Raw genomic sequence first — 57671 nt, forward strand, 5'->3', positions numbered from 1 at the left:
CTTTGACTTTGATCTCCATTGTCTTCCTCTGTGCATCCTGCAAAACCTCCCTGTTTCCCTGGGGTATTCGTCCAGAGTCCAGCCGATCGCCGTTAGCGCAGGTAATGACCTGCGAGCTGTGGTGCGACCTTTATTAATCGTTCCAGGAGGTTGGCGTGGTTGGCGACATAGGGCCAAGCGTAGTCGCAGAGACAGGCTTACATTTGCGGCCTGTATCGGATCAATCCAGCAGCAAAGGTACTGGTGGATCTTCCACGACCGGGAGGAGGGTGGAGAGCGGGTTGAAAACGGTAGGGAGGGTGCCGACGAAGGCAAAGGGTTGATGCAACCACCAGCGCTTCGACATCATGACGGTGGAAAGTTGCGCCGCTGCAAACGGCGCAATCGATCTGTTATCGAATCAAAGGAACGCCACTGAGCGTTTGCAAATCCTCAAAGCTGATATCGGCGACAATCTCCCGGACCTTCAAGCCGTCTGAAGTGACGTCCAGGATAGCCAGGTCGGTATAAATCCGCGTCACGCAGCCAATGCCGGTCAGCGGGTAGGTGCATTGCGGCACCAATTTGCTTTCGCCGGTCTTGGTCAGGTGATCCATCATGACGAACACCTGGCGTGCGCCTGTCGCCAGGTCCATCGCGCCACCCACGGCCGGGATGGAACCTTCGGCACCGGTGTGCCAGTTGGCGAGGTCGCCGTTGACCGACACCTGGAAGGCGCCCAGCACGGCAATATCGATGTGCCCGCCGCGCATCATCGAGAACGAATCGGCGTGGTGGAAATAGGCGCCACCTTGCAACAGCGTCACGTGCTGTTTGCCTGCGTTGATCAGGTCGTCGTCTTCCTCACCCGGTGCAGGGCTCGGGCCCATGCCCAGTACACCGTTTTCACTGTGCAGGAACACTTCCTTGTCACCCAGGTAGTTGGCCACCAGCGTGGGTACGCCAATGCCCAGGTTCACGTAGGAGCCTTCGAGAATATCGTCGGCCACACGTTGGGCCATTTCGCTACGCGATAGTTTTTTCATGACAGTCATGGCGGGCCTCAGTTGACGTTGGCGTTCGAGTAAGTGGCGCGCGGCACGGCGACCACGCGCTGGACGAAGATCCCCGGGGTGATGATGTGTTCGGGGTCCAGCTCTCCCAACTCGACGATCCGGTTGACCTGGGCGATGGTGGTTTTCGCTGCCATGGCCATGATCGGGCCAAAGTTACGCGCCGCTTTGCGATAGGTGAGATTGCCCCAGCGATCGCCTTTTTCGGCCTTGATCAGTGCAACGTCGGCGTGCAACGGCATTTCCAGCACATAGTTGCGACCGTCGATCACCCGGGTTTCCTTGCCTTCGGCCAGCAACGTGCCATAACCGGTCGGCGAATAGAACGCACCGATGCCAGAGCCTGCCGCACGAATACGTTCAGCCAGGTTGCCTTGCGGCACGACCTCAAGCTGCACCTTTCCGGCCAGGTAGAGTTCGTCGAATACATAGGAATCGGACTGGCGCGGAAACGAGCAGATCACCTTGGCAACGCGCCCGGCCTTGAGCAATGCGGCCAGGCCGATTTCACCGTTACCGGCATTGTTGCTGATGATGGTCAGGTCGCGAGCGCCCGAAGCAATCACGCCATCGACCAACTGCGACGGCATCCCGGCAGTGCCGAAGCCACCGACCATGATGACCGAACCATCGGCAATGCCGTCCAGTGCGGCAGCGACGGATTCAAATGTTTTATTGATCAAGGCGTACTCCTGTTTTTATTCGGCTGAACAGAATGATCCGAGGGAAAACCGCGTCAATCACGGCTAATGCAATGGTGCATAGGTTGCCAAACAATGGGTCGAGGAGGGTGCCCGGGAAGGCGATGTCGTGCGATTAACGAACACAAATCGATTATCGGACACAGCGTTGAGGCGTTGAACGAGCAAGCCGCTGGCGGCTATGGCGGGTTTCAAAAAACGGATAAAGGTCTGCACAAATCAGATAGTCCGGGCTTTCGACCACCCGCTAGCATGAAGAGCCCTCGCGCCTTTTTCAGGCCCGGGTGCATTTATCGATGCCTGCCCGGCCCGTCCTTACGGGCTGGCGCGGGGTGTACCCATAACAATAACGAATCGAGTCCGCCACGCCTTACAGGCATGCGGGCCGGGGAATCATGATGCCGAGACTGACGAAGCGTACTCACCTGGCGGCTCTGACCCAGGGGGGCGCGGTAGTGACCTGCCTGGCTGCAGGCGTTTATCCCGAGCACCTTTACACCTGTCTGGCGGTCATCCTGCCAGCGCTGGTCGCGGCAGGCTGGCTCTATCACTTCGAAAAGGTGGAGAGGGTGGAGGTCCGTGTCGAAGTGCCGGTGGAAACCCAATGGCTGCCAGTACAGATCCCTGTCGAAGCCGACTGCAAGTCCGGGCATGCGCCGCCAACGCTTGATCCGCTTCTACGCAATAACGTGGGCGAGTTGAGCCTGGCAATCGGTGAGACCGAAAAAGACATGCATTTTGCCAACCAGTTGGCCCGCGAAGCGGGCGGCAAGGTCAATGCCAGTGCGCAGAGCATCCAGACCTCAGCCACCATCTTCTGCGAGCTCGATCAGTCCCTGGAAAAACTTGCTCAAGCGTTCGACGAACTGGGCGGCCAATCCGTGCAGATCAGGGGCTTGGTCGGCAGCATCCAGGACATCGCCCGGCAAACCAACCTGCTGGCCCTCAATGCCGCTATCGAAGCCGCTCGTGCGGGCGAGCATGGTCGTGGCTTTGCCGTCGTGGCCGATGAAGTGCGTAACCTGTCCAGGCGTGTCGCCGAGTCCAGTGCGCAGATCCATCAGATTGCCCAGACCCTGGAGCGTACCGCCGATGACGCCCGTGGGGGTATCGATGACCTGAGCGTGTCCGCGCGCAACGGCCTGGCGCAGTCCGATGAGGCCCTGCAGTCAATGCAGAGTTTGCGTGATGCGGCGGTGGCACGCATGGAGATCGTCGAGCGAGTGATGTCGCGGTTGGCCGGGCAGCGACTGCTGGCGGCCCAGGTGGAGGCGTTGCTGCCTGGGTCGCTGCATGTTTAACCCGTGAGGCCCGGCTCGGCGTGGTGCTTTATTGAGCCGGGTACTGCGTAAATGTCCCGGTAGGCGACACCCGTTACTTGCAGTTGCCGGCTTTACGATACCCCGCCGCCCGAGCTTCGGCTTCTGACGGGAAGGCAATCTGGTTTTTCTCGGACACCTGGCCATAACCAGGGCAACCCGCCGAGAGGTGATACACCTGACTCTTGCGGTTACCGATGACTATCCCGGTGGCGCTCGCGAGGGTTGGCTGTGCGCCTGCCCGTGGAGCGTTTACAGGAATGGCGCTGACGACACCCTCACCAACCGCCTTATACCCTTGCGACCATCGACGTTCGCCCGTTACGAATGGATTGGAGTGCCCCATGATTGCCGTTATGCGCCGATCGCGCTCTTTCTCCCAAGGCGAAACCGGGTACTGCTTGTCCCAGGCCATCAGTAGCTGTTGCTGCTGACCGGACATGTTCAGTTTGTATCTGTCGAACATGTAGAAGGTCGTCCTTGCGACCAGCCCTTTTACTTCGTCACGCGGCTCTGCAGCACGCTGGTTGAAATCAACCCGCGTCTTGCATTGGCCATACTGCGGCGCTACCCCGGTGGCCATGCCGTAGTTGAAATTGCTACGGTCGCCGTTCACTTCTCCAACAGAGGGGTAGAGGTTGAACAGGTCCGCTTCCATTGCGCGAAACACCGGATCATCGTCCACACAGTGCTCGCGCCCACCGTTCTTCCAGCATTGGCGCTGGTTACCGAACGTCCAGGCTGGAACGATGTGTTCCCACTCAGTACGCTCGGCCCGAGTCTCTTGGCTTCTGGCCTTGAGGCCACACGACTGGGCATCGATACGACCACCTGATTTACCCACCCAGGTCCATTTGCAGCCGCAATACAACTCGCCCATGGAGCTGTTCGCCTGGTCGAGGTAGATTTTCTGCTTGGCTATGACCTTGGCTTCGGAAAAGGTCGAGGGAGGGTTGGCGAAGGCGGGAGTAATGACCGAGAGGGTCAACGCTACTACGGAAAACAGCTTTTTCATGGGTAAACATTGGCAGTTTTGGGGCGCGCATTATACGCATGGGCTTCACGCTGAATGATGCAAACCCGTCTAGCGCGACTTCTTCGAACGCTTGGGCTGCATCCAAGGCAGTGTGCAAAGGCGCCCAGCCACGGCTGGGCGCCATTTGGCTCAGCCCGTATGGTGACTCTTGGCAAGGCCATAGACGTTGGTGTCGATGCCTTCGAAACGCGCTTTCAACTGCAGCGCCAGGTACAGCGAATAATGCCGTGACTGATGCAGGTTGCCGCCATGGAACCAGAGGTTTTGCTGCTGTGTCGGCTTCCACATGTTGCGCAGTTCGCCCTCGTACGGACCAGGATCATTGGTAGTGCCGGAGCCCAGGCCCCAGCAGCGACCGACCTTGTCAGCGACTTCCTGGGAAATCAGCTTCGCCGCCCAACCATTCATCGAGCCATAGCCCGTGGCGTAGACGATCAGGTCTGCCGGTAGCCGGCTGCCGTCGTTGAGTACGACGGCATCCGCTTCGATGCGTTCGACACCCAGGCCAGGCGCGCTTTTGAGCTTGATCGTGCCATTGGCGATCAGTTCGCTGGCACCGACGTCGATGTAGTAACCGGAACCTCGACGTACGTATTTCATGAACAGGCCTGACTCGTCGTCACCGAAATCGAGCATGAAACCTGCCTTGGCCAGGCGCTCGTAGAAGTCCTTGTCACGTTCCTTGATCGCGTCAAAGACGGGTTGATGAAAGCTCGGCATGACCTTGTAGGGGATCGAGGCGAACAGCATGTCGGCCTTGTCCGTGGTCAATCCCGTCTCCAGGGCGTCTTCGGAGTAGAGCCCGCCGAAGACCAGGTCCATCAGGCTGTCGGAACGCACGATGTGGGTGCTGGAGCGCTGCACCATGGTCACCTCGGCGCCGTTCTCCACCAGGTCGGCGCAGATATCGTGGGCCGAATTGTTCGCGCCGATGACCACCGCGCGCTTGCCGCGCCAGGCATCTCCACCGGGATGGCGGCTGGAATGATGCTGCTGGCCGTTGAAAACCTCGGCACCCGGGTAACCGGGAACATTGGGGACGCCAGACATGCCGGTGGCGAGGATCAACTGGGCAGGCCGTAACGTCACAGGCTCGCCATCGCGCTGCACTTCAACCTTCCAGGTGCCACTGTGCTCGTCAAAGCTGGCGCTTACACATTCTGTACGCGCCCAGTAATTGAGCTCCATGACCTTGCTGTACATTTCCAGCCAGTCGCCGATCTGGTCTTTTGGCGTGAACACCGGCCAGTGATCGGGGAAGGGCAGGTAAGGCATATGGTCGTACCAGACCGGGTCGTGCAGGCACAGCGACTTGTAGCGACCGCGCCACTGATCGCCAGGACGCTCGGCCTTGTCGACGATCAGGGTTGGCACGCCCATGCGCTTGAGTCGCGCGGCGAGCCCCAGCCCACCCTGGCCGCCGCCCACGATCAGGCAGTAAGGCTGGGTGGTGATGCCCAGCGATGCTTCTTCATCGCGACGGCGTTCCAGCCAGTTGCGTTTATCGGCATGGGTGTGGCCATGGTTGGCGCCCATTGGACGGCGCCGGCCACTGGGCTCCTCAAAGCCCTTGAGTTCGCGCATGGTCGTCAGCAGCGTCCAGCACAGGCCGTCCTTCAGACGCACGTAGCCTTTACCTCGCGCGGCACCGGTTTGCAGGCTGATCCAGCCTTCGAGCACACCGTTGTCGAGCGTCGCCTCACCTTCGAGTTTCCATTGCTCGGGACGCGTCTGGTCCAGGCGTGTCTCGAGCATGTCGCCGATGGCAGGCTTGCCTTCCAGGGTCACCAGGTTCCAGCTGAAAAGTAGCAGGTCACGCCAGTGACACTCTTGCGCAAACAGTTCCAGCGCGCCGTCCAGATCGCGTTGGGCGAGACGCTCGCCGAGGTTTTCGACCCAGGCCGCGAGCTGGGCAGTTGGCGTTTGCAGAGGTGTTTCGACAGCGATGTTCATGGAGCCTCTCCCGATCTTGTTGTTGTGGTAACAACTGCCCTTCAGCAAGGCCCGGGCCATCTTCGTGAAAGCCCCGTTTCAAAGCGGCTGGCGCAGTACTGTCAAGGCTTTGGAGCGGATTCATGTCACGATTTTGGGAATCGTGGATGACAGAGTGTCACTCGGTGCAAACAGCGCTCAGTCGGATTTTTTCATATAAGCTTCGAGCAGCCCCGTGTCCTGACCGTAACGGAGAACAAGAACAATGAAGCCGGCCTTGATCAACGCCCATGCACAACAAGTGCTCCAAGCCGTGCAGGGCACTCCCGTCAGCCACAGCCATACTGACCTGGCGATCACACGGTCCTGGCGCCGTTGCCTGGATCAGCATCAGCTCGATCCCGCCAGCCGCCGCGCGCCCAATGTAGTGGAGCACCCACGCCTGCAGGATCACCGCGCGCCGCTGGAAAGCATCATGTCCATGGCGCACTGGCAGATGAGCAGTTTGCACCAGCAACTGGGGCGTGACGGCCACGTGGTGCTGCTCACCGATGCGCGCGGCGTGGCGATTGACAGCGTGTTCAACGAATCCGAACGCGGCGAGTTCCAGCGTGCCGGACTGTGGCTCGGTTCGGTATGGAGCGAGGATTGCGAGGGTACCAACGGTGTCGGCACCTGCCTGGTCGAGCGACAGCACGTCACCATCCGTCGTGATGAACATTTTCGCGGCAAGCACGTCGGCCTGACGTGTTCGGCCAGCCCGATATTCGATTCGAAGGGAGAGTTGCTTGCCGTGCTCAACCTCTCCTCGGTGCGGGAGGAACACAGTCTTGCGCAACACTTCAAGGCCATGGCGTTGACCAATCTGTCAGCCAAGTTGATCGAGAGCAGTTTTTTCCTGGGACATGATCCGCAGCGATACTTGCTGCGCTTGCACCCTGAGGCAGGCTTCGTTGGGCTGCTGGGTGAAGGTCTTGTCAGTTTCGACGAGAGTGCCCGTATCTGTTCAGTCAATCAGGCTGCGCTGGATCTGCTGGGCCTCAACCGTGACCAGGTGGTTGGGCAATCGCTGACGATGCTGCTGCAAACCCCCATCGATCAGCTGATGAGTCAGGCCAGCGCTCAGCCGAGTGTCTGTTGGCCAATGCGTCTGATGGACGGACGCCCGCTCTACGGACAGTTGCGCGAGCCTTTGCGCCAGGTGCCTGCAGTCGCGCCTGCAATCCCCCCCAGGATCAACGACGAGCATGTGTGCCTGGAAGACCCGCGCCTGCAACGCGGCTTTGCTCGCGCATTGCGTGTTCTGGAGCGTGACGTCCCGGTGTTTCTGCAGGGCGAAACCGGTACCGGCAAAGAAGCTTTTGCGGCGGCGCTGCATCGCGCCAGCGCCAGGGCGAGCAAGCCTTTTGTGGCGATCAATTGCGCGGCCATTCCGGAAACGCTGATCGAGAGCGAGCTGTTCGGCTATCGCGGCGGCAGCTTCACCGGCGCGCGCAAGGACGGGATGATCGGAAAGCTGGAGCAGGCCCATGGCGGCATTCTGTTTCTCGATGAGATCGGCGATATGCCATTGGCATTACAGACTCGCCTGCTGCGCGTGCTGGAAGAACGTCAGGTGGTGCCGCTGGGCGGCGCGACGGCCCGTGCGCTCGACGTACGCCTTATCAGTGCCAGCCACCAGGATCTGCACGCCTGTGTGGCCGAAGGGCGTTTTCGCGAAGATCTGTTTTATCGCATTGCCGGGTTCGCCGTGCAGCTCCCGCCGTTGCGTGAGCGTTCTGACAAGGGCCGTTTGCTCGACCTGCTGCTGCGCGAGGAGGCAGCAGGGGTCAGAGTTCGGCTGGAAGCGGGTGTCAGAGAGCGCTTGCTGGCGCAGCCTTGGCCAGGCAATGTCCGGCAGCTGCGTACGTGTCTGCGCACACTGGTAGCGTTGGCGTTGGAGGGACGTGTCACGCTGGACGACCTGGCAGAGCTGCTGCCGGTAGCGCCAGCCGCCGCGCTGGCCGAAAATCCGCTTGGATTATCCGAACGGCAGACGCTGCTTACGTTGATCGAGGCGCAGCACTGGCATATCGCCCATGTTGCCGCCCGCCTGGGAATCAGCCGCAATACGCTCTATCGCAAACTGCGGCAGCACGGGATTTCACGACCTGGTTGAATGTTCAGGGAGCCCCGCTGACCCTATCGATACGCCATTGCTCTCCATCAAGAACTTGACGGATGGTCGCCGATTATCAAGCCGCGAATGGCGTTGATGGCGCGTTCGCGGGCGCTTTTCAGCAATTGTGGAGAAAGGCTCGGCGGCTGCATGCCCCCTTCTGACAAGGGCATCACGCCCAGTGCGATATGCGCTTGCTCGAATTGTCTTTCCCGCCTTATCAATCCGCCCGACACGAGTTTGAAATAGAGTCTGCTGAAGCCCTCCTGCTGCTTGGGCGTGCCACGTACGCCCGTTGTCCGGTCGATGACTCCCAGTCGTTGTTCCAGTGCGTGGCGAAGCCGGGCTTTGCCCTTGCGTTGGATGGGCAGCGGAAATACCGCCACCGGACGCCCGGTCATGCAGGCCTCTGTCAGCATTGAAAGGCTGTCGCCGGTGACGATAAAGCCATCCGCCAGCGCGAGGAACGCAGGATAAGGATTGTCCTGCGTCTCACCGAATCGATACGACCAGCATGGAACGTCAATGGCCGACAGCAACGTATCGGTGGTCGTTGCAGAAGAGCGCGGACTGGTCGATAACAGAATCGAACCACCCAGGGCCTTGACCGCAGCATTGGCTTCACGGCCCAGGCGAATCTCAGCATCCGCGTCCATGCAATAGGGTGAGGCACTCGCTCCCACGAGGACGGCGATCCAGGGGCGAGGCAGTGAAGCGAAGCGTTGTCGCCATAGCTGCAGTTGCGCCTGATCCAGCGTGCGCGGGTTCATGTACGGGGCAGGGAGGTCCACGACGTTGTCCGCCAGGGCAAGCCCGTATTGCGGAGTCGACAGCACCAGGTCGAAGCGCCACAACGGGACCTGGGCTCGGCCCACATGGGCCAGTTGCGTCTTGCCCCCGGAGCGATGCTTGATCCATTGGGCAACCTGGGCGCAACGCCGTCCCGCACTCAAGACCAGCTCTGGCCAGGGCGCGCCCAGGCCCGGTACTGGCCGCCTGGGCAACCGGGTGCCCAGCAGGGCGTCGAGCAGATAAGGGCGGGGTGGGACGGTTATACGTTTGCATTCGTAGGGCCAGCCCAGCGCGTCGGCCATGGCAATCAGCTGTGCGTTGTCGCCTGCATGTTTGCTCAGCAGCACCCAGACCCTGGGGCTATCAGCCGTCTTGAGCCGCAACGCATAGTCAGCGACGAAGCGCTGCGTGCGACCCTTTTCATCCTCGCAGTCGAGCTGCCAGCAACGATCCGGGTAGCGCCGCGCGATGCGCCGCAGGAGTCGGCGCCAGCCGCTGACAGAACTGATCATCGAACCATCGCCACTGAGCCTGGCCTGAATGTAGAGCAAGCGGGTGGCCATACTGAACAGGCGATCGATGACCCAGGGCAAGTCTTGCGCAGCCAGCTTTTCAAGACCTTGGGCCGCGATAAAATCCTGAGGGGGTAAATCGACCTGGCGAAGCTGGTCGATATCGAACTGCCTGACCGCCGGGCCGAGTGCCTGCATTTGTTGCCATGGCCCGATCAGCCCGAGCTTCGCACACTGCAGCTTACGACTGAGCAGCTGGACATCTTGCGGGATAAGCGCCGGCTGCGTGGGGACTTCACGAATGGCGTGGACGAACTGAGGACTGGGCTGTGCTGCCGAGTAGAGCTCATACCCGCTGGCGTCTGCCGCTTCCTCAAGGCTGAGGAAAATTTCTGCGAAGGGATGGATCTGATAACTGTATTGGGCGGGAAGGGGTCTCCAGGGCTGTAGATGCAGGGTTGTGTAATGCAGCAAACGGGATTCGCCGTGTTTGTATTCCAGATCCCGTGCGTGCCAGATGGCATCCAGTATTCCAAAGCAGCCCGGTATTTCGGCTGCCAGCGCATGCAGCTTTTTTTTGCTGGTCGTGGTGGCTGCTTTCATGTTCCAGCAGCATTGCATCCGCTCGCAGTCGATGAGCATGACGGCCGTTTCCCTGGGCGCAAGCGCCAGGTAACCGTGCTCGCCCATCGGTTGGTCGAACAGAGGAGCCGGGTCGGCGGTATAGAGCTGATCGACGTCGTTATACAGGGCGCGACCGTGGCGCCCCGCCAGGTCCGGGATAGCGAAGCGATAATTGGTGAAACCGGTACGCCAGCCCGCCTGGGCGAATCCGGGCAGTCCCGTCATCCGGTAAATCTCATAGCGGCGGTCCGGGTTGCGCACTTGCGCCAGCGCATAGACAAACATGCGCTCGGCGCGGTATTGCGCAGGTTCGGTACCCAGGAATATGCGCACGGCGGGCGCCTGCGGTGCCCCGGCTCGGGCGGCCAGGACTATCGGCTCGATGCGCGGTATCGCAAGTGGGTCCCCTGTGTCCCCTGAGACGACGGGGTCGCAGGTATCGATACCTGGGGATGACTGCGCTGAACCCTCCAAGCGCATGAGCATTTCCTCGGAAAAATCAATCTCCACAGCATAGAGCCAAATACGAGAAGTCGAGGATAAAGTTTGCGTACGGTGCTTTTTTGAATCGAGGCGATGGGCGGGTGTCGAAAGATTCAACTGAGCGAATGGATTGTTCTAGTCTACCCAGCGAGTCTTTAAATGATCGCAGGGTCCTGCAAGTTCAAATCCTTAAATAGGAGCCCGGGAAGATGGGTCTATTCGAACAACGCACCCGTACAACTGCAATTCTGTTAAGCGCCGGGCAAGGACGACGGCTACTTCCCTATACGACGAACTCCCCCAAGTGCCTGATCGAGGTCGGTGGGCAGCGGGTCATAGAATGGCAGATCGATGCCCTGATGGCCGCCGGGATAAGTCGGATCACCGTGGTGATCGGCTATGGTGCAGAGCAGGTCGAACGGGTGTTGAACGAGCGCTACGGGCCCGGCGTCATTTCTACGATTTACAACCCGTTCTTTGAAGTTGCGGATAATCTGGCCAGTTGCTGGATGGCTCGCCAAATCATGCATGACGATTTCATCCTGCTAAATGGCGATACGTTATTCGACCAGCCAGTCCTGGAGCGACTGCTTGATGCGCCTGCCAGGGCAATTACACTCGCGGTCGACAGGAAACCGGCTTACGACAGCGACGATATGAAAGTCCAGCTCACCGGTGATCGAATCAGCGCCATCAGCAAACTGATTCCACTCGATTATGTCGACGGGGAATCTATTGGCATGATGCATTTTCAGACAGGGGGAGGACCGCTGTTTCGAAGTGCGCTGGAAGAAAGCATGCGCCGTCCCGAAGCCTTGCAAATGTGGTACTTGAGCATCATCGATTACCTGGCAGGGACTACCGGACAGGTGTTCGCACAGACAATCGAAGGGTTGGGCTGGGTGGAGTTGGACTATCCTGCCGACCTCAGGGCAGCGCAGGCACTGGTCAGGCCTTGGGCAGACCGCACGCTTGGCACAGAGCTCCCCCTTGCTCAGGGCGAGAAACCAGGGTCCTGACGCGGGGACGCAGACAGCAAACAGTCGCAATGAAATTCGGCGCTGCGCTCAAAGGCGGCACGGGCGAAAGAATATTCCCAGCGCTCGACGGTGACTTGCCTTGTTCGTTTGTCCAGATTGAGTCGATTGAACGAATTGGGGGCATTGCCGCGAATTCGTGATGACAGGGTCGTTCCCGCCTGCACCCCCCAGATTTCCCTGGACAGTCCGGCATATTGCTTGCTGAGCGCCTGCACGTAGGGAAGATGAATATGCCCTCCCATCACCAGGTCGAGCCCTGACGAGGCCCAGCGCTGCAGTGCAGCCCTTGCACCGATCTGCAGATTGCGCCGGTCGGAAGCGACGATCGAGCCGAACGGTTGATGAGCAACGACGATGCGCAGTTTTTGCGGATCGCATTTCTGCAGCCGCTCAGCCACTTCCTCGACTTGCCGGGCAGTGACCTTGCCGTCCTTGCGGCGGGCAGGGTGGGTGGTGTTCAAGCCGATGATCAATGCATCGTCATTCTCGAAAATGGGTGCGAGATTGCCGTCGATGTACCGGTGATAATTCCCGTAGGGTGAGAACAGGCGCGCGAGCAGGTTGTACAGGGGGATATCGTGGTTGCCGGGAATCGACAGGACTTGCGGTACGCCATAGTCCTTGATGCGCTTGATGAAGGCCTGCGCCGAAGCGAACTGCTCACGTCTGGCGCGTTGCGTGATGTCCCCTGAAAAAACCACCAGATCGGCGCCATGGGCCTTGACGTGCGTTTCGAACGCTTGCATGACGGGGAGCTGTTCTGTGCCGAAATGCGTATCGGAAATATGCAGAAGTCTGGTCATCGTTGCTGGAAATCCTGCCTCTATTCATGGGTTGCCTCTGTTGTTCGCGTTGGCGAGGAGCATCGTCATCAGCGTAGCCGGCGGCTTTTCAACAGGCGCCAGAGCAATGGCCAGGCAAAGACCAGCGGGAAACGGCGCAATCGATGAGTCACCTCGATGGGCTCACCCAAGTGGCGCTCCAGCTTCCAGATGAGATAGTCGACGCCGTTTTCGAAGGTGAAAAACGATTTGACCAGCCGCGCTACGTTCAACGTTCTTCCCTGGACTCGCCTGACTCTCCACTGTCGCTCGTTACCTCGTCGCGTTGCGGCCGGGCAAAGGTTGCGATAACCATCCTCTTCGTCCGCACAGGCTGCCAGGTGCTTCACGGCAGGCGCGGCGGCGCGGGTGATGCGTGAATAATAGGCCTGGTCGTGCCTGACGAGTTGCCCGGGGCGATCGGCTGACTCGGGACGCAGCTCGGCTGCGTAGCTCAGCGACAGTGCTCTTTCCCATAGGGAAAAGCTGTCGAATCGATCCGGTAGACTGGCGACGCAGCGCCCCATCAGCGTCATCACGGCTTGGGCCAGTGCGAAATGGATTCGCGCCTGTGTATCGGCGTCCTTGAAATAAACGAGCCGACACGGCTGGGCGAACCGGGCCCAGAGGTAGCTTTGAAACCACGAACCGGTGCCCGCTTCGAAGTCCTGCAGCGAGAGGATGGCGCATTTGGCATGGAGTATCTGGCCATCGGGCGCGGCAGCCCTGACAAGGATCACGGTGGGCGGCAGCCAGGCGTTGGCCAGCTGCTGCAAGCGCTTGTGATGCGCGTGAGCATAGTCATCGACCAGCGCATAAAAGTCGATCATGCCATCGGTGAGATCGCCGCTACGCAGGCATGAACCATAGACCAGCAGCGCCACCAGTGCATCGCCCAGGCGTGTGTGCAATGCCTGGACAATCCCGTCCAGCTCGCCGGGCATCGGTTGCGTGCATTGCTCCCTGACCTGTTCAAGCAAGTCCGCGGGGGGCGGCATGGAATCAAGGGCGCGCATCGAATCTCAAGTGTCCTGAAAGGTCATGAAGCGGATCGGGTCCGTGGCGGCTAGCGTGATCGTGCCCTGTGCTGGAAAAATTTCACCGTCCAGCACGTACTCCTCAGCACCGTCGAGGTCCATCCGGGTGAAGTTGTGGCTGAAGTAACCATCCTGCTCCTTGATCATCGAGTTGGCCCGCCCCCAGAGCAGGAACGGCAGGATGAAGGCCAGACGCTTGGGCCGATGCCTGATGGCGGTGAGATGAATGGGCGCCTGTTCGGTGCCCCAGTAAGGTCTCATCCCGGCCAGGAGCCTGTTCAGGGTCGTGGCAAACACCACCAGCCAGTCGCCTTCCCAGGCACCGCGATGGGTGCCCAGGCGAGCAGGCAATGCCCTGAACAGATCGTGTGGCAAGGTGTGCAGCGCTGAAAGCAGCATTCGGCCGAACGCCAGCGACGGTCCCAGCGCCCCGGGTACGCGCTTGGGCCGCAGCTCCCGATGGTAATAGCGCACGCCGTTCACAACCGCGCCAACGCCGAAGAACATCCCGAATCGCGGCCCGTGGTCCAGCGGGCCATCAACCCGAAGCGCGGCGCGCGAGACGATGGTTGGCGTGACGGCATTGCCGGCAAGCCAGGCGGACAAGCCCGCCAGGGCCTTTTCGACGCTCAGGCGCGGGCCCAGATCGATCGCGCTCATGTTGGTGGTACCCCCCGGGACCACCAGAATGGTGGGCACGCTTGCCGGTTCGCGGCTCAGCAGAATGGAGAGGGCGGCTTGCAGGGTTCCGTCGCCACCGAGGATGACCAGCAGGTCGCTTTCCCTGAGCTGGAAGTGGCGCACCGCGTCGGCGATCTCCTGCGGGGCGGTCGCTTCGAGCACTGCCGCGCCGGGAACGTTGCGGGCGAGCAGGCGGAACCTGGGCAAGGCGCGCCGAATGGTTCCGCTGCAAGGATTGAGCACGATCCCGACTTTCCGTGGCCGCGGGCAGGCGTCATGCATCGTTGAGGCCCGAGCGGGGCGCGAACATTCGCACGATCAAACGGTCATGTTCGGCGCTCATGTCAATTCGGCTGAGCCAGGGCTGTGGCGGGTGCCCTCGGTATTTCAAGACAATGGCGGACACCGAGCGAACCCCCAGCACCAGCGTCGAGAAGCACGTCCAGACGGCCACCCAGATCAACCCCGTGTCATGGGCGTCCAGCGCCCATAGGCAGGTCAGGATGAGCAAGTTGGGATTACGCCGCGCGGTGACCAGCCTGTTGAGTGAGTCGAACGGGCGCCAGAGAAACAGCGAAAAAGGCGCGGCAAACTTGAACGCCAGCTCGCACAGCCGACCTGCGACATAGCCCAGGCAAATGGCCCAGAGCACGGGATCGAGGGGTATGTCCGAGTCCCACGTCGCCTCATAGCCCATTCCCCACGCGATATACCAGAGCGGCGGGTGAATCAGGTCCAGGCCATGGTCGAAAATGTTGCCGAAGCGAGTGGAGGTCACGGTCACGCGTGCCAGCTTGCCATCCACCGTATCCAGGAACGTCATCAGCCAGCCGGCTACCAGGCCCGCGCCGAAATGCCCATGCCAGAACAGAATGCCTGCCAGGATGGCCAGGACATAGCTGGCCGCCGTGACCTGATTGGGACTGAGCCCCAGCCGCACGCACCAGACGGTGGCCCAGCGAGCCGGGACAGGCCAGACCGCTCGAGTGATGAAGTCGGTGACGCCTTTGTAGGAACCGTTGAACAGGGACTTCTCAAGATGCGCCTGATTGGCGTCGGTGATAGGCGCGACCCACGGCGGATCGAATTTGCGCAGTTGAGTCTGCATCGCGGTCGCCACGGTGCCGGGAACCACTTTGCGCAGTCCGGCTACGGCGTCACTGTCCAGGCTGGGCAAGTGTGCGAGCCGGTCGACACTGGCATGGGCTGCGACGATGGTGCCGGTCCGTGGATCCTGTAGAGCGACATCAGGCGTTGCCATCAGCCCGCGGAGCACGCGGTCATCGTAAAGGTAATCCTCGCGCAACAGGACGACCTCGCCTTGTGCCGGCAACGGATCGTCCGCATCGCAGAGATGGGCGTTGGGATGCTTTGCAAGCATGCGGCCCAATCGCTCCCTGGAAGTCAGGCCCCACAGCCGCACCGGGCTGCTACAGATCAGGTATACGGGAGTCTTCATTTTTGCGCCTGCGCCGAATCACGTTGATCGAAGGAGCGGGCGGCAACGCCCTGTCCGTTGAATAGCAAGACCGGTTTCAACGATTGCCCCGGTCCAGGTATCCCACCATCACAATAGCCACTGCGAGCAAGGCCAGTGCCGGCCCCAACGTAGTGATCAGGGTGTTCATCTTCAGCAGTAGACCGAGGTTGACGATGATCTGGTTACTTACATAGACCATTAACCCGACGAGCGCACCCAAAGCCAACCGCGCCCCCAGGTTGGGCGAACGCGGTTGGGCAAAGGCGAACGGGACGGCGAACAGGATCATCGCCAGGGTCAGGATCGGTCGCCCGAGCTTTTGCCACATTGCCATTTCATATTGTGCCGAGGGCTGGCCCGAGCCCTTGAGGTACGCGATGTAACGGTAGAGCTGGCGAGCCGACAGGCTTTCGGTTGGCAGCGTGATGTCGCCCAATCGTGCTCCGCCAAAAATCGAGTGCCAAGGCATGTGATCGAGTTGTTGCGTGGTTTGAATGCCCTGGTCCCACTTTTTTACCTGGACGTTGTTCAAACGCCATTGGCCAGCGTCCTGTATGTCCGCCGTCTCTGCGAAGATGTAGGAAACCAGTGAACGGTCATTGTCGAACCTGAATATTTCAATATTGACCGGCAACCGTTTGTGCGCAAGATTGCCAATACGTACGATCTGATCCTCCTCTCGAGCCCATACGCTGCCCTGATCGTTGCTGGCCTGCGCGCCGGCGGCCATGGCCTCGTTGCGCAGTTCCAGGCCATCTTGCTGCAGGGGAGAGGCCACCCATTCATCCAGCGCCGCCCATGCCAGCGCCAACGCGAGCCCGGCCAGTGTCGCCGTGAACCCGATCCGGGCAATCGACAGCCCGGTGGCGCGCATGACCGTCAGTTCCCGGGTGGCTGACAATTGACCCAGTGCGGCAATGCCACCCAGCAGGGCAATAAAGGGTCCAAGCTCGACAACACGGCGTGGCAGGGTCATGAATACGACTTCGATGGCCTGGCTCAACCGGTATCCGCCAGGCGTCACGTCGTCAAGTTCACCCACCAGGTCGAGGGTGGTGAACAGCGGTAGCAGCAGCGCGGCCGCCGCCGCGAAACCGAAGAACACATGACGGGCAATGTAGCGGTCGAGGATTTTCATCGGTAGCCGAACCGAAAGTGTGCCAGATCGCGCACCAGGAAAATCAGCAGGGCCAGGCTCATCAGCAGCGGTACTGTCCACAAGCCCGGAAACAGGGGCAGGGTGTTGTTGCCCACCATCGTCTTGCAGATGTCCGCTGCGTAGTAGATCAGGGCGAAGACGGCGGTCACGGGCAGCAGGGTAGCGAATCGTCCCTGCCTGGGCCGGGTGCGGCTCAACGGGATGGCGAGCAATGCAAGCACCGTCGCGCTGACACCCCGCGTCTGGCGCCATTGCAATTCGGCCTTGTCCAGGGGCGCGCTGGAGGCCTTCAGCACTTCGTTGGAAGCCGCCTTGCGCTTACCCTCGGCGGCCCGTTCGATGGGTAGCAAGTGCAGCCGCATATGCTCAAACGTTTCCGAAATGTCCCGTGAAGTGCTGTGCTTGAGCAAATAGGAATGGCCTTGCGTCAGCTCCACGATCGGATCGTTCGGATCTGGATCGAGGATGCGGGCTTGCCCGGCGCGAAACACCCGGGATCTCGAGTCACCCGGATCATAGATCAGCACATCGTGGAGCCGGCCATCAGTGCGGTCGATCCGTTCTGCCAGGATCATCCTGCCGTTTTCGTTGTTCAGGTTGAACCGTTGCGCTTGCAGATGATTGACGTCCAGGTCTGTTCGCGATTGCTGTTCCAGTACATAGGCCTGCGTATACGCCCAGGGGCGCCCGTAGAGCGAAAGCACTGCCACCGCCAGCGAGATCGGGATGGCCAGCAGCAGGACGGCCCGATAGATCCGCAGCGGGCTTGCACCCGAGGCCGCTATCGCAATGATTTCGCAATCATGGCACAGCCGTCCAACCGCCAGGGTCACCGAGGCATATAACGCCACAGGCACCAGCATTTCGAGGGCAATCAGTACCTTGTAGAACACCATCTGCAGCACTGACTGCAAAGCGAGCGTTCCCTCGACGGCGTCAGAGAGATACCGTTCTGCGCAATAGCTGGCAAAGATGAACACCAGGATGCTGACCATCACCATTACCGGCCGCCGGATCTCGGCGATCACGTAGCGTTCGATCAGGAACATGTCCCGGGCCCTGGGCTTTCGCCGAGCCCGCACCGCGCTCGCGCGATCGGGCATTGCTGCCGTCCAGATACATCAGGTATCGCTCGGTATCGATTGATTTCTCTGGGCATGAAACCTCTCCACCATTTGATAATCCAGCGGCGAATCGACATCGATGGCGGCCTCCGCGAAGGGCATGATCACCGCGCCGAGACTGACTCCCAACCTGCCGGAAAGCTGTTGCAGCGCCTGTTCCAGGGTTAACCGCCCCAACAGATAGCGCAGTACTCCCCCCAGGCCCAGCGCGCCGGCGATGACCCGCCGGGGGTGCTTGCGATCCTGTTCGACCCGTTGCCAGTAGCTGGCGAGGCGTCGAGCGTCCTCAGTCATGAAGGCAAACAGGTTGCTGCCGCAATACGGGCCGCCGCGAAGCCGAATGCTGGTGCGGCGGGTTCCTGGAAAACCCGCCAGAACCGTATCCAGCGGTGTCACCGCCACCACAAAGTCATGGCCGCCTGCAGTCGCTTGCTGAAGAAAATAGTCGACCATCTCCCGGCAGAGCAGCGCATGATCCGCCGTCGTCACCAACACTGGCCTGTCTGCGGGTTGACGCTCGAGCGCCCGCGCCGCACTGGCACTGGGGGAGTTGGCGGGTTGCAGCCAACTGACTCTGGCGGTGTCCAGCAGTTGCGTCATCGAGGCATCTTGCGCAAGTAAATGTCGCGCAGGGCCCACCAGTACGATTCGATCGATCCGGTCACTGGCCTCCAGCGCCTCGATGACGCGACGGACCATGGGTACACCTGCTACTGGCACCAGTGCCTTGCAGCCCGTCCCGGCCATGGCGGCAACGGGATCGGCCGGGCCCCTGTCTGCGGCCAGGACCAGAGCGGTGAACGGTCCGGGCTCAAATTCGCTTTTCATAAATTCGGTAGCGTTTGTAGGCGGTGGCACCGATCTGGTCGAGAATCTTGCGCATGACCGCATTCGATTCCAGGATCCAGGACATTTCCAGGGCTTCTATGCCGCGCTTGACGAAGGGCGGCTTGAGCGCTTCGATCAACAGCAAGGCGAGTGTGGGTCCCAATCGGCTGAACTGGTAGGCCTGCTTGACACCCATCAAGGGCACGCGTGCAGTACGGGTGCCCTTGACATACAGCCGCCACAGCAGTCGCAGCCAGCCAAAGGGCAGCAAGCGCCCCTTGAGGGAGGCGATGGCTTCGTTGATGTTGGGTATGGCCACGATAAACGCGCAGGGGTCGCCGTCGACTTCGGCGATGTACAACAGGTCCTTGGGGACCAGCAGCCTCAACTGGCTGCCGAGCTCGAAGAATTCGGCTTCGGTGAAGGGTACGAAGCCCCAATTGCGGCTCCAGGCGTCATTGAATATTTCCCGCACAATTCCCATGTCCCGCCGGAACTGACGGGTGTCCAGGGGCCGGATCACCACGCGTTTTCGCTCACGCGCCATCATCGCCGACAAGGCCGGTGGGAAGTGCAATTGGTCGGTGCGCATCCAGTAGGCGAGCAGATCCTTCGCTTGCCGGTAGCCCAGGTCGGCGAGCCTTTGGTCATAAAAGCGCTGGCCGTGTCCCATCATGGCGGACGGGGGACGATCGAACCCTTCCACCAACAGTCCGCTTTCCTGGTTGATGGTCAGGTTGAAGGGGCCTGTGATGCAGGCAGCGCCTCGTTCACGCAGCCAGGCCTCTGCCGCCGCGAACAGGCTGTCGAATACGGCGGGGTCGTCCACGGCTTCGAGCATCCCGAAATGACCCGAATCATGGCCGTGCAATTGCCGGTGAAGGCTGTCGATCTGTGCAGTGATACGCCCCACGACTTCAGTTCCCGACCAGGCCAGCCACGCCTGCCATGTCAGATGAGGGGACGCCGGATTCTTTTCCGAAAGCAGTTCATGGCGCTCGTAATGGATCGGCTCGATCCAGCAAGGATCGTTGCGATACAGGGTGCCGGGGAAACTGATGAATGTCTTGAGCTCCAAGCGTGTGAGGACGGGTCGCGTAATGATGGGTAACTTCTTATCGATCATCGTTGGCCACAAAAGTCCGTTGCAGTTGAACTAGCATCCAATTTTCGGTACCTGGGAGAGCGTAGCTGAAGTATTGGCGAAGGGCGCGGCCGCTGAAAATATTGGTGCTGGAGCGTTATTAAGCGCTAATAAACCGTGCATCTTTGCGACCAATGTCTCGTTTGAGAACGGAGTGCTATAACGATGCGATACTCGCCGGTCGTCGCTCACCCGGGAAAAAATTTGCGATCACCCAGATGCCGATTAGTATTGCGTGAGGCTTTGTAAAATAACTGAAAAGGCCGAGCCGGATATTTCCGGGGCCTGGACTCCATGAAACGGATTTGAGGGCAGTAAAACGGCACGTGTTTTACTGGCGTTGCTGATTAACCCGCTATTTGACTTATCCTTACATGGGCTAAATGGATGGGTGTTCCTTTATGTCTGCGACCCTTGCAAAACAGGCACTCCCCCAACGTCTAGCCGACTTCTCCACGCTAGTGGAAGCACTCGATTATGCCGCCTCAGGTCAGACCGGCATGAACTTCTACGACAGGCATTGCCACTTGAGTACAGCGGTTGAATACGCGACGCTCAGAAGTAATGCTGTCGCGATTGCTCATCGATTACTTGGGCTCAAGTTGAAGAAAGGCGACCGGGTGGCACTCATTGCCGATACGCACCCAAGCTTTGTCGAGTCCTTTTTCGCCTGCCAATATGCCGGTCTGGTCGCCGTTCCTCTTCTGGTTCCTTCCAGCCTGGGTAGCCATCGTTCTTACGTGGACAAATTGAAAGGGCTGTTCGCCAACTGCACACCGGCGGCCGTTCTAGGGTTGCAGGAATGGCTTCCCTATATCCGCGAAGCACTGGAGGACACCCGCCAGGTGTTCGTCGGGACTGTTGAGACATTAAGCGAAGTGCCCGCCGTGCAGGCGCTTCCCACCGTCCTGCCGGAGGACGTCGCCTACTTGCAATACACGTCCGGCAGTACCCGCTTTCCTCGTGGCGTGATCATTACCCAGCGTGCGGTGATGGCCAACGTCAGGGGCATCGTCGTGAACGGTGTCGGCGTTCGCCCGGGGGACCGGTGCGCCTCCTGGTTGCCCTTTTACCATGACATGGGGCTGGTGGGTTTTGTCCTCGCGCCCATGGCGGCGCAACTGACTGTCGATTATCTGCACACCCGGGATTTCGCCACTCGGCCCGGGCAATGGCTCAAGCTCATCAGCCAGAATCGGGTGACCGTTTCGGTCGCTCCGCCGTTCGGTTATGACCTGTGTACGCGGCGAGTCCGGGACCCGGAAAAAGCGACGCTGGATCTCTCCTGCTGGCGAGTCGCGGGGATCGGGGCCGAACCCATTCGGGCATCGGTGCTGGCCCGTTTCGCGGATTGTTTCCTCGACACCGGATTCGATCCGGCTGCATTCACCCCTTGTTACGGTCTGGCGGAAAGCACGCTGGCCGTCAGCTTCGCCCGCCGCGGGGTGTTGGTCGATCATATCGATCGTCAGGTACTTGAGTGTCAGCTCAGGGCGCAGAAGTGCGCCGCCGATGATCCTGGAAGCTGTTCCTTCACCAATTGTGGCGCGCCCTTGCCCGGCCATCGCGTCGAAATCCGCAACGCGGCGGGGCGGGTGGTTACGGAGCGTGAGGTAGGGCAGATATTCGTGCAGGGGCCCAGCGTAATGTCAGGTTATTTCAATGACCCGCAGAGCACCCTGGCAGCGTTGAAAGATGACTGGCTGGACACCGGTGACCTGGGGTATCTGTCCCAAGATGAACTCCATATCACCGGTCGGCGCAAGGATTTGCTCATCGTGCGCGGTCGCAACATCTGGCCGCAGGATATTGAATACCTGGTGGAGTCCGAACCCGAACTGAGGCCCGGCGATGCCATCGTATTTGTCGTTCCCGGCGATGATGAGCCTCAGGTCGTGGTCCAGATTCAATGCCGCATTCGTGAGCCGGAAAGTCGCGAGCAACTGGTCCGTACCCTGGTCGCGAAGATCATCAGTGAATTCGGTCTCGCCGCCGAGGTACACCTTGTACCGCCTCATTCGCTGCCGCGAACCTCCTCGGGCAAGCCTTCCCGTGCCGAAGCCCTTGAGCGATTCATGGCCCAGGCGGACGCCGATCTTGCGTGTCCTGCACTGGAGGAAATGTGAGCGCTCGCGTTGTTTCGCTCACAGGTGCAACTGGCTTCATCGGCAGTGTCCTGCGCGAACGACTCGTCGCCCGTGGCGTGCAGGTCCGTGCCTTGGCTCGCTCCCGGAGCGGAACGGCACAGGATGGAACACAGTGGGTCAGGGGAACACTGGAAGATGCGCAGGCCCTCGCCGAGCTCATCAAGGGGGCGGATGCCGTCATTCACTGCGCAGGCAAGGTCAGGGGCAGGGACGCCCGGGACTTCGATACGGTCAATGTGCAGGGCAGCAAGCGCTTGATGGATGCGGCGCGGCTAAGCGGCAGTTGCAAGCGTTTTCTGCTGATCTCGTCCCTTGCGGCCAGGCATCCTACGTTGTCCTGGTACGCCGCTTCCAAATTCGAAGGCGAACGGCAGGTCAAGGCCGCCGCCGGGGCGATTCCCGTGTGCATTTTCAGGCCAACCGCGGTGTATGGACCGGGCGACCGCGAGTTGCGTCCGGTGTTCGAATGGTTACTGCGCGGCTGGCTGGTAACCCTTGGTCGAGACAATTCACAGTTCAGTTTTCTTCATGTGGAAGATCTGGTCAGTGCCGCCTTGCAATGGCTGGATGCACCTGTGGGGCAATCGCAGACCTTTGAGTTATGTGACGGCCAGGCGCAGGGATACGACTGGGCAAGCCTGGCGAGCATCGCCTCCGACATCCGCAATGCCCCGGTACGGCAAGCGGCAGTGCCTGCCGCGGTATTGAAAGGGATCGCACGAGCGAACCTGATGCTGTCTCGTTTCACCCGGCAGGCGCCCATGCTGACCCCCGGTAAAGTCAATGAGCTGATGCACCCTGACTGGACATGCAGCAATGCCCGCATCAGCGCGACATTGGGCTGGGAACCCCGGATTCTCTTACGGCAAGCGTTGCGCAATCACCAGTTCTGATCGGGCCAAGAGCCACTGAACTCAAGGAGACCCACGATGATCACACAACAAGCGATACTCGAAAGGGTGATGATGCTCATCGGGCGATTCGCACCTCCAGGAACGCCAATCAACCCCAATACCGACCTGGCCCAGGACCTGGGGATGGAGTCGATAAAGGTGATGGACATGCTGATGGAACTGGAAGACGAATTCGACATCTCGATCCATCTCAATATCTTGATGGATGTGCGCACGCCTGAGCAGTTGGCTCACGCCATTCTCAACCTGATGGAGCATGCCAATGGGACTGTTTGACAAATTCGGCAAGTTGGCAGCCGAGCGCGCCAGTCTCTCGGATTCACAACTGCATCCCTTTGGAATTCGCATCGACGAGATGTATTCCCCGACCGAGGGCAGTATCCAGGGGCAAAGGGTCATTCTGGCCGGCACCAATAATTATCTCGGGTTGACCTTCGACCCCGAAAGCATCAAGGCGGCGCAGCGTTCACTGGAGCTTGAAGGCACCGGCACCACCGGCTCTCGCATGGCCAACGGCAGCTACGCCGGGCACAGCGCGCTGGAGGAGGAGCTGGTTGATTTTCTCGGGCGGCGCTCCGTCATTGTGTTCTCGACAGGCTATGTCGCCAATCTGGGGGTCATCGGAACGCTGGCGGGCGCGCGCGAGGTGGTGCTGCTTGACGCCGATTGCCACGCGAGCATCTACGACGCTTGCAAGCTGGGAGGGGCGGAAATCATCCGTTTTCGCCATAACGATGTCGCGGACCTGGAACGGCGCATGGTCCGGCTCGGCGACCGCGCGCGGGAAGCGATTATCGTGGTGGAAGGCATCTACAGCATGCTGGGTGACCAGGCTCCGCTCAGGGAAATAGTCGAGGTCAAGCGCCGCCTCGGAGGTTACCTGCTGGTTGACGAGGCGCATTCCTTTGGCGTCCTGGGGGCCAACGGGCGAGGGCTGGCCGAGGAGTTGGGCGTGGACTCGGAGGTGGACATCCTGTTGGGCACGTTCAGCAAGAGCCTGGGCGCCGTCGGCGGATTTGCCGCCTGTCACGATGCGCAAATGGACCTGCTTCGCTATGCCAGCAGACCTTATATTTTTACCGCGTCACCCGCCCCCTCGGCGATTGCCTCGGTAAGGTCGGCGCTGGCAGCCATCAAGGAACGCCCGCAGCTGCGGCGTCAGCTGTGGTCGAACGCCCGGCGGCTTTATCAAGGTTTGGCAGAGTCAGGCTACCAGTTGGGGCCGCAAGCCAGTCCAGTGATCGCCGTCATGCTGAAGTCACCTCACGAGGGCCTGGCCGTCTGGCGGGCGCTGATAGAGAAGGGCGTCTATGTCAATCTGGTCCTTCCTCCCGCGACGCCCGGCGCCGTCACCCTGGTGCGCTGCAGCGTCAGTGCGGCCCATACACCTGAACAAATAGACCGGATCATCGAGGCCTTCGCTTCATTGCGTAGCCCGATGGGCCTCGTCACAGTGGGCGCTTGATGAGTGTCGCGGCTGTCGGTGAGCTAATCTTTACCTACGTCATAGTGAACGACACTCATGCGGATTATCTTAGCCTTTGGCCGCTCCTATCCGGCCCGCACCGTCCTGATGCTGCTGAGCCTGCTGTTGGCAGGGGTGGTTGAAAGCATCAGCCTGAGCGCGATGCTTCCCCTGATATCGGCGGTGCTTGAAGACCAGCCCCATTCAAAGCTGGCGGTCCAGGTCTTCGGGATAATGGACACGATAGGCCTGCAACCTTCGATCCCGAACATGCTGGTGATCATTGTCGTGGGCATGACGCTGAGCAACCTGCTGATCCTGCTGGGCAATCGACAGGTCGGCTACACCGTGGCGCATGTGGCAACCGACCTGCGGATTGACCTTATCAAGGCGTCGCTGGGCAGCCGCTGGGAATATTATCTACGCCAACCGGCCGGAGCCCTGGCCAACGCCGTGGCAACCGAAGCCTTCCGCGCTTCCACCGCCTATGAGCACGCGGCCAATATGCTGGCGCTGGGTATCCAGGCAGCAGCCTATGCCGTCATCGCGCTTTTTGTCTCCTGGCAGGCGGCGCTCCTGTCGCTGCTGATCGGCTTTGTCCTGCTGGTGGCCGTGCGGGGACTGGTCAAGACATCGCGACGCGTGGGTAAAAGCCAGACCCGACTGATGCGCGAGCTGCTGGTCTACCTGACGGATACGCTTGCTTCAGTGAAACCGCTCAAAGCCATGGCCCGGGATGACATCGCCGATTCTCTATTGCGTCGTCATGCCGGCGAGCTCAACGCAGCATTAGAGCGCGAAGTGATGAGCCGCGAGACGCTCAGGGCCTTGCAGGAGCCCATGCTGGCGATCCTCGCCGCTGCGGGCCTCTACGCGGGGCTAGTCATCGGCGAACTGCCGCTGTCTTCGGTGATGGTGCTCATCTTCGTGGTAGTGCGCATGCTGGGGCTGCTGCACAAGGCGCAGCAGCGCTATCACCGGATGGCGGCGCAAGAGAGCGCCTACTGGGCCATTAAAGAGTCGATCGACAACGCTATTGCCGATGCCGAGCCTGTCGGAGGGACCTGCGCGCCTGCCTTGAAGCGGCGTATCGTTTTCGAAAATATCAACTTTGGCTACGGAGGCCGGCAGGTGCTCGACGACGTGTCGATGAGCTTTGCGGTCGGTTCATTCACCACCATGATCGGCCCTTCCGGTGCAGGCAAGACCACCGTGCTCGACCTGATCTGTTCGCTGCTCGCGCCACAGTCCGGACGCATCAGGGTAGACGACCTCGACTTGCATGATCTGGACAGGAGGGCCTGGCGCCACATGATCGGCTACGTCACACAGGAAACCTTGCTGCTGCACGATAGCATCCTGGCGAACGTCACCTTGGGCGACAAGGCCCTGAATGCCGCCGACGCAGAGCGCGCGCTCCGTCAGGTCGGTGCATGGCAATTCGTGCAGGAGTGTCCTGGCGGGTTGCAATCGATCGTAGGCGAGCGCGGTGCCAAACTTTCCGGAGGGCAAAGGCAGCGTATCGTCATCGCGCGTGCACTGGCCCATCGCCCCAGGCTCCTGATCCTGGACGAAGCCACCAGCGCGCTCGATCCGGAGTCGGAGGCCGATATTTGCCAGGTGCTGAAGAATCTGACCCCTGGCATCACCGTCATCGCGGTTTCCCATCGCCCTGCCATGATCGGCATTGCAGACCAGATTCTCGAGGTGCGAGATGGCAAGGTGTTGGCCATGCACAATGCCGTCGATCCTGACGGCACTCGGACTGACGAGGCGAAAGCCTGAAGTTTGAAGACAGCGCTGACGGGGGCAAAAATGGCCGGTCGCGAAGTGAGCGTGTGAGGGGGACTGCCCGTTGCCGGGCAGTCCCTGTTGTCAGAACTGGCGCTGTGTCAGTCCGGCCCAGAAGCCCTTGCCGCCGGCAGCGATCGCCGCTTGGCCGAGGACTTCAGCCCACTGCGAATCGCTGCCGAACTCATCGCGCCACGACCACAAGCGCCGGGTGCTGAAATGCAGGGTATGTTCGTGGGTGAACCCGATGGCCCCATGAACCTGATGCGCAATCGAGGTCGCCAGGGTGGCGGCCTCGCCGGCGCAGACCTTGGCCACGGCCACATCGAACGCCAGGCTGCTACGCGAGCCGGGTTCTGCCTGCAAGGCGTCGCAGGCGCTGCGCAACGCGACCTGGGTCGCCATGCGTGCGGCACCGATGGCACCGGCCATCTGTGCCAGTTGCTGCTGGATCGCCTGGAATTTGCCGATCGCCTTGCCGAACTGGGCGCGCTCATTGGCGTAGCTGACGGCCTTGTCCAGGCTCGATTCCAGCGCGCCGACCAGCATGCAGGCACGGATCAGCGCACCGAACAGCCAGACAGGTTCCTGCACATCCGCTATCTGTAATTGGCCGCTGGCGTGAATGCGAGCGTTGGCGAAGTGCAGGGTGTCGCGTTCCTCGCCGGCAAAATTGCTGCCGGCCTCCAGGACGATGGCGGCCTGGCGCAAGTCCATCAGCGCCAATTGTCCCGTGCCGTCGGCGACGACCGCCCAATGACTGCTGCGCGCCCAGGGCACGTTGAAGGTACGGCCATTGAGATGACCATCGACGGTCAACTCCAAGTCACCGTGACGGCCGATCTGAATCAGCGTAATCGGCTCTGCGGGCACTTCCAGGCCGGCTCGGGACAGCAGCATCGAAGCGAGCATGGTTTCGCCCAACGGCAGTGGTGCGTTCCAGTAGCCAATGGCCCGCAGTACCGGGCTCGCCTCCAGCCAACTGGCTGAGCTGCCGCCGGCGTCTTCGGCCATCAGGGCACCGGGCAGGCCTTGCTCGACGACCTGTTGCCACAACGCTGTCGCGGCGTGCCCGGCATCGAACCCGGCCAGCACCTCAGAAGTGATCTGTTCGGCGAACAGGCGCTCGACACTGTCGGCGATGATCGATTGCAATTGAGATGGAGCGCTGTCGTCCATCGCTTGATCGTGAATGGCCTGGTTCATCGCAGTCCTAGTCCTCTGGCAATGATGCCGCGAAGAATTTCGCGGGTGCCGCCACGCAGGGAAAACGACGGGGCGGTCTGGGTCAGGTAACGCATCACCTGGTCGAGTCGTGAACCCGGTTGGCGAGTGCCGCCAAACAGGTCATGGGCAAGGTCGGGCAGGGATTGTTCGAGCAGGGCGCCCTGGTCCTTGACCAGCGCGGCCGGGGTCGCCGGGTTGTCGCCACGAGCGAGCATGCCGGCGACGCCCAGTGACATCTGCCGCAGCACCGCGTAGCGCGCGGCGACGCGACCGAGGCTGACGCTGTGGCGCGAGTTCCGTGGGTCGGCGGCGTCGAGCATTTCCAGGTACAACTGGGTGCTGCTCAAGTAGCGTTCCGGGCCACTGCGTTCAAGCGCCAGTTCAGCGCCGACCTGCTTCCAGCCATCGCCGGGCTGGCCGATGACGAAGTCGTCGGCAACGAACACCTCATCAAGGAACACTTCATTGAAATCGTGCTCACCCAGCATGTTGTAGATCGGGCGAACCGTGACTCCGGGGGCACGCATGTCGATCAACAGTTGCGACAGGCCCGCATGGCGATTGGTCTCGTCCCTGGGCCCGGTACGCAGCAGGGTGACCATGTAGTGGCAGCGGTGGGCACCGGTCGTCCAGACCTTGCTGCCGTTGACGAGCCAGCCACCCTCGGTCTTGACCGCCCGGGTCTGCACCGACGCCAGGTCGGAGCCGACATTCGGCTCGCTCATGCCAATGCAGAACAACAGCTCGCCGCGTGCGATGGCCGGCATCAGCCGTGGCGCCAGCACATCAGGGGAGAACTTCATCAGCAACGGACCGGATTGACGCTCGGCGATCCAGTGCGCATTGACCGGCGCGCCGGCGGCGAGCAGCTCCTCAAGCACCACGTAACGCTCCAGGGCACTGCGTTCGTGTCCGCCGTAGCGCTTGGGCCAGGTCATGCCCAGCCAACCGCGCTCGCCCAGCTTGCGGCTGAATTCGGGGTCGGCGCCGTTCCAGTTTTTCGCGCGCTCGTGGGCGGGGTAGTCCTTCAATGTTTCGGCGAGGAATTCGCGCACTTCGGCCCGTAAAGCCAGGGTTTTGGCGTCCAATTGACAGGGACGGATATCGAGTGCCTGCATGCTTTTCGCTCATGTGAAAAGTGGGTAATTGTTTTGGCTTTCCAACTTGCTGAACGGCCAACAAGTAAATAAGCTAGCAGCAATCCTGGCAGCGAATCAAGCCGCTGCCACTCTTGAAAACCGCCAAATACCCGGAGACTGCATGTCGACCACCACTTCTTTTTCCCCCGGCCGTGGCCTTACGTTGAACCTTGAAGGCCATGTCGCGACCTTGGGTTTCAATCGTCCGCCGTTGAATTTTTTCGATGCCGAACTGATCAATGACCTGGCCGACGCCCTGCAATACCTGGATGACTTGCCGCAGTGCCGAGTGGTCGTCCTGCAGGCTGAAGGCAAGGTGTTTTGCGCCGGTGCGGATTTCTCTGGAGACGACCAGCGCGACCCGCAATACCCGCGCCGTGTCTACAAGTCGGCCGTGCGCCTGTTGCGCAATCGCAAGCCGCTGATCTGTGTGGTCGAGGGCGCCGCCATCGGCGGAGGCCTGGGCCTGGCGCTGGTCGCGGACTTTCGCGTGACCAGTGAAAAAGCGCGATTCTCGGCTAATTTCAACCGACTGGGCATTCACCAGGGTTTCGGGATCTCGGTTACCATGCCGCGTCTGGTCGGCCCGCAAATGGCCTCGCTGCTGATCGCCACCGGGCGGCGCATCGATGGCCGTGAAGCGGTGCGCATCGGTTTGGCCGATGTGTTGGCAGAGCCGGGCATGGAACGGCAACAGGCCCGCGAACTGGCCGAGGAAATCGCCGCTTCGGCGCCCGGCGCGGTCATGTCCAGCCGCGAAACCCTGCGCATGGGCCTGGCCGATGCGGTTGACCGGATCATCGATCGCGAGGCGTCCGAGCAGGAATGGCAGATCGTCAGCGCCGATTTTGCCGAAGGCACCCGCGCCATGGCCGAACGTCGCACGCCCGTTTTTACAGGACAGTAAGGAATTGCCCGATGGCACCCGTTGAAAAAACCACGCAACCGACTTCGCGACGCACGCAACTGGAGCGACGCGCCGAAGCCGAACAACGGCTGCTGATCGCTGCCCGACAAATCGTCGCGCGCAAGGGCTGGGTCGGCATGACGCTATCGGAGGTGGGCGAGGAGGCGGGCTACAGCCGTGGCCTGGCGACCCACCACTTTGGCAACAAGGCCGGTCTGCTGCGTGCCCTGGCGGGTTTCGTCAATTCGACATTCATGGAACTGGTGCAAGCCCGGTCGCCGCAGTGGCACCCGGGGATGGATGCGCTCAAGGGATTTGTCAGCGTCTATCTGGCGCGCCCGGATGGCGACTGGGTCAATACCCGGGCACTGCTGGCCCTGATGTCGGAGGCCGTGACCCAGGACTCGGAAACCGTGCAGGTCCTTGCCGAGTACAACCTTTCGGTGCAAAAGCATCTGGCGCGCTACATCCGCGAGGGCATCGATAACGGCGAGATCCGCCCGGACGTGGACCCCATGACGGGGGCCTTGCTGTTCCTGGGCACGTTGCGCGGCATGATGCTGCAGGTCCTGCTCAATCCCTCGGCCGTCGACCTGGAGTTGGTGAACACGCAGATGCTGGCATTCATTGAGCATGCATTGGCGAATACCCTGCGCATCCCCCTGTAGGAGCGAGCTTGCTCCTCCAGGGGGGCGTGCTCAGTCCAGCAAACCCTGGGCCCGGGCGATCGATACCGCCTCGGTGCGCCCGCCGGCACCGAGCTTGGTGTTGATCTTGCGCAAGTGTGATTTCACCGTCAGCTCTGAGAGAAACATTTTCTCGGCTATTTCGCGGTTGCGGTAGCCCAGTGCAAGCAAGCGCACCACCTGCAGTTCACGGTTCGATAGGTTGGATTGTGCCTCGTCTTCGCGCTTGGGCTCGACTTTCTTGCTGCTGCTCTCGCCACGCAATAACTGGGCGACGAAGCCTGGGCGAATGCCCAACGCCTCTTCCTGGCCATGGTACGTCACCGACCAACGCTCCAGCACAGCCGCCAACGGTGCGCCTTCATCGAGAAAGGTGCGGATAAACCCGACGTGGCTGGCCAAGCGCAAGGCCGCCGTTAAATGTTCAAGCGCCTCTTTGTGCTGTTTCGCGCCGTCGAGGGCGAGGATCAGCAACAAACGCAGCTTCAAGGCCCGACGATGCTGGTGTCGTTCAAGTGCTTGATCCATGGCCTGACGCAGCGTTTCGACGCAAGCGGTATCACCGTGCGCGATACGCAGGCGCTGGCGCGCGATGAACGGCGTGTCGACGTCATTGGCGCTCAATGTCACGCCCGGTTGCTCCCAGTCGCTCAGTTGCTCCGCGGCGCGCATCGCGTGATCAGCGGTATCCAGGCGATTTTCCAGGGTGGCGATACGCGCCCGTTCCAGCCAGGTCGAACAGAGGATGCGCGTAGAACCGGCCAACTGGCCCAACTGATCGAGATCGGCCAGATAACGCATCCAGGCCGGACGGTCGCCGTGCAGGTAGGCGAGGCGGGCCAATAGCACATGGGTGCTGATCAACGAGTCCGGTGCCGCGTGCTCCCGGGCATAGGGTAGCAACTCCGTGAGTCGTCGCCGCGCTTCGTCGACTGCGTCCGTTTCGTAGAGCACCACGCAATGGATGGTTTGCAGGACCGGATAACCCACAGGTACCGTACCCGTGAGCGTCTCGCGACTGCGGCGCATGGCCGTGTCCGCGCGGGTCAGGGCGCTGTCGAGTTGCCCTTGGGTCAGGTCAAGCATCGCTTGCAGCGCATCGGTGACATCGCGCAGGTAGGTCGACTCCTGCTGAGCCTCGCGCAGCCCGGCACTGCCGAGCTTTTTGCGCGCTTCGTCGAAGCGGCCGGTGTAGAAAAGCGAGCAGATTTCCACAAAAGCCGTGACTCGATACTGCATTTTGTCCTCAGGGCCCAGCTGCAACAACAGTTCGGTAGCAGCGACCAGCGCCTCATCGACACGGTCGCCGATCAACAGCAACAGTGGGTGAACGTAGTGGTGCTCTTGCGCCAGCGCCGGGTTTTCCAGGACCTGCAGTGCGTCCTTGTGGCGGCGCGCATGCAGCAGTGCCCACGCGTAGGCAATGCCCAGGCGAGGATGCAAATCGCGTATCTCCACGGGAATGCGCGAAAGCCAGCGCATCAACAGGCTGGCATGGCCGTTTTCCACCAGTTCGTCGATGTGCAACACCAGTTGCGTGGCAGCTTCGTCGACGGCGTGCGCGGTGAACAGATGCTCAAGGGCTTCTACCGGCCGCTCATTGGCGAAGTACCAACTCGCGGCCTTTTGATGCTGCCGCTCGAACTGGTCCGGGTGTCGCTTGAGGGTTTGCAGGAGGAAATCGGCGAACAGCGGGTGATAGCGAAACCATTGGCGCTGCTCGTCCGTTGCAATCACGAACAGGTTGGCCCGTTCCAGTGACTCGATCATCGTCTGGCTGTCGTGGCGACCTGTGACGGCATCGCACAAGGCTGGACAGAATCGTGTCAGGACGCAGGTCTCTAACAGCAATTGCTGGAACTGCCCGGTCTGCCGGGCCAGCACGTCTTCGCCGAAGTACTCCGCCAATGCCGGGTTAGCACCGTTGTAGGAGGCGATGAACGCAGCTGGATCGCTGTGTCTTTGCAGGGCCAGGGTGGCCAGGTAAATGCCGCAGATCCAGCCTTCGGTGCGCTCGTGCAGGGTTTCGATATCGGCCAGGTCCAGCGGCAATTGGCGCTTTTGCAAGATGTAGGTGGCGGTCTCGTCAGCGTTCAGGCACAGCGAATCGGTACCTATCTCCTGCAGTTCGCCACGGGCGCGCAATCGGCCCAGATTGATCTGCGCGGTGGTGCGCGATGCGATGGCCAAGGTCGCGCCCATGGGCAACGCCTTGAGCAGGCGCTGGATAAATTCGAGGGCCGGCGGCTGATCAAGGACTTCGAATTCGTCCATCAGCAGGGTGAACGCCCCATTGTCCGCGGCGATGTGCTCGAGCAGCCATTGCTCCCTTTGCGCCGAACTGCTGTCGGCCGGGGGGGTATCGCCAGCATCGATCAAGCCGATATCACGCAGGCCGGTGAGCAGTACCTGAGTCAAGCGCTGTGGATCGTTGTCCAGGGCATCGAGGTTGCACCACAACACGCGCCGGCCTTCGGCCAGGCAACGTTCGCGGTATTGCTGCAACAGCGTGGTCTTGCCGTAGCCGGGGCAAGCACTGATCAGGATAAGCCGCAACCCATCGCGTGGTTGCAATGGGTCAAGCAAGGTCGAACGTTCCAATTGACCCGGCAGGCTGGCCGGCGCCAGGAATTTACCCGCACGAATGGGCGGTGTTGCTCCCTGTACTGGTTCGTTGGAACTACGTTCAAAACCTTCCATGCATCCTACCTTTGGTTGTCGTCGCGCCGGTGCGGCCCTTTCTAGTATCGCCTGTCATGAGCGACACCCGATTCATGGTTCGAGCCCGCCAGTGTAGCGGGCCGACACCGGATTGGCAGCTCCCGAACCGCCCACCCTTGCATGGAAGTCCGAACACCATGAGTGCCAACGAAAACCTGAAGGCTGCCGATATTCGCGTGATCCTGGACAAGCAACGTGCCGCAAGCCTTGCCAGCGAGCCGTGGACGGCCGAACAACGCTGCGAACTGATCGACCGGGCCATCGGCCTGCTGGTTGATTACCAGGACGACATCATTGAAGCCCTGTCGGCGGACTTCGGTCATCGCAGCCGCGACTTTTCGCGCATGCTGGATGTACTGGGGCCGTTGGCATCGTTGAAGTATACCAAGGCCAAAATTGCCGAATGGATGCAGCCGGACCAGAGGGCCACCGACCGCGGCGAGGCCTGGGTGCAATATCAGCCGCTGGGCGTGGTGGGCATTCTCACGGCCTGGAACTTCCCCGGGAACATGGTCTTCAACGGCTTGGCCGGTGCCCTGGCCGCTGGCAACCGGGTGATGATCAAGGTGTCGGAATACAACCCGAAAACCTCGGCGTTGCTGGCGCGGATCTTCCGTGAAGTCTATGCCGAGGACGAAGTGGCAATCATCACCGGTGGCCCTGACATTGGCCACGCCTTCAGCCAGCAGCCGTTCGACCATCTGCTGTTCACCGGTGCCAGCAGCATCGGCAAGCACGTCATGCGCGCCGCCGCCGAGAACCTGGTGCCGGTCACCCTGGAGCTGGGCGGCAAGTCGCCGACCATCATTTCGCGCACCGCCGACCTGAAAGTCGCTGTCACTAAAATCCTCACCGGCAAGCTGCACAACGCCGGGCAGATCTGCCTGGCGCCGGACTATGTGTTCGTGCCCGAGGAGCAACAGGAAGCGTTCGTCGAAACGGTCCGCGAAGTGGTCGCCACCTTGTTCCCGACCTTGCTCGAAAACCCGGATTACACCTCGCTGATCAATGCCCGCCACTTCGAACGCCTGCACGGTTACCTCAACGAGGCACGCGAAGCCGGCGTCGAACTGATCGAGCTGAACCCGGCCGGCGAGGACTTCAGCGGCCAGCCGCACCACAAGATGGTGCCGACCCTGCTGCGCAATCCCGGTGATGAATTGCAGGTGATGCAGGACGAAATCTTCGGTCCGCTGTTGCCATTCAAACCCTACAAATCATTCGCCGAAGTGGTCAGCTACATCAACTCGCACCCGCGTCCGCTGGGCCTGTACTACTTCGGCAACGATGCCGGCGAAGAGGCGTTCGTGCTCCATCGCACCACCTCCGGTGGCGTCACCCTCAATGACGTGCTGCGCCACGGCGGCGTCGAGACCTTGCCATTCGGTGGCGTCGGCAACAGCGGCATGGGCTGCTACCACGGCATCGACGGTTTCCGCACCTTCAGCCACGGCAAATCGGTGTTGCGCGCTGTCGATGGGCCGGACGCGATGCGTCCTCCGTACAGCGAACAGGTGCGCCAGTTCGTCGGGTCGATGATCAAGCGCTAAGACATCCACCGGGATGGCGGATGCGTTCGCCATCGCCGGCCACATCCTGCTTAAAAAAGAGAATAAAAACATGAAAGCTGCCGTTCTACATGCCCCCGGTACGCCACTGATCATCGAAGAAGTCGGCATCAGTAAACCCGGCCCACGGGAAGTACTGGTGCGCACCGTTGCGGTGGGGGTTTGTCACTCCGACCTGCACTTCGTCGATGGCGCCTATCCGTACCCGATGCCGGTGGTGCTCGGTCACGAAGCGTCCGGCATCGTCGAGCAAGTAGGCTGCGAGGTGCGCACGGTGAAGCCGGGCGATCATGTGGTGACCTGCCTGTCGGCCTATTGCGGCCACTGCGAGCATTGCGTCACCGGGCACCTGTCGTTGTGCGTGTCCCCGGACACCAAGCGCCGTGCCGATGAAGAGTCGCGACTGACCTACGTACAAAAGCCGATGACCCAGTTCATCAACCTGTCGGCCTATGCCGAACAGATGCTGGTGCATGAGAACGCGCTGGTCGCCATTCGCCGCGACATGCCGCTCGACCGCGCGGCGCTGCTCGGTTGCGCGGTCACCACCGGCACCGGCGCGGTGTTCAATACCGCCAAGGTGCGCCCGGGTGAAACGGTAGCGGTGATCGGCTGCGGCGGTATCGGCCTGTCCACCATCAACGGCGCGGCACTGGCCGGCGCCGGGCGGATCATCGCCATCGACATGCTCGACTCGAAACTGGAGTTGGCCAGACAGTTTGGCGCCACTGATGTGGTCAACGCCAAAGACGGCAGTGCAGTCGCGCAGGTGTTGGAGTTGACCCGAGGCGGCGTGCATCACGCGTTCGAGTGCATCGGCCTCAAGCAAACCGCCGAACAGGCTTTCGGCATGCTGGCCCGCGGCGGCACCGCGACGATCATCGGCATGATCAAACCCGGGGTAAAACTGGAGCTGGACCCCATGGCCATGTTGCACGAGCGCCGTATCCAGGGCTCGTTCATGGGCTCCAACCGCTTTCCCGTGGACTTGCCCCGACTGACCGACTTCTACATGCAGGGCCGGCTCAAGCTCGACGAAATGATCTCCCAGCGCATCAAGCTCACGCAGATCAACGAGGCCTTCGACGAATTGCGCCGTGGTGAGCTGGCACGCTCGGTCATCGTCTTCGATCAATGACGCTGCATCGCCGTCGCCGGTTCTTGCCGGCGATGGCACGCCCATTCAGTCGTCCTCCCACAAGACCGGCCCCAGGCTGGCGACTCATCATTGAGGTATCAGATGGATATTCATTTCAGCGCCGAGGAAGTGGCGTTCCGCGAGCAAGTGCGCGGGTTTCTCAAGGCCAACCTGCCGCAAGACATCGCGGACCGGATCAACCAGGGCAAGTCGGTGTGCAAAGCCGACCAGGTCCTCTGGATGCGCACCCTGAATGACCAGGGCTGGCTGGCGGCGAGTTGGCCGGTGGAGCAGGGCGGCACCGGCTGGACTGCCGTGCACAAGCATATTTTCGACGAAGAGTGCTCGGTCGCCGGTGCGCCCCGCATCGTGCCGTTCGGCATCAACATGGTCGGCCCGGTGATCATCAAGTTCGGCACCGAAGAACAAAAGGCCCATTACCTGCCGCGCATCCTCAATTGCGACGATTGGTGGTGCCAGGGCTATTCCGAGCCGGGCGCCGGTTCCGACCTGGCCAGCCTGCGCACCCGTGCGGTGCGGGACGGCGACGACTACGTGGTCAACGGCCAGAAGACCTGGACCTCCACCGGGCACATGGCCGACTGGATGTTCTGCCTGGTGCGCACCGACGCCGAGGCGCAACAGCAACGGGGCATTTCCTTCCTGCTGATCGACATGAAGAGCCCCGGCATTACCGTGCGCCCGATCATCACGCTCGAAGGCGGCCATTACGTCAACGAAGTGTTCCTCGACAACGTGCGGGTGCCGGTGAAGAACCTGGTCGGCCGCGAAAACGAGGGCTGGACCTGCGCCAAGTACCTGCTGACCCATGAACGCACGACGATTGCCGGGATCGGCATCGCCAAGGCCATGTTGTCGCGGCTCAAAGCGGTGGCCCGGGCAGAGCGTCGCAACGGCAAGCCACTGATCGAAGACCCGAGCTTTCGTGCGCAGATCGCCGACGTGGAAATCCAGTTGATGGCCATCGGCATGAGCAACCTGCGCATCCTCGCCTCGGCCCAGGAGGGCGGTGTTCCCGGTTCGGAAAGCTCGATCCTGAAAATCAAGGGCACCGAGATTCGCCAGGCCATCACCTACCTGCTGACCAAAGCGGTGGGGGCCTATGCCAACCCGTTCCTCAAGGACGAGTTGGGTTACGACCATGAAGGCGAACTGCTGCACAGCGAGTTCAGCAATTGCTCCACCTGCCAGTACCTGGACATGCGCAAAGCTTCTGTCTACGGCGGTTCCACTGAAATCCAGAAGAACATCATCGCCAAGATGATTCTCGAACTCTAAGGGGCAGACCATGGACTTCAAACTTTCCGAAGAGCAGCAAATGCTGCAAGACACCGCCGCACGCCTGGTGCGCGACACCTACACGTTCGAGCAGCGCGAGCAGTTTCGCGACAGCGCCAAGGGTTTTAGCGCCGAGTTCTGGCAGCAGATGGGCGAACTGGGGCTGACGTCGGTACCGTTCGCCGAGGAATTCGGCGGTTTCGGTGGCAATGGCGTGGACGTGATGCTGGTGGCCCAGGAACTCGGTCGCGGCCTGTGCCTTGAACCCTGGCTGCATTCGGTGATCTTTGCCGGGGGCCTGATCGATCAACTGGGCAGCCCGACGCAAAAGAGTGAGCTGTTGCCGCAGGTGGCCAGCGCCGAACTGCAACTGGCGGTGGCCGTCGAAGAGCCGCAGAGCCACTACCAGTTGCACGATGTACAGACCCGCGCCGAAGCGGTCAGCGGCGGCTGGTCCCTCAACGGGCGCAAGTCTGTGGTGGTGGGCGGGCAGAGCGCGGGCCTGATCCTGGTCTCGGCGCGGACGTGCGGGGATGTGCGTGACGAGGCGGGCATCAGCCTGTTCCTGGTCGATCCGGCCTCCCCGGGCGTGAGTGTGCGCGAATACCCGACCATGGACGGCCGCCGGGCATGTGACCTGTTCCTGGACAACGTGTCTGTCAGCAGCGCCGCGATGTTGGGCGAACATGGCAAAGCCCTGGACGCGTTGCGTTATCAGCAGGGCCGCGCCATCGCCGCACAATGCGCCGAAGCCGTCGGCAGCCTGCAAGCCACCTGCGCGCTGACCCTGGATTACCTCAAGACACGCAAGCAATTCGGCCAGGTCATCGGCAAATTCCAGGCCCTGCAGCACCGCATGGTCGACCTGTACATCGAGCTCGACCAGGCGACTTCCATGACCCTGCTCGCTGCCTGCGTGGCCTTTGAGCCGGACAGCGCAGAACGCAGCCGCACCCTGGCCGCCGCCAAATACACCGTCTGCCGCGCCGCGCGCTTCGTCGCCGACCAGGGCATCCAGTTACACGGTGGTATCGGCCTGACCTGGGAATACGTGCTGTCGCACCACGCCAAACACCTGCTGATGATCGCCCGCCAGTTCGGTGACGACGACCATCACCTGCAGGCCTACAGCGCGCTCATGCAGGACGCTTAGGACCCACGCTGCGCGCCTGTTTTCCCGTCAGGCGCGCTCTATCCAGACAATAAAAACAAGGAGCAAGACATGGTGACGAGATCATGGCGTTGGCTGCGCGACCTGAGCGTCGCGAGCACGTTGCTGGCCGTGTCGGTCTGCAGTTCTGCCGCCGACAAACCGAACGTACTGGTCATCTTTGGCGATGACATCGGCATCTTCAATATCAGTGCCTACAACCAGGGCATGATGGGCTATGAAACGCCCAGCATCGACCGCATCGCCAAGGAAGGCGTGCTGTTTACCCATGCCTATGGCGAGCAGTCCTGCACCGCAGGTCGCGCAGCTTTTGCCCTGGGCGAACACCCATTCCGTACCGGCCTGCTGACCATCGGCATGCCCGGCTCCGAACATGGCATTCCCGATTGGGCACCGACCATCGGCGACGCGATGAAGCAACAGGGCTACACCACCGGCCAGTTCGGCAAGAACCACCTTGGCGATCGGGATAAACACCTGCCGACCAACCATGGCTTCGACGAGTTCTTCGGCAACCTGTACCACATGAACGCCGAGGAAGAGCCGCAAACCTACTACTACCCCAAGGACCCGGCGTTCAGGAAACAATACGGTCCGCGCGGTGTGATCCATTCCTATGCCGACGGCAAGATCGAAGATACCGGTCCTTTGACCCGCAAACGCATGGAAACCATCGATGACGAGCTGGTGCAGGCCACCAACAACTTCATCGACAAGGCGCACAAGGCCGACAAGCCGTTCTTCGTCTGGTTCAACGCCACCCGTATGCACATCTGGACCCACCTCAAGCAAGAGTCCGAAGGCAAGACCGGCGTCGGGCTGTATCCCGACGGCATGGTCGAGCATGACGGCCAGGTCGGGCAGCTGCTCAAGAAGCTCGATGACCTTGGCATCGCCGACAACACCATCGTGATCTACACCACCGACAACGGCGCGGAGAAATTCAGTTGGCCCGATGGCGGCACATCACCGTTCGCCGGCGAAAAGGGCACCTCCAATGAAGGCGGGCATCGTGTGCCGTTGCTGGTCAAGTGGCCGAAGGTGCTCAAGCCCGGCACCCATATGAACAACCTGATTGCCCATAACGACTGGATGCCAACCCTGGCCGCGGCGGCGGGCGCACCGAACCTGGTGGCGGACCTGGCCAAGGGCACGCAGCTCAACGGCAAGCAGTTCCGTGTGCATCTGGATGGCTACAACTTCCTGCCGTTCTTCAAGGGCGAGGCCAAGGACAGTCCGCGCGAGGAATATTTCTACTTCAGCATGGGCGGCGACCTGGATGCGATCCGCTGGCGCGAGTGGCGGTTGGCGTTCGCGCAAATGACCGGGGATTTCGCCAGCGCTTCGCGCAAGGTGACCAACGTGCCGGTGTTGACCAATCTGCTGGCCGACCCGTTCCAGACCGCGCGCAAGGAATCGCCGATGGCCAAGCGCTGGGCCGCGGACCAAGCGTGGTTGCTGGTGCCGATCCAGGCCAAGGTCAAGGCCTTCATGGCAACGCTGGGCCAGTACCCGTTCCAGGAAGGCGTCAGCCTGAACCCCGGCAATATCAACTACCAGAGCCTGGCCGTGAAGAAAGCGCTGATGGACTTGCAAAAACCTGCGGCTGCGAACTGATCGCAGCGCGGGTGCAGTCAATGCACAACAACTGTAGGAGCGAGCTTGCTCGCGATGGACGCTAACGATAACGCGTGCTTGCTGATTCAACGCGTCGTCCTCAAGTTTTTCGCGAGCAAGCTTGCTCCTACAAAAAAGCTATCCATTTTTTTGGAGTTATCTGATGAAAGTCCTCGTAGCGGTCAAGCGCGTGGTCGATTTCAACGTCAAGGTTCGCGTCAAGGCGGACCAGTCCGGTATCGACCTCGCCAACGTCAAAATGGCCCTCAATCCCTTCTGCGAAATTGCCGTGGAAGAAGCCGTACGTTTGAAAGAGCAGGGCATTGCCACTGAAGTCGTGGTGGTCAGTGTCGGTCCGGTTGCCGCGCAGGAGCAATTGCGCACCGCGCTGGCTCTGGGCGCCGACCGCGCCATCCTGATCGAGAGCAATGACGAACTGAGTTCGCTGCCTGTGGCCAAGCTGCTCAAGGCCGTGGTCGTTCAGGAGCAGCCGCAACTGGTGATCCTCGGCAAGCAAGCCATCGACAGCGATAACAACCAGACCGGGCAGATGCTCGCCGCACTCACCGGTTTCGCCCAGGGCACCTTCGCCTCGAACGTCGAGATCGCCGGCGACCAGGTGATCGTTGCCCGGGAAATCGACAGCGGGATGCAAACCGTCGCGCTGAAGCTGCCGGCCATCGTCACCACCGACCTGCGCTTGAACGAGCCGCGCTACGCCTCTTTGCCGAACATCATGAAGGCCAAGAAGAAGCCGCTCGAAACCTTGACCCCCGATGCCCTGGGCGTGTCCACGGTGTCCACCAACCAGACCGTGAAAGTCCAGGCGCCTGCCACTCGCAGCGCCGGTATCAAGGTCAAGTCGGTGGCTGAACTGGTCGAAAAACTGAAAAACGAAGCGAAGGTAATCTAAATGGCAATCCTGGTAATCGCTGAGCACGACAACAACACCCTTGCCACGGCCACGTTGAACACGGTGGCGGCTGCCGCCCAGATCGGCGGCGACATCCATGTATTGGTTGCAGGGCAGGATATTGGCGCCCTGGCTCAGAGCGCCGCAAAAATCGCCGGTGTGGCCAAAGTGCTCCTGGCCGACAACCCGGCCTACACCCATCAACTGCCGGAAAACCTCGCCCCGCTGGTCGTCAGCCAGGTGATCGAGCAACACACCATCTACAGTCACGTCCTGGCGCCGGCGACCTCCCACGGCAAGAACATCCTGCCTCGCGTAGCGGCTGCGCTGGACGTCGACCAGATCTCCGAAGTCATCTCGGTGGAGAGCGCTGACACCTTCAAGCGCCCGATCTACGCTGGCAACGCCATCGCCACCGTGCAATCGAGTGCCGTGGTCAAGGTGATCACCGTACGCGCCACCGGTTTCGACCCAGTGGCTGCAGAGGGTGGCAGCGCTGCCGTTGAAGTCATTGGGGCCGTCCACGAGGCTGGCATTAGTGCTTTCGTCAGCGAAGCGCTGGCCAAATCCGATCGTCCGGAACTGACCGCCGCGAAGATCGTCGTGTCCGGCGGGCGTGGCATGCAAAACGGCGACAACTTCCAGTACCTGTACAGCCTCGCCGACAAACTCGGCGCCGGGGTCGGGGCTTCCCGTGCAGCGGTCGACGCAGGTTTCGTGCCCAACGACATGCAGGTTGGCCAGACCGGCAAGATTGTCGCGCCGCAGTTGTACATTGCTGTCGGCATCAGCGGAGCGATCCAGCACCTGGCCGGCATGAAAGACTCGAAAATCATCGTCGCCATCAACAAGGACGAAGAGGCCCCGATCTTCCAGGTGGCGGACTACGGCCTGGTGGCGGACCTGTTCGAAGCGGTTCCGCAACTCGAACAAGCCCTTTAACAAACACGGCGTCGTACACAGACTCCGTGCCTGGCAAAAATCCCCTGCAGGAGCCGGCTTGCTGTCGATGGCGTCGGTGGGATCGCCTTCGCTGGCAAGCCAGCGCCTACAGGGTTCTGCGGGGTGTGGTGGATTTGTGGTGTGACGCAGATCTGTAGGAGCCGGCTTGCTGGCGATGGCGTCCGTGGGATCGCCTTCGCTGGCAAGCCAGCTCCTACAAGGTGATCCAGCCCCGCGTGCGGGCAATGGCCAGGGTTTCCGTGCGCCCGTTGGCCTCGAGCTTCGCGTAGATCTTCTGCAGGTGGGATTTGACCGTGAACTCGGAGAGGAACACCTTCTCGGCGATCTCGCGGTTACGATGCCCGGCGGCCAGCAGTTGCAGGATCTGATACTCGCGCACCGTCAGCACTTCGTGGGCACCGTTGTCCTTGCGCGCATCTTCCATGTTGCCCTCGCTGACATCCAACAGTTGCATCAGCCGGTCGACGAATCCGCAGTCGATCCCCAGTTCCTTGCAGCGCGCCTTGCCTGTCGTGCCCCAGCGTTGCAACAGCCCGGCCATGCGCGCGCCTTCTTCGATGAACGTTGCGAGGAAGCCGTCATGGCTGGCCAGGCGCAGCGCTTCACCGAGCGCCAAAAAGGCCTCTTGCGGTTGCTGGACGCTGTCCAGCGCGAGCGCCAGGAGAATGTGCAGCTTCAGTTCGCGGCGGTGATGTTGCCAGTGCCGCGCTTGCTCGATCGCCGTGCGCAAGGCCTTGACTGCCCCCGCGCCTTCGCCCTGGACAATGCGCAAGCGTTGTCGGGCGATACTCGGCGTGTCCACGTCGTTGGCGATTCGGATGAAATCGGGACGGTCCCAATCGCCGGCAAGGTCAGCCGAGTGCAGGGCTTGCATCGCCGTGTCCAGGCGCTGTTCGAGCAACGCCACGCGGGCTCGCTCCAGCCAGGCAGAGCACTGGACGCGGTGCGAGCCGACCTGGCGGCCGATCTGCTCGAGCTCCACCAGGCAGCGGGTCCAGGTGGTGCGATCGCCCTGGCTGTACGCGATACGGGCGGTCAGTACGTGAGTGATGATCTGGTTCTCGGGGGAACTGACCTGCTTGGCAAAAAACAGGCAGCGTGACAGATACTTTTGCGCTTGCGCAAAGTCGCCGTTCTCGTACAGCAGCAGGCCATGGAGGATATCCAGCGACAGCTTGGCTTCGTGTGGTTTGCCCTGGCCGTTGTTTCGCGTTCGCTCCGGCGTGCTGTGCATACGCACGAGGGCATTGCTCAAGCGGCCCTGGATCAGGTCCAGGGTGCTCTCGTTGACGCGGAAGATGTGGCGCAGAAAACTCGAATGAACCCGCGAATCCCGTTGCAGTGCACTGGACAACAGGTTGCGCGCTTCATCGTAGCGACCGCTGGCAACCATGTTCATCGCCACCAAGTTAGCCAGCACTATGTATAAATGCACTTCGTCGGCAGGCATGCACTCAAGCAGTTCGACGCCCCTGCGGCAACAGGCTTCGGCCTGATCGGTCACCCCAAGGCGCAAACATTCCACGACCTTGGGCACATAGGCATAGGCGGGCCCCGACTGTTGCGCCAGACGTTCGGCCACGTGCATCGCGTCCTTGAGGCGCGTCGTGCTTGCCAACAGCCAGGCGTAGGCCTGGTTGAGTAGCGGATAGCGGTCGCGAGTCGTCTCTGGAATCCGGTCCAGCCAACGCAGCAACAGGCGTGTGCGGCCACTGTCGATCAGGGTATCGAGGTGACGGTTCAAACCGTCGGCGGCTTCATCGAGCAGGCCGGCGTTGAACAGGTGCTCGACGCCGGGGATCGGTTGCCCGGCATCGAAGAACCATGACGCGGCGGTTTCATGGAGGGTTTGTGCCATGCCCGGGTACAGGCGATCCAGGGCGTGGCGCAAGAAACTGGCGAACAGGTGGTGATAACGGAACCATTGCTGCTGACTGTCGACCGGCACCAGGAACAGGTTGGTGCGGTCGAGGTGATCGATCATGGCGCGGCTGTCCTTGCGCCCGGTCACCGCTTCACAGAGCGGCACGCAGAACTGCTCGAGGATGCTGGTCTGCATCAGGAACATCCGGCAGTCCTCGGTCTGTCGCGCCAGGATGTCTTCGGTGAGGTATTCGGCCAGTTCCAGGTTGGAGCCGGAAAACGACGCAATGAAGGCGCCGTGATCGTCCCGATCCTTGAGCGAAAGGCTGGCCAGGTAAAGCCCGGCGATCCAGCCCTCGGTGCGCCGGTACAGCGTGGCCAGCTCATCGTCATGCAGCGGGATCTGCCGTTTGCCGCGAATGAACGCCATGGATTCTTCAAGCGTGAAACGCAGATCCTGCGGGCGGATTTCCAGCAGTTGGCCACGGGCGCGAATGCGCCCCAGGCCGATGCCCGGGGTCGAGCGCGACGCCATCACCACGACGCTGCCTGAGGGCAGTTGCTCGACCAGTTGCTGGAGAAACTCGAGCACCTCGGGATTCTGGATGACTTCGACTTCGTCGAGCAGGATGGCATATGGCAAGGGGCTGCTGATCATGCGTTCCAGCAGGTCCTCGGCACAAGGAGGATCGTTGCGCGCAGACTGCTCGGCGGACTTGGGCAGTAAGCCGAGCCCTTTGCCCAACAGGTTGACGAAGCGTTGCAAGTCGTTGTCGGCGGGCTCCAGGTTGATCCACAGCGCACGCTTGCCGCTAGCCAGGCAGTGCTCGCGGAATTGCTGCATGAGCGTGGTTTTACCGAAACCTGCGGCTGCACGAATCAGGATCAGGCGGGCCGCATCGGCGTCGGCCATTTGCTGGAGCAGGCGCGAACGCGACAAGTGGCTGTCGGCCGATTTCGGACTGGCGAACTTGATAGAGCCACTTCTCGAGGCTGTCGGCTCACTCGGGGCGGCAGTGAGCGCAGGGCCGGCAGGCGCGAGCGTTGAATTGTCCCAGTGAACTGGCATTGAAAGAACCTCCACACAGGTCACTCGCCTTGCGCAACCGCCTGGCAATGTGACCTTTTTATTCTTGTAAGTGCGGCCATATTGCCACGTCTGGCCGTCGCCCGAGACTTTGGTCTAACGCAACCTTCAGGGCGCACCGTTGAGCGGCTGCGTCATTGCATGAGCTTGCCCGATTATTGTGCACGCACAGCGTCTTGCAAACCCGCCCCCCCTGTGAGGGTGGCTCTCGATGCACCGGGTCCCATGCAACGATTGCCTCGACAAACTGGAACGGGTGATCCCGTTTTTTTTCCTGCAATCGGGCGATGGCCAAAGGTTCCGGATGGACGTTCAACGCACCCTATACCGCGAAGACCATGAAATGTTTCGCACCGCCGTGCGACGCTTTCTCGAGCGCGAAGACATGCCTCGCCTGACGGGTCGGGAAGATACCGGTGACGTTGAACGGCGGGTCTGGTTGAAGGCCGGTCGCGAAGGGCTGTTGTGCGTGACCCTGCCGGCGCAATTCGGCGGTGGTGGTGACGTGGGTCATGCCGCGGTGCTGCGTGAGGAGTTTGCCCGGGCAGGGGTCTGTGACCGGGCGTTGTCGCTGCACTCGGACGTCATCGCACCGTGCATCGCCCAGTTGGCCAGCGACGAGCAGAAGCGTCGCTGGCTGCCAGGCGTTTGCAGCGGCGAGGTGGTGTTGGCCCTGGCCGTCACCGAACCCGGAGGCAAACCCCGCAGCAATCCCGGCAGCCTGCAAACTCACGCTGTGCGCCAAGGCCCCGATTACCTGATCAAGGGCAGCAAAGCCGCGGTCGGCAACGGCATGGCCGCCGACCTGATCCTGCTCGTCTGTCGCACCGACGGCAACGACGGTGAGACGGGGGCCAGCCTGATCATGGTTGAAACCGGTCGCCCGGGCGTGCAGCGCATCCGCAGCGCGCCAGGCAGCGCGCAACCGGGCGCCGCCGAGTTGCACCTGGACAACGTACGGGTACCGGCGGGCAACCTGCTGGGCGAAGCGGGCAGGGGCCTGGATTACCTGAATCGGGCAGGCGACCAGGAGCGCCTGTTGGCGGCGATTTCTGCCGCCAGCCGCCTTGAACACCTGCTGGACCTGACCCTGGAGCATCTGCGTCTGCCCGACATCAGCGGCCATTGTTCGTGGGAGTTGCAGCACACCCGCAACAAAGTCGCCGAGATCAAGGCCCGCGCCGTCGCCTTGCGGGTCCTGGTCGATCACTACCTGGACCGGCGCATGCGCCATCCGTTGAGCGCCGAGCACACGGCGATCGCCTATCTATATGCCAGCGACACCCTGCGCAAATGCACCGAGGAACTGGCACGCCTGCGCGCCACCCAGGGCCGCCTGCGCACTCATTCCATTGCCCATGCCACGGTCGAACACGGCATGACCGGCAAGGCCATGCACGAAATCATCGCACAAGCGCTGTGACACCCCTCAAACCAGCAAGGACATCGTCATGAGTCAAAATGCATTAGTAGCCGGCGTCGGCATGATCCCGTTCAGCAAACCGGGCGCGAGCCCCAGTTACATCGACATGGGGGCCGAAGCGGTACGCCTGGCGCTGGCCGATGCCGGCCTGAGCTATGACCAGGTGCAGATGGCGTTTGCCGGTTACGTGTACGGCGACACCACCTGCGGCCAGGCCGTGTTGTACCGGGTGGGCCGCACGGCGATTCCGGTGTTCAACGTCAACAATGCCTGCGCCACCGGTTCCAGCGCGCTGTTCCTGGCCCGTGCCGCCGTCGAAAGCGGCCAGGTCGAATGCGCCCTGGCGGTCGGCTTCGAGCAGATGCGTGCGGGGCCAACCCGCTCCAACTTCGATGACCGCCCGTTGCCCCGTGGCGATTACTTGCCGATCCAGGATGAACTGTGTGGCGACGCCGGTGACATTCCGCGCAACCTGATCACCTTCGGCGGTGCCGGTCGTGAGCACATGCGCAAATACGGCACGCAGATGAGCACCTTCGCCGCGATCCGCGCCAAGGCCAGCCGCCATGCCGCCAACAACCCGTTGGCCTTGTTCAAGAAGATCGTCACCACCGAAGAGGTCATGAATGACCAACTGATGTGGGAAGGGGTCATGACCCGGATGATGGCCTGCCCGCCGACCTGCGGTGCCGCCGCCGCGATCATCTGCTCGCCGGCGTTCGCGAAAAAGCACGGCCTGCGCACTGACGTGGCGATCCTCGCCCAGTCGCTGGTGACCGATCCGGTGGAGTCCTTCGAGCCGAAAACCATGATCGGCTTCGTCGGCGCGCACATGGCCGAACGGGCCGCCGGTGCGGTGTACGAAAAGGCCGGCGTCGGTCCCCAGGATATTCGCGTGGTCGAATTGCATGACTGCTTCGCCCACAACGAACTGTTGACCTATGAAGCCCTGGGCCTGTGCCCGGTGGGTGGCGCGCAGAAGTTCGTGCTCGACGGTGATAACACCTACGGCGGTCGCGTCGTCACCAACCCGTCCGGGGGCCTGTTGTGCAAAGGCCATCCGCTGGGCGCCACGGGCCTGGCGCAGTGTTATGAACTGACCCACCAACTGCGTGGCACCGCCGGTGCGCGACAGGTCGAAGGTTTGCGCCATGGCTTGCAGCACAACCTCGGGCTGGGTGGCGCCTGCGTCGTCACGCTCTACGGCAGGAACTGAGTGATCTGAACGGCCGTGCCAGGCACGGCTTATTCAGCGAAAACAACGGTCGGGGACCTGTCCCCGGCCTGTTTCAAACGCTTTTGCGATGCAGCAAGAAGGAATTGATTGATGACCACCGAGCCCCTTGACTCGCCTACTCGCACACTGCTGCACACCCGCGAAATCATCTGCAAGGGCTATCGGCGCAGCGATGGCCTGTACGACATCGAAGGACGCCTGCAGGACCTGACCAACGAGCCGACCGACCTTCCGTTCCACCGGGTGCCCCAGGGCGGAACGATCCACGACATGCGCCTGGTGATGACCGTCGACGCCGACATGGTGATCCAGCACATCGCCGCTATGACGGCGACCGGTGCCAGCCAGTTCTGTGGTGAAGCGGCGGCCGCTTACTCAGGTTTGGTGGGGCTGAAGATTGCCGCAGGCTTCAAAAAGAACATGAAAGCCATCGTCGGTGGCGAATTCGGTTGCACCCACCTGACCGAACTGCTTGAGCGCATGGCCAACGTGGCGATGCAAACGCTGTTTTCCACCTACCGCGCCGAGGCCAGTCGTCGTCGGGAAACGGGCGCGCAACAGGTCGTCGCGGTGCGCCCATGGGTGATCGGCACCTGTCATGCCTATCGAGAAGAGGGCGATGCCGTGAAGCTGTTATGGCCCGAAGGCTTGCCCAAGGCCTGAACAACACGCGGTCTCCCTGTAGGAGCTGCCGCAGGCTGCGGTCTTTTGATCTTGCTGTTAAACAATCAAAAGATCGCAGCTGTGTGCGAGCCTGCTCGCGATGGTCGTCAACGATGAAGCTGGCGACCTGAATAAACACAGCAAGTTCGGACGAAAGCCGTATCGGCAAATGACGCGCCAAGCCCTACAATGAGCTGCGAAATTTCATGCAGTCGGGACAGCCTTTGTCCCACATCGTTTGTCGCCTGTCCCGCCATTCCGGAAGTGTTCTCCCATGTCGTTACCACCCCGCAAAGACACCGACCTTCGTTCCTCGGCCGACGCTGATCAGTCCATTGCCGACACCAAGGTCGTGCCGCCGCGCGGGGCCCGTCGGCTGGTGCCTCGGGAGAGCCTGTTGCTGCGCCTGCAAGAGGTCCGGCGCCAACGTTGTGTGGTGATCCAGGGCCCTGCCGGGTGTGGCAAAACCAGCACCCTGCTGGCCTGGCGCCGGGAACTGCTGGCGATGAATTTCGAGGTGGCCTGGCTGTCGCTGGGCGCCGAAGACGACGAACCCGGCCGCTTCTGCCATTGCCTGCAAACGAGCCTGGCGCAAGTGCTGCCAGAGCAGGTCCGCGATGCCGGCATTCTGCTCGGTCGCGATAACCAGGACATGGCGGTCGAGCACTGGATCATCACGCTGGTCCAGGGCATCGCCCTGCATTCGCGCGAACTGGTGCTGATGCTCGATGACATGCAGCATCTGCAGGACCGGCGAATCGTCCAGGCGTTGCAATGGCTGATCGACTACGCCCCGCAAAACCTGCACCTGGTATTCGGTACACGGACAGCACTGCCATTTCCGCTGGCCGCCTTGCGCGCACGCGGTCAAGTCAGCGAATTCGACCTGCGCGACCTGCGCTTCAGTCGCAGTGAATCGGAGCTGTTCCTGCGTGAACACCTGGGCGCCATCGATGCCCGCGACGCGGCGACACTGCACGAGCTGACCGATGGTTGGGTCGCCGGCCTGCAATTGTTTGCCGTGGACCTCAAGGCCAAGCAGATGACGCGTTTCGACCGGGTGCAGATTCGCGATGCCATCGGCTTTGCCGACTACTTCGAACGCGAAGTGCTGGTGCGCCTGGAACCGGAAGATCTGCGCCTGCTCACCTGCGCATCGATCTGCGAACGGTTCTGCGCTTCGTTGTGCGCGACCCTGCTTGGCCAGCCCCACGCCATCGCCGGCATGATGATCCAGCTGGCCCGACTCGATGGCGACAATCTGTTCATCACCCAGGTCAAGAGCCACGACCGTGAAACCTGGTACCGCCTGCACCCGCTGTTGGGCAGCGTATTGCGCGCCCGGCTGGCGGCGCGACCGCAACAGGAGCAGGTGCTGCACGCCGTTGCGCGGGGCTGGTTCACCGAACACGAGCACCTCGATGAAGCGGTGCGCCACGCAGTGCGCGCCGGTGATTGCGAAGCGGCGGCCGATATCGTTGAAGCCTGCGCCTATGACTTGCTGGCCAAGGGCAACCTCAGCCAGATCTCCGGTTTGCTCAAGGGTTTGCCGGCGGAACAGACCGCCGAACGTTTCGGCTTGCAGGTGGTAATGGCGCATCTGCAACTCTACTCGCGCAATTTCCAGGCGTTGCAGCAGACCTTGCAGCATCTGCAAGCCCATCACGAAAGGCTTGACCCCCGGCAACGCCATGCAGTGACGGTGCTCAAGGGCAGCCAGGCGATTCACCAGGACGATACGGCGGCGATGCTGTCGATCCTGCCCGAGCTGCTGGCGATCCCCTTTGATGCTGACGATTTTTCCTGGTCGGGGCGCAGTAACACCCTGGCCTGGCTGTACATGTACCAGGGCGAATTCGAGAAAGCGCGCAAGGTCCTCGAGGGCGGCGAGCGACCATTCGGCTCGCCGCGCCGCAGCCTGCTGGGGCGCTGCATGAGTGGCATGAGCCTGGCGCTCGAAGGCCGCGCCACCCAGGCCGAGCACCTCTACCGTGAAGTGCTGGAGGAAGCCGAAAAACATGGGGTGGCCTATCTGGTGGTCAGCACCATGGCCGCCGGTTTGCTTGGTACTGCGTTGTACGAGCAGGGCGATTACCAGGCCGCCTGCCTGTTGCTCGAACCACGGATGAAACTGCTGGAGCAAGTGGCGATCCCCGACACCGTGTTGCAATGCATGCAGACGCTGGCCATGGCCCATTGGCTGGCCGGGCGGCAAACCGAAGCCATGGGCTGTCTGGACCGCCTGGAACAATATGCGAGCCGTTATGGCCTGGACCGTTTATTGGTCTGTGCGCTGCTGGTGCGCATGCGCTGGCTGCAGCAGATTGGCGACGAATCCGCGGCGGACGGCGCGTTGCAGCGCATTCTCCAGACGGCGCAACCACACCAGGCGGCGCAATCTGGCACTGAACTGGAAGTGCGGATCATCGCGCGCCGGGCCGCGATCGAAAGGTCCCTGCATGCCGAGGATTATTCGGCGGCGGCCGAGCGTTTGCCGGCGCTGATCGAGACGTCACAGGATAATCGCCGTTGGCGGCGGGTGGTGGCGATGCGTGTGCAAATGGGCATGATCGAACAGGGCAGGGGGCACGTGGATCAGGCTCGCGAGCAATTAATCGAAGCGTTGCGCCAGGGCCATCGCCTTGGGCTGGTGCGCAGCTTGCTGGATGCGGGGCCGGGGGTTGCTGCGCTGCTCGAATCGCTGATGGCCGAGAATGTCCTGGACCCGGTGTTGACGTTCTACGCGCAACGCCTTCTCGACGTCGCTCATACAGCTGACGCCTGCAGCCAGCAGGCACCGGACACCGAAACCGCCAGCGTGCTGAGCATTCGCGAACTTGACGTGATGAGCCTGGTGGCCCAGGCACTGCCCAACAAGAAGATCGCCCGGGTGCTGAACCTGTCACCGGAAACGGTGAAATGGCACATGAAGAATATTTTCTACAAGCTGGAGGTCACCGGGCGCGACGAGGCCATCGCCAAGGTACGCGACCTGGAACTGAAGCTTCCCGGCAACCCGCAGGTTTGATCAGCCCTGGCGCGGCTTGCCGTGCAGGCTTGGGGTATTGCCGATGAATGTCGCCTTGCCCCGGGCCACCAGGCGTTCGCCATCGAGCAGGTCGAGGCTGGCATGGGACAACGAGCGCCCGATCCGGTGAATCTGAACGTGAGCTTCGACCCATGCACCCAGATTGGCCGGGCTGAGGTAGTCCATGCTCAGGTTGATGGTCGCGGGGGGTAGGTCGGTCGCTGCCGCCAGTCTTAACGCGCGTCCGAACGCGGTGTCGGCCAGGGTCGCAAGAAAACCGCCGTGGGCGATGCCCAGTGGGTTGAGGTGTTCGGGGCGAATGCGCGCGGCCAGTACCGAGCGTTCCTCATGGACATACAGGCCGGTGCAATGCACCACGAAACCGACGCGCCCCATCGGCACGAAACCGGCGAGCGGTTTGTCCTCGTGGGCGGCAGCTTCAAAGGGTTCAGGAATTGAATTCATTGGCATGTGCTCTGTGGGAGCGGGCTTGCTCGCGAAGGCGTAGGCACAGTCAATATAAAAGTCGCCTGACACACCGCTTTCGCGAGCAAGCCCGCTCCCACAAGGGGGGTGGTGGATGGGCTTATAGCGTGCGCGCAATCAGCTCTTTCATGACTTCATTGGAGCCGCCGTAGATGCGCATCGGCCGCGAATTGACGTACAACCGGGCGATCGGGTACTCCATCATGTAGCCATAGCCGCCGTGCAATTGCAGGCACTCGTCGATGATCTGGCAGGCTTGCGTGGAGGTCCACCACTTGGCCATGGCGGCCGTGGACGGGTCCAGTTCGTGCTTGACCATCTTGTCCAGGCAATCGAAGACAAAGGTGCGGGCAATGGTCACGGTGGTCTGCATTTCCGCCAGTTTGAAGCGGGTGTTCTGCATGTCCAGCAATGGCTTGCCGAACAGCTTGCGATCATGGGTGTATTTAATGGTTTCCTCCACCGCACGCTCCATGGAGCCCAGGGCGTTCATGGTGATGAACATGCGTTCTTCGGGCAGTTGCTGCATCAGCTGGATGAAACCCTTGCCTTCTTCCGGCCCGAGCAGGTTGGCCACCGGCACGCGCACGTCATCGAAGAACAACTCCGAGGTGTCCTGACCTTTCTGGCCGATCTTGTCGAGGATCCGTCCACGGCGGAAGCCCGGCAGGTCCTTGACCTCAAGGCCAATGATCGACATGCCCTTGGCACCCAGGGATGGGTCGGTCTTGCATACCAGCAGCACCAGGTCGGCGTGGAAGCCATTGGTGATGAAGGTTTTGGAGCCGTTGATGACGTAGTGATCACCCTCACGGATGGCCTTGGTCTTGACGTTCTGCAGGTCGGTGCCGGCGCCGGGTTCTGTCATGGCAATGGCTGCGACCATCTCGCCGGTGGCCATTTTCGGCAACCAGCGCTGTTTCTGCTCTTCGCTGGCGTAGCGCAGGATGTAGTGCGCGCAGATGGCGCTATGGACGTTGGTGCCCAGGCTGGTGGCGATCCCACGGGCCAGTTCGTAGCCGATGATCGCGTTGTGCGCGTGGCTGCCACCGCCGCCGCCGTATTCTTGCGGAATCGCCGGGCACAGCATGCCCATCTCGCCGGCCTTCAGCCAGGTTTCACGGTCCACGTGCTGCTGCTTGGCCCAACGCTCTTCGTGGGGCACCAGTTCCTCGGCGGTAAAACGACGAACCGATTCCTGGAAGATCGCCAGGTCTTCGGTCAGCCATGCGGGTCTGTATTCGCTCATGTGAATCCTCGGTAGTTGATGGGACGGGGACTCTTGCCATGCTGGGCGCAGCGCGGATATTCAGCGAGCGCCGAAGGGATGATGCTGCGGAGTAGGCGGGGGATCGTTCGAAGGGATGTTCCGGGGGAGTAGGACGGTACTTTCCTGTGACTGCGGTTGAATGCAAAACCTGCGGCCAGCCAAAATCATTGTGGGAGCTGGCTTGCCAGCGATGGGTCCGGCGCATTCAACATCCATTTCGCCTGATACACCGCCTTCGCTGGCAAGCCAGCTCCTACAGTTGATTCGGGTTTGCGCCTGAGCCTGTATCCGCCGCATGACCCCTGTAGGAGCTGGCTTGCCAGCGAAGGCGGCCTGACAGCCGACCTCGATTTTTGGGCCGTACCTATACCCCTCCATCCAGGTCAAATCCCTCCTGCATTACTCCCTCCCAACGTTCCTAGGAACGCCTCCCACTACCTCCGCAACTTCATCCCTTCGACGGTCGTAGCACCGTTGCGGGCAAACCTAGGATGAATCCCCACAAGAACCTACCGGCCGGCAGGTACGACAACCGAACGTGAATGCCAAAAGGAAATTCATCCATGAGTGAAAAAGTCGTAGTCGCCGGGGTCGGCATGATCCCCTTCGCCAAGCCGGGTGCCAGCCCCAGCTACACCGACATGGGCGCCGAAGCCGTGCGCCTGGCCCTGAAGGACGCAGGCATTGCATACGACAAGGTGCAGATGGCCTTCACCGGTTACGTGTTTGGCGACTCCACCTGCGGCCAGACCGCCCTGTATGAAGTAGGTCGCACCGGCATCCCGATCGTCAACGTCAACAACAACTGCTCCACCGGTTCCACCGCGCTGTATCTGGCCCGCGCTGCCGTGCAGAGCGGTCAGGCGGAGTGCGTGCTGGCCCTGGGTTTCGAGCAGATGCAGGCGGGTGCGCTCAAGTCGCACTGGGATGACCGTCCACAGACCCGGGCCAGTGTGGTCCACGTGCTCGAAGGCCTGACCCGCGACGTCGACCTGCCGCGTGCACTGAAAACCTTCGGCGGTGCCGGTCGCGAACACATGCAGAAGTACGGCACCCGCATGGAAACCTTCGCCGCCATCCGCGCCAAGGCCAGCCGCCATGCCGCGAACAACCCGTTGGCCCTGTTCAAGAAAGTGCTGACCACCGAAGACGTGATGAATGACCAGCTGCTGTGGCCGGGCGTGATGACCCGCCTGATGGCCTGCCCGCCGACCTGTGGCGCGGCGGCGGCGATCATCTGCTCGCCTGCCTTCGCCAAGAAACACGGCCTGCGCAGTGACGTGGTGATTCTCGCGCAGTCGATGGTCACCGATCCGGTGGAGTCCTTCGATCCGCCTTCGATGATCGCCTATGCCGGCTTCCACATGACCCAGCGCGCCGCGCAATTGGTCTACGAGCAGGCCGGCGTCGGCCCGCAGGACGTGCGAGCCGTGGAGTTGCATGACTGCTTCGCCCACAACGAGCTGCTGACCTACGAAGGCCTGGGCCTGTGTGCCGTCGGTGGCGGCGAACAGTTCGTCCTCGATGGCGACAACACCTTCGGCGGCCAGGTGGTGACCAACCCGTCCGGCGGCCTGCTTTCCAAGGGCCACCCATTGGGCGCCACCGGCCTTGCCCAGTGCTTTGAATTGACCCACCAGCTGCGCGGTACTGCCGACAAACGCCAGGTCGAGGACCTGAACATCGCCCTGCAACACAACCTCGGCCTGGGCGGCGCCTGCGTGGTCACGATGTACGGGCGCAACTGAGTTTTCCATAACAACAAGAGGAGTGAGACACATGGCTGACAAGAGCCTGATCGGGCACAAGCTCGATAAATTCAGCGTCGATGTGGAGAAGGGCCGCCTGCGTTTCTTCGCCAAGGCGATCGGCGAAACCGATCCGGTGTACAGCAGCGAGGCGGCCGCCATCGCCGCGGGCCACAAGGCCCTGCCGGTACCGCCGACCTTTCTCAAGTGCCTGGAAGGTGAAGGTCGTGACCTCACCACCTTTCTCAAGCTGGTGGACTTCGACCTGGGCCGCATCCTGCACGCCGAGCAGTCGTTCGTGTACCACGCGATGGCCTACGCCGGTGATGTGCTGACGTTCGACGCCGCCATCACCGATGTCTACGAGAAAAAGGGCGGGGCCCTGCAGTTCGTGGTCATGGAATCGCGGGTCACCAACCAGGACGGCGTGCACATCGCCGATGTCCGCTCGTCCCTCGTACAGCGCTGAGGAAATGTCGATGACGCTCTCTAACACCACCCACGCGCAGTTCTCCGATATCCAGGTTGGCGATGTGATCCCGCTGCTCGAATTGCAACCGGTCAACCGCACCACCCTGGCCCTGTACTGCGGCGCGTCGGGCGATCACAACCCGATCCACGTCGACATCGACTTCGCCCGCAAATCGCGCATGCCCGACGTGTTCGCCCACGGCATGTTGTCGGCCGCCTACCTGGGTCGCCTGTTGACCCAATGGGTACCGCAGCAACAAGTGCGCAGCCTGTCGATCCGCTTCACCGGCATCACCCAGTTGGGTCACATCCCGACCTGCACCGGAAAAATCACCGAGAAGTTCGAAGAAAACGGTGAGAAACGCGTGCGCCTGCAGATCCGTTGCGCCAACCAGTACGGCGAAGAAAAGCTCGCGGGCGTTGCTGTCGTAGCCCTGTCCTGAACCCCTCAACCCCATTTCCCAGGAACAATAAAAATGAAAAAGCTTGAAGGCAAAGTCGCTCTGGTTACCGGCTCCGGCCGTGGCATTGGTCGTGAAGTCGCCCTGCAATTGGCCGCCTACGGCGCGAAAGTCGTGATTAACGACCTGGATGCCGAACCGGCTGACGAAGTGGTCGCCGAGATCCGCGCCGCCGGCGGCGAAGCCGTGGCTTGCGTGGGCAGCGTCACGGCGCCGGACTTCGCTGACCGTTTCGTGCAGACCGCCGTCAAGGCCTATGGCTGCATCGACATCATCGTCAACAACGCCGGTTTCACCTGGGACAACGTGATCCAGAAGATGAGCGACGAGCAGTGGTACGCGGTCATCGACTGTCACCTGACCGCGCCGTTCCGCATTCTGCGTGCCGCCCAGCCGATCATCAGTGCCCTGGCCAAGAAAGAAGCTGCCGAAGGCCGAGAAGTGCTGCGCAAGGTGGTGAACATTTCCTCCGGCGCTGCTGGCGGTAACGTTGGCCAGTCCAACTACTCCTCGGGCAAATCCGGGATTCTGGGCCTGACCAAGACCCTGTCCAAGGAGTGGGGCCGCCTGAAAGTCAACGTCAACGCCGTCGCGTTCGGCTTGATCGATACGCGCCTGACCCAGGCCCTGGCTGGCGATGACAGCAAGACCGTGAACATCGAAGGTCGCGAAATCAAGGTCGGCGTGCAGCAGGCGCGTCTCGACGGTGTGGCCGCCACCATCGCGTTGGGTCGTGTCGGCAAACCGGAAGAAGCCGCGGGTGCAGTGGTGATGTTCTGCCTGCCGGAATCCAACTTCTGCTCCGGCCAGGTCATCTACTGCGGCGGTGGTCCAGGTTCCAACTTCTAAGATTGTTGCGCTGTGCCCTGGTAAGCAGGGCCAACGATTCGTCGAGCTTGTTGCCCGCCCGCGGGTAACAAGCCCAAGAACTTGAGGTGTTTGCAATGCTGGAAAATTACCGCTCCCCGTGGATGACCGAGGACCTGGAGTCGTTCAACGACATGGTCATGCGCTTCGGCAAGGAATACATGGAGCCCAATGAACTGAAGTGGCGTGAGCAGCACTGCGCCGATCGTAGCGCGTGGCTCAAGGCGGGTGAACTGGGCCTGATCCTTCCGGATGTCTCGCAAGAATACGGCGGTGCGGGTGGCGACATCGGCCACTACGTGTGCGTGGTCAATGCGATGAGCACCTTCGGCGGCGGCCTGGGCCTTGGCCTGAGCCACATCGTCGCGCACTACATCCTCGAATCCGGCACTGAAGCACAGAAGAAGCACTGGCTGCCAAAAATCGGTTCCGGCGAGATCATCTGCGCCATCGCCATGACTGAACCCGGTGCTGGTTCCGACCTGCAATCGGTGCGCACCCGTGCCGTGAAGCAGGGCGACAAGTACGTCATCAATGGCGCCAAGACCTTCATCAGCAATGGCCAGACCTGCGACATGGTGCTGGTGATCGCCAAGACCGACATCACCCAGGGCGCCAAGGGTGTTTCGCTGTTCATGGTCGACACCAACACCCCGGGTTTCCGTCGCGGCAAGCTGCTGAGCAAAGTCGGCATGCACGCCCAGGACACCTCGGAAATGTTCTTCGACGACGTTGAAGTGCCAGCCGATTGCCTGCTTGGCGAAGTGGAAGGGCAAGGGTTCTACACCCTGATGAGCCAGCTGCCTTACGAGCGGGCGCAGATCGGCGTCGGCGCTGTGGCGGTAATGGAGCGCGCCCTGCGCCTGACCGTGGAGTACACCAAGGATCGCAAGGCCTTCGGCAAACCGGTAATCGACTTCCAGAACAGCCGCTTCGTGCTGGCGGACGCCAAGGCGACGGTCATGGCGGCCAGGACCTTCGTCGACCTGATCATCCAGCGCTGGATCGACGGCACCCTCGACACCACCCTGGCGTCGATGGGCAAGTTCTGGCTGACCGAACGCCAGGGCGAAGTGCTTGATCGCTGCCTGCAACTGTTCGGTGGCTACGGCTACATGAACGAGTATCCGATTGGCCGCATGTGGGCCGATGCGCGGGTGGCACGCATCTACGGCGGTTCCAACGAGATTCAGCGCGAGGTTGTTGCGCGTTCGCTGTGACAACAGGGCCGAACCCGTCTGTGGTCGGCACGACAGCCACGTCGATAGTTCCAAATCGATTGAATAATAAAAAAGCAATTTGGAGTTTTCATGTACATCACTCAAGGGCTGCACCGTCATCTGCAGCAACGTCCCAATGCCGTGGCCATCCGCTCTCAGGGCGGCCACAGCATCACCTACGCCGAGTTCGGTGATCGCGTCGCACGCCTGGCCGGTGCATTGAAAGGCCTGGGTGTCGGCAGTGGCGATCGCGTGGCC

47 protein-coding genes and 1 pseudogene (2 of these 48 running past the window's edge) are annotated in these 57671 nt (G+C 61.5%); 27 read left to right on the forward strand and 21 right to left on the reverse strand.

Going from position 1 to position 57671, the window contains the following annotated elements; all coding sequences use genetic code 11:
- From ACYP2Q_RS02200 to ACYP2Q_RS02215, 4 genes and pseudogenes are all read right to left on the reverse strand, one after another.
- Window positions 1–19, reverse strand: the 5' end (the start) of a protein-coding gene (locus tag ACYP2Q_RS02200; protein WP_459728963.1) for a helix-turn-helix domain-containing protein. 485 nt of this gene lie to the left of the window's left edge; 19 of the gene's 504 nt are visible here — the first part of the coding sequence; it begins with the start codon at window positions 17–19; its stop codon lies beyond the left edge, outside the window.
- A gap of 50 nt (window positions 20–69) precedes the next feature.
- Window positions 70–315, reverse strand: a pseudogene (gene repC / locus ACYP2Q_RS02205) (replication protein C, IncQ-type); the annotation flags it as partial.
- A 77-nt stretch (window positions 316–392) separates the two neighbouring features.
- Window positions 393–1034: a 3-oxoacid CoA-transferase subunit B gene (locus ACYP2Q_RS02210; RefSeq protein ID WP_459728964.1), complete on the reverse strand. Its 642-nt coding sequence runs from the start codon at window positions 1032–1034 to the stop codon at window positions 393–395.
- 8 nt (window positions 1035–1042) lie between these two features.
- Window positions 1043–1735 (reverse strand): 3-oxoacid CoA-transferase subunit A, encoded by a 693-nt coding sequence (locus tag ACYP2Q_RS02215; RefSeq protein WP_459728965.1) that lies wholly within the window; start codon window positions 1733–1735, stop codon window positions 1043–1045.
- A 749-nt stretch (window positions 1736–2484) separates the two neighbouring features.
- Between ACYP2Q_RS02215 and ACYP2Q_RS02220 the strand changes: the two genes are divergently transcribed.
- Window positions 2485–3054: a methyl-accepting chemotaxis protein gene (locus ACYP2Q_RS02220; protein ID WP_459729461.1), complete on the forward strand. Its 570-nt coding sequence runs from the start codon at window positions 2485–2487 to the stop codon at window positions 3052–3054.
- Window positions 3055–3127: 73 nt separating this feature from the next.
- On the opposite strand, the gene ACYP2Q_RS02225 is transcribed toward ACYP2Q_RS02220, so the two are convergent.
- On the reverse strand, window positions 3128–4087 hold the full coding sequence (locus ACYP2Q_RS02225) for an endonuclease (RefSeq protein ID WP_459728966.1): 960 nt from the start codon (window positions 4085–4087) through the stop codon (window positions 3128–3130).
- A gap of 150 nt (window positions 4088–4237) precedes the next feature.
- Window positions 4238–6061, reverse strand: coding sequence for an NAD(P)/FAD-dependent oxidoreductase (locus ACYP2Q_RS02230; RefSeq protein WP_459728967.1), 1824 nt, complete (start codon window positions 6059–6061; stop codon window positions 4238–4240).
- A gap of 244 nt (window positions 6062–6305) precedes the next feature.
- On the opposite strand from ACYP2Q_RS02230, the gene ACYP2Q_RS02235 reads away from it, so the two are divergent.
- Window positions 6306–8198 carry a sigma-54-dependent Fis family transcriptional regulator gene (locus ACYP2Q_RS02235; RefSeq protein WP_459728968.1) on the forward strand — a complete coding sequence of 631 codons (1893 nt, stop codon included), beginning with the start codon at window positions 6306–6308 and terminating at the stop codon, window positions 8196–8198.
- Window positions 8199–8245: 47 nt separating this feature from the next.
- On the opposite strand, the gene ACYP2Q_RS02240 is transcribed toward ACYP2Q_RS02235, so the two are convergent.
- Window positions 8246–10726, reverse strand: coding sequence for an ELM1/GtrOC1 family putative glycosyltransferase (locus tag ACYP2Q_RS02240; protein ID WP_459728969.1), 2481 nt, complete (start codon window positions 10724–10726; stop codon window positions 8246–8248).
- 92 nt (window positions 10727–10818) lie between these two features.
- Between ACYP2Q_RS02240 and ACYP2Q_RS02245 the strand changes: the two genes are divergently transcribed.
- The gene (locus ACYP2Q_RS02245) at window positions 10819–11628 is read left to right on the forward strand and encodes a phosphocholine cytidylyltransferase family protein (RefSeq protein WP_459728970.1); all 810 of its coding nucleotides are present in this window, start codon (window positions 10819–10821) and stop codon (window positions 11626–11628) included.
- On the opposite strand, the gene ACYP2Q_RS02250 is transcribed toward ACYP2Q_RS02245, so the two are convergent.
- The 8 genes from ACYP2Q_RS02250 to ACYP2Q_RS02285 form a co-directional block, all read right to left on the reverse strand.
- A complete protein-coding gene (locus ACYP2Q_RS02250; RefSeq protein ID WP_459728972.1) occupies window positions 11604–12452 on the reverse strand; it encodes a metallophosphoesterase family protein in 849 nt (282 codons plus the stop codon). The genes ACYP2Q_RS02245 and ACYP2Q_RS02250 overlap by 25 nt on opposite strands.
- A gap of 68 nt (window positions 12453–12520) precedes the next feature.
- Window positions 12521–13486, reverse strand: coding sequence for a hypothetical protein (locus tag ACYP2Q_RS02255; protein ID WP_459728973.1), 966 nt, complete (start codon window positions 13484–13486; stop codon window positions 12521–12523).
- A gap of 6 nt (window positions 13487–13492) precedes the next feature.
- Window positions 13493–14431: a diacylglycerol/lipid kinase family protein gene (locus tag ACYP2Q_RS02260; RefSeq protein ID WP_459728974.1), complete on the reverse strand. Its 939-nt coding sequence runs from the start codon at window positions 14429–14431 to the stop codon at window positions 13493–13495.
- 31 nt (window positions 14432–14462) lie between these two features.
- A complete protein-coding gene (locus ACYP2Q_RS02265; protein ID WP_459728975.1) occupies window positions 14463–15647 on the reverse strand; it encodes a CDP-alcohol phosphatidyltransferase family protein in 1185 nt (394 codons plus the stop codon).
- Window positions 15648–15723: 76 nt separating this feature from the next.
- A complete protein-coding gene (gene lptG, locus ACYP2Q_RS02270) occupies window positions 15724–16806 on the reverse strand; it encodes an LPS export ABC transporter permease LptG (RefSeq protein ID WP_459728977.1) in 1083 nt (360 codons plus the stop codon).
- A complete protein-coding gene (lptF, locus tag ACYP2Q_RS02275) occupies window positions 16803–17876 on the reverse strand; it encodes an LPS export ABC transporter permease LptF (RefSeq protein WP_459728978.1) in 1074 nt (357 codons plus the stop codon). The genes lptG and lptF overlap by 4 nt, the downstream gene beginning before the upstream one ends.
- Window positions 17877–17948: 72 nt before the next feature.
- Complete coding sequence (locus ACYP2Q_RS02280) at window positions 17949–18779, reverse strand: nucleotidyltransferase family protein (protein ID WP_459728979.1); 831 nt, start codon at window positions 18777–18779, stop codon at window positions 17949–17951.
- On the reverse strand, window positions 18763–19905 hold the full coding sequence (locus tag ACYP2Q_RS02285) for an N-acetyltransferase (RefSeq protein ID WP_459728980.1): 1143 nt from the start codon (window positions 19903–19905) through the stop codon (window positions 18763–18765). Before ACYP2Q_RS02285 ends, ACYP2Q_RS02280 begins: the two co-directional genes overlap by 17 nt.
- Window positions 19906–20324: 419 nt before the next feature.
- Here ACYP2Q_RS02285 and ACYP2Q_RS02290 point away from each other — a divergent pair, with 419 nt between their 5' ends.
- From ACYP2Q_RS02290 to ACYP2Q_RS02310, 5 genes are read left to right on the forward strand one after another with little or no spacing between them, the layout of a single operon-like run.
- A complete protein-coding gene (locus tag ACYP2Q_RS02290; RefSeq protein ID WP_459728981.1) occupies window positions 20325–22049 on the forward strand; it encodes a fatty acyl-AMP ligase in 1725 nt (574 codons plus the stop codon).
- Complete coding sequence (locus ACYP2Q_RS02295; RefSeq protein ID WP_459728982.1) at window positions 22046–22963, forward strand: NAD-dependent epimerase/dehydratase family protein; 918 nt, start codon at window positions 22046–22048, stop codon at window positions 22961–22963. Before ACYP2Q_RS02290 ends, ACYP2Q_RS02295 begins: the two co-directional genes overlap by 4 nt.
- Before the next feature lie 36 nt (window positions 22964–22999).
- Entirely contained in the window at window positions 23000–23260 is a 261-nt protein-coding gene (locus ACYP2Q_RS02300) for an acyl carrier protein (RefSeq protein WP_459728983.1), read from the forward strand.
- Entirely contained in the window at window positions 23247–24449 is a 1203-nt protein-coding gene (gene spt / locus ACYP2Q_RS02305; protein ID WP_459728984.1) for a serine palmitoyltransferase, read from the forward strand. The genes ACYP2Q_RS02300 and spt overlap by 14 nt, the downstream gene beginning before the upstream one ends.
- Before the next feature lie 57 nt (window positions 24450–24506).
- The gene (locus ACYP2Q_RS02310) at window positions 24507–26234 is read left to right on the forward strand and encodes an ABC transporter ATP-binding protein (protein WP_459728985.1); all 1728 of its coding nucleotides are present in this window, start codon (window positions 24507–24509) and stop codon (window positions 26232–26234) included.
- Between the two features lie 90 nt (window positions 26235–26324).
- Here ACYP2Q_RS02310 and ACYP2Q_RS02315 read toward each other — a convergent pair whose 3' ends face one another.
- Window positions 26325–27446 carry an acyl-CoA dehydrogenase family protein gene (locus tag ACYP2Q_RS02315; RefSeq protein WP_459728986.1) on the reverse strand — a complete coding sequence of 374 codons (1122 nt, stop codon included), beginning with the start codon at window positions 27444–27446 and terminating at the stop codon, window positions 26325–26327.
- A complete protein-coding gene (locus ACYP2Q_RS02320; protein ID WP_459728987.1) occupies window positions 27443–28585 on the reverse strand; it encodes an acyl-CoA dehydrogenase family protein in 1143 nt (380 codons plus the stop codon). Before ACYP2Q_RS02320 ends, ACYP2Q_RS02315 begins: the two co-directional genes overlap by 4 nt.
- A gap of 142 nt (window positions 28586–28727) precedes the next feature.
- Here ACYP2Q_RS02320 and ACYP2Q_RS02325 point away from each other — a divergent pair, with 142 nt between their 5' ends.
- A complete protein-coding gene (locus tag ACYP2Q_RS02325) occupies window positions 28728–29513 on the forward strand; it encodes an enoyl-CoA hydratase/isomerase family protein (RefSeq protein WP_459728988.1) in 786 nt (261 codons plus the stop codon).
- 11 nt (window positions 29514–29524) lie between these two features.
- A complete protein-coding gene (locus tag ACYP2Q_RS02330) occupies window positions 29525–30181 on the forward strand; it encodes a TetR/AcrR family transcriptional regulator (protein WP_459728989.1) in 657 nt (218 codons plus the stop codon).
- 30 nt (window positions 30182–30211) lie between these two features.
- On the opposite strand, the gene ACYP2Q_RS02335 is transcribed toward ACYP2Q_RS02330, so the two are convergent.
- Complete coding sequence (locus ACYP2Q_RS02335) at window positions 30212–32899, reverse strand: LuxR C-terminal-related transcriptional regulator (protein WP_459728990.1); 2688 nt, start codon at window positions 32897–32899, stop codon at window positions 30212–30214.
- Between the two features lie 158 nt (window positions 32900–33057).
- Between ACYP2Q_RS02335 and ACYP2Q_RS02340 the strand changes: the two genes are divergently transcribed.
- The 7 genes from ACYP2Q_RS02340 to ACYP2Q_RS02370 all read left to right on the forward strand — a co-directional run bounded on the left by ACYP2Q_RS02340 (window position 33058) and on the right by ACYP2Q_RS02370 (window position 41568).
- On the forward strand, window positions 33058–34470 hold the full coding sequence (locus tag ACYP2Q_RS02340; protein ID WP_459728991.1) for a coniferyl aldehyde dehydrogenase: 1413 nt from the start codon (window positions 33058–33060) through the stop codon (window positions 34468–34470).
- Between the two features lie 70 nt (window positions 34471–34540).
- Window positions 34541–35626, forward strand: a complete 1086-nt coding sequence (locus ACYP2Q_RS02345) for a Zn-dependent alcohol dehydrogenase (RefSeq protein ID WP_459728992.1) — start codon at window positions 34541–34543, stop codon at window positions 35624–35626.
- A gap of 102 nt (window positions 35627–35728) precedes the next feature.
- Complete coding sequence (locus ACYP2Q_RS02350) at window positions 35729–36925, forward strand: acyl-CoA dehydrogenase family protein (protein WP_459728993.1); 1197 nt, start codon at window positions 35729–35731, stop codon at window positions 36923–36925.
- Between the two features lie 10 nt (window positions 36926–36935).
- Window positions 36936–38078: an acyl-CoA dehydrogenase family protein gene (locus ACYP2Q_RS02355; RefSeq protein WP_459728994.1), complete on the forward strand. Its 1143-nt coding sequence runs from the start codon at window positions 36936–36938 to the stop codon at window positions 38076–38078.
- 69 nt (window positions 38079–38147) lie between these two features.
- Window positions 38148–39713, forward strand: a complete 1566-nt coding sequence (locus ACYP2Q_RS02360; protein ID WP_459728995.1) for an arylsulfatase — start codon at window positions 38148–38150, stop codon at window positions 39711–39713.
- 163 nt (window positions 39714–39876) lie between these two features.
- Window positions 39877–40626: an electron transfer flavoprotein subunit beta/FixA family protein gene (locus ACYP2Q_RS02365; protein ID WP_459728996.1), complete on the forward strand. Its 750-nt coding sequence runs from the start codon at window positions 39877–39879 to the stop codon at window positions 40624–40626.
- On the forward strand, window positions 40627–41568 hold the full coding sequence (locus ACYP2Q_RS02370; protein ID WP_459728997.1) for an electron transfer flavoprotein subunit alpha/FixB family protein: 942 nt from the start codon (window positions 40627–40629) through the stop codon (window positions 41566–41568).
- Window positions 41569–41782: 214 nt separating this feature from the next.
- On the opposite strand, the gene ACYP2Q_RS02375 is transcribed toward ACYP2Q_RS02370, so the two are convergent.
- Complete coding sequence (locus tag ACYP2Q_RS02375; RefSeq protein WP_459728998.1) at window positions 41783–44392, reverse strand: LuxR C-terminal-related transcriptional regulator; 2610 nt, start codon at window positions 44390–44392, stop codon at window positions 41783–41785.
- Between the two features lie 358 nt (window positions 44393–44750).
- On the opposite strand from ACYP2Q_RS02375, the gene ACYP2Q_RS02380 reads away from it, so the two are divergent.
- The 4 genes from ACYP2Q_RS02380 to ACYP2Q_RS02395 all read left to right on the forward strand — a co-directional run bounded on the left by ACYP2Q_RS02380 (window position 44751) and on the right by ACYP2Q_RS02395 (window position 50890).
- Window positions 44751–45962, forward strand: coding sequence for an acyl-CoA dehydrogenase family protein (locus ACYP2Q_RS02380; protein WP_459728999.1), 1212 nt, complete (start codon window positions 44751–44753; stop codon window positions 45960–45962).
- Window positions 45963–45990: 28 nt separating this feature from the next.
- Entirely contained in the window at window positions 45991–47178 is a 1188-nt protein-coding gene (locus ACYP2Q_RS02385; RefSeq protein ID WP_459729000.1) for a lipid-transfer protein, read from the forward strand.
- A gap of 111 nt (window positions 47179–47289) precedes the next feature.
- Window positions 47290–47862: a DUF2889 domain-containing protein gene (locus ACYP2Q_RS02390; RefSeq protein WP_459729001.1), complete on the forward strand. Its 573-nt coding sequence runs from the start codon at window positions 47290–47292 to the stop codon at window positions 47860–47862.
- 274 nt (window positions 47863–48136) lie between these two features.
- Window positions 48137–50890 (forward strand): LuxR C-terminal-related transcriptional regulator, encoded by a 2754-nt coding sequence (locus ACYP2Q_RS02395; RefSeq protein ID WP_459729002.1) that lies wholly within the window; start codon window positions 48137–48139, stop codon window positions 50888–50890.
- On the opposite strand, the gene ACYP2Q_RS02400 is transcribed toward ACYP2Q_RS02395, so the two are convergent.
- Together ACYP2Q_RS02400 and ACYP2Q_RS02405 are read right to left on the reverse strand one after the other, a co-directional pair.
- Complete coding sequence (locus ACYP2Q_RS02400; RefSeq protein ID WP_459729003.1) at window positions 50891–51355, reverse strand: PaaI family thioesterase; 465 nt, start codon at window positions 51353–51355, stop codon at window positions 50891–50893. It lies immediately after the preceding gene.
- Window positions 51356–51476: 121 nt separating this feature from the next.
- Window positions 51477–52625, reverse strand: coding sequence for an acyl-CoA dehydrogenase family protein (locus ACYP2Q_RS02405; protein WP_459729004.1), 1149 nt, complete (start codon window positions 52623–52625; stop codon window positions 51477–51479).
- A 584-nt stretch (window positions 52626–53209) separates the two neighbouring features.
- Here ACYP2Q_RS02405 and ACYP2Q_RS02410 point away from each other — a divergent pair.
- The 6 genes from ACYP2Q_RS02410 to ACYP2Q_RS02435 all read left to right on the forward strand — a co-directional run.
- Window positions 53210–54394, forward strand: coding sequence for a lipid-transfer protein (locus tag ACYP2Q_RS02410; protein WP_459729005.1), 1185 nt, complete (start codon window positions 53210–53212; stop codon window positions 54392–54394).
- Window positions 54395–54425: 31 nt separating this feature from the next.
- A complete protein-coding gene (locus ACYP2Q_RS02415) occupies window positions 54426–54863 on the forward strand; it encodes a MaoC family dehydratase N-terminal domain-containing protein (protein ID WP_459729006.1) in 438 nt (145 codons plus the stop codon).
- A gap of 10 nt (window positions 54864–54873) precedes the next feature.
- Window positions 54874–55308, forward strand: a complete 435-nt coding sequence (locus tag ACYP2Q_RS02420) for a MaoC family dehydratase (RefSeq protein ID WP_459729007.1) — start codon at window positions 54874–54876, stop codon at window positions 55306–55308.
- 33 nt (window positions 55309–55341) lie between these two features.
- The gene (locus tag ACYP2Q_RS02425) at window positions 55342–56175 is read left to right on the forward strand and encodes an SDR family NAD(P)-dependent oxidoreductase (protein WP_459729008.1); all 834 of its coding nucleotides are present in this window, start codon (window positions 55342–55344) and stop codon (window positions 56173–56175) included.
- A 95-nt stretch (window positions 56176–56270) separates the two neighbouring features.
- Window positions 56271–57413: an acyl-CoA dehydrogenase family protein gene (locus ACYP2Q_RS02430; protein ID WP_459729009.1), complete on the forward strand. Its 1143-nt coding sequence runs from the start codon at window positions 56271–56273 to the stop codon at window positions 57411–57413.
- A 90-nt stretch (window positions 57414–57503) separates the two neighbouring features.
- A protein-coding gene (locus tag ACYP2Q_RS02435) for a long-chain-fatty-acid--CoA ligase (protein ID WP_459729010.1) crosses the window boundary here: on the forward strand, window positions 57504–57671 show its beginning. 1398 nt of this gene lie beyond the right edge of the window; 168 of the gene's 1566 nt are visible here — the first part of the coding sequence; its start codon is at window positions 57504–57506; its stop codon lies off the right edge, out of view.

It is taken from the genome of Pseudomonas sp. MHK4, assembly GCF_054600775.1.

Bases quoted from the DNA above. Each gene is read 5' to 3' on its own strand.
- ACYP2Q_RS02210 (WP_459728964.1), bottom strand. From the start codon at position 1,034: ATGACTGTCATGAAAAAACTATCGCGTAGCGAAATGGCCCAACGTGTG.
- ACYP2Q_RS02220 (WP_459729461.1), top strand. From the start codon at position 2,485: ATGCATTTTGCCAACCAGTTGGCCCGCGAAGCGGGCGGCAAGGTCAAT.
- ACYP2Q_RS02225 (WP_459728966.1), bottom strand. From the start codon at position 4,087: ATGAAAAAGCTGTTTTCCGTAGTAGCGTTGACCCTCTCGGTCATTACT.
- ACYP2Q_RS02230 (WP_459728967.1), bottom strand. From the start codon at position 6,061: ATGAACATCGCTGTCGAAACACCTCTGCAAACGCCAACTGCCCAGCTC.
- ACYP2Q_RS02235 (WP_459728968.1), top strand. From the start codon at position 6,306: ATGAAGCCGGCCTTGATCAACGCCCATGCACAACAAGTGCTCCAAGCC.
- ACYP2Q_RS02245 (WP_459728970.1), top strand. From the start codon at position 10,819: ATGGGTCTATTCGAACAACGCACCCGTACAACTGCAATTCTGTTAAGC.
- ACYP2Q_RS02250 (WP_459728972.1), bottom strand. From the start codon at position 12,452: ATGACCAGACTTCTGCATATTTCCGATACGCATTTCGGCACAGAACAG.
- ACYP2Q_RS02255 (WP_459728973.1), bottom strand. From the start codon at position 13,486: ATGCGCGCCCTTGATTCCATGCCGCCCCCCGCGGACTTGCTTGAACAG.
- ACYP2Q_RS02265 (WP_459728975.1), bottom strand. From the start codon at position 15,647: ATGAAGACTCCCGTATACCTGATCTGTAGCAGCCCGGTGCGGCTGTGG.
- lptG (WP_459728977.1), bottom strand. From the start codon at position 16,806: ATGAAAATCCTCGACCGCTACATTGCCCGTCATGTGTTCTTCGGTTTC.
- lptF (WP_459728978.1), bottom strand. From the start codon at position 17,876: ATGTTCCTGATCGAACGCTACGTGATCGCCGAGATCCGGCGGCCGGTA.
- ACYP2Q_RS02280 (WP_459728979.1), bottom strand. From the start codon at position 18,779: ATGAAAAGCGAATTTGAGCCCGGACCGTTCACCGCTCTGGTCCTGGCC.
- ACYP2Q_RS02285 (WP_459728980.1), bottom strand. From the start codon at position 19,905: ATGATCGATAAGAAGTTACCCATCATTACGCGACCCGTCCTCACACGC.
- ACYP2Q_RS02290 (WP_459728981.1), top strand. From the start codon at position 20,325: ATGTCTGCGACCCTTGCAAAACAGGCACTCCCCCAACGTCTAGCCGAC.
- ACYP2Q_RS02300 (WP_459728983.1), top strand. From the start codon at position 23,000: ATGATCACACAACAAGCGATACTCGAAAGGGTGATGATGCTCATCGGG.
- spt (WP_459728984.1), top strand. From the start codon at position 23,247: ATGGGACTGTTTGACAAATTCGGCAAGTTGGCAGCCGAGCGCGCCAGT.
- ACYP2Q_RS02310 (WP_459728985.1), top strand. From the start codon at position 24,507: ATGCGGATTATCTTAGCCTTTGGCCGCTCCTATCCGGCCCGCACCGTC.
- ACYP2Q_RS02315 (WP_459728986.1), bottom strand. From the start codon at position 27,446: ATGAACCAGGCCATTCACGATCAAGCGATGGACGACAGCGCTCCATCT.
- ACYP2Q_RS02320 (WP_459728987.1), bottom strand. From the start codon at position 28,585: ATGCAGGCACTCGATATCCGTCCCTGTCAATTGGACGCCAAAACCCTG.
- ACYP2Q_RS02325 (WP_459728988.1), top strand. From the start codon at position 28,728: ATGTCGACCACCACTTCTTTTTCCCCCGGCCGTGGCCTTACGTTGAAC.
- ACYP2Q_RS02330 (WP_459728989.1), top strand. From the start codon at position 29,525: ATGGCACCCGTTGAAAAAACCACGCAACCGACTTCGCGACGCACGCAA.
- ACYP2Q_RS02335 (WP_459728990.1), bottom strand. From the start codon at position 32,899: ATGGAAGGTTTTGAACGTAGTTCCAACGAACCAGTACAGGGAGCAACA.
- ACYP2Q_RS02340 (WP_459728991.1), top strand. From the start codon at position 33,058: ATGAGTGCCAACGAAAACCTGAAGGCTGCCGATATTCGCGTGATCCTG.
- ACYP2Q_RS02345 (WP_459728992.1), top strand. From the start codon at position 34,541: ATGAAAGCTGCCGTTCTACATGCCCCCGGTACGCCACTGATCATCGAA.
- ACYP2Q_RS02350 (WP_459728993.1), top strand. From the start codon at position 35,729: ATGGATATTCATTTCAGCGCCGAGGAAGTGGCGTTCCGCGAGCAAGTG.
- ACYP2Q_RS02355 (WP_459728994.1), top strand. From the start codon at position 36,936: ATGGACTTCAAACTTTCCGAAGAGCAGCAAATGCTGCAAGACACCGCC.
- ACYP2Q_RS02360 (WP_459728995.1), top strand. From the start codon at position 38,148: ATGGTGACGAGATCATGGCGTTGGCTGCGCGACCTGAGCGTCGCGAGC.
- ACYP2Q_RS02365 (WP_459728996.1), top strand. From the start codon at position 39,877: ATGAAAGTCCTCGTAGCGGTCAAGCGCGTGGTCGATTTCAACGTCAAG.
- ACYP2Q_RS02370 (WP_459728997.1), top strand. From the start codon at position 40,627: ATGGCAATCCTGGTAATCGCTGAGCACGACAACAACACCCTTGCCACG.
- ACYP2Q_RS02380 (WP_459728999.1), top strand. From the start codon at position 44,751: ATGCACCGGGTCCCATGCAACGATTGCCTCGACAAACTGGAACGGGTG.
- ACYP2Q_RS02385 (WP_459729000.1), top strand. From the start codon at position 45,991: ATGAGTCAAAATGCATTAGTAGCCGGCGTCGGCATGATCCCGTTCAGC.
- ACYP2Q_RS02390 (WP_459729001.1), top strand. From the start codon at position 47,290: ATGACCACCGAGCCCCTTGACTCGCCTACTCGCACACTGCTGCACACC.
- ACYP2Q_RS02395 (WP_459729002.1), top strand. From the start codon at position 48,137: ATGTCGTTACCACCCCGCAAAGACACCGACCTTCGTTCCTCGGCCGAC.
- ACYP2Q_RS02400 (WP_459729003.1), bottom strand. From the start codon at position 51,355: ATGAATTCAATTCCTGAACCCTTTGAAGCTGCCGCCCACGAGGACAAA.
- ACYP2Q_RS02405 (WP_459729004.1), bottom strand. From the start codon at position 52,625: ATGAGCGAATACAGACCCGCATGGCTGACCGAAGACCTGGCGATCTTC.
- ACYP2Q_RS02410 (WP_459729005.1), top strand. From the start codon at position 53,210: ATGAGTGAAAAAGTCGTAGTCGCCGGGGTCGGCATGATCCCCTTCGCC.
- ACYP2Q_RS02415 (WP_459729006.1), top strand. From the start codon at position 54,426: ATGGCTGACAAGAGCCTGATCGGGCACAAGCTCGATAAATTCAGCGTC.
- ACYP2Q_RS02420 (WP_459729007.1), top strand. From the start codon at position 54,874: ATGACGCTCTCTAACACCACCCACGCGCAGTTCTCCGATATCCAGGTT.
- ACYP2Q_RS02425 (WP_459729008.1), top strand. From the start codon at position 55,342: ATGAAAAAGCTTGAAGGCAAAGTCGCTCTGGTTACCGGCTCCGGCCGT.
- ACYP2Q_RS02430 (WP_459729009.1), top strand. From the start codon at position 56,271: ATGCTGGAAAATTACCGCTCCCCGTGGATGACCGAGGACCTGGAGTCG.